Consider the following 55,126-nt stretch of genomic DNA (forward strand, 5'->3'; position numbering starts at 1 on the left):
GGTATAGTGACATAGGGGTTTGGGGGCGGGGATAAGTTTTTGTAATGGCCAATTTCGACGCCATATCGGGCGTCCGCGGCCGAAGATCGTCGTCCTGATGCTGTGCGACGCGAACTACTACGCTCAGCCTACTGTCCGCTACGAGGTGATACGAAGCGCTCGTCTGTGCCGTCGTCAAAACCAACAATTTGGGCGCAAATCTGAAGCTGGACGTTTCCCTCCGTCGCGCCAATCAGAGTTTTGTAATGCGCAGCATCGGTCGACACTTTTATCGTCCGAGTTTGCCCCGCGGCAATTTGCTGAGGAAAGATAGGGGCGCCAGCCTCGTCCAACGGACCGTTCTCGGAGCTGAAAACTGCCCGTGCGATCGAACTTTTGATGTCCTTGTCGAAATTATTTCTGATCTCGATGGTGATTTCGGTCCAGCCCTGTTCGTTTTGGACAGCTGACCAACTGACGGCGGTCATCTGACTTTCCTGACCCATCCAGCACTCTTCTGCAAAGGAAGATTGGGTTAAGGCGACAATGGTCGCCAATGAGATTGCCAGCTTCATCTGGACATCCTTTGATGTGGGAGCGGTCTTGCTCAGGTGTCTAGCATCAAGGCAAATCGTTAAACCGACAAATGCCTTACGTCACGGGCCGTAAGTTGCAGGAGGCAGCTTAGACTTCGTCTGCACCAAGACCTACCAGTTCGTTTTCCACCCCAACTTAAGCGCCTGCGGTCCCGCAAGACCTGCACAACGACTATTTTCCGACGAGTACAAAGACATTTTTGTCTGGTGCTACCATGACAGCGATATGTCCGGATTCGGTGGCGAAAGGCGTGCGAATCCATTCGATAGATGGTTGAGACTTGAGGCTTTCGTAGGCGGCCAGCACATCGCCGACATATATCTCGACCTCTGTAAGCTTCACATCGGGACTGTCGCTGAGAACGAGTTCCGAGCTGCCGGCAGACGGAAACTTCATGCCGATCAGGCTGCATGGAGTGCCGGATTGAGAAACCCGGTTAATACGCCACGCTTCCGTTAGCCCCACCGAGCTATAGAAATGCAAAGAGGCGGAGATATCGTTTGTGTGAATGCATACACATTCAAGTTTCTGGAACATCGGTTTTTCCCTCAGGCGAACAGGACGAAGCCAGAACATAAAATGAACAAAATTGTCAACCGCCGGCGCAGGCGCGAGCCATAGCAGCGCGCCGAAGTGCTGCCGACTATTTCGTCAGGTGGCTTCGGTAGCGGCCCGTAGCAGCCGTCCCACGGCCAAGGAGTGGCCTCAATCGCCGGAGCCATCGCCGACCGGCAACGCGCAAGTCGAGCGACCAGATTGGATTCCCGCCGTGCGCACCAGACTATTTCATGAGGATAAAAGGCCGGCGGCGTCCTCGGTCGACCGTACATCGCCGAAGCTGCGATATATATTGTGAAGCGCGGCGTTGTGGTCCTGATCTCGCCGCGCGGCCGTTCCGTCAGCTATGAAGACTACCCGGAACCCACTGGCATGGGCGTCTCGGGCCGACGACTCGCAACAGATATTCGTTACGGTTCCAGCGATGAAAACGGTGTCGATGCTGCGAGCCCGAAGAGCGGCAGGCAATTCCGAAGCTCCAGGGAAAAACGCGCTATAGGCGGATTTCTCGAAATATAGGTCTTCCTCCCGTGGAGAAAGGCCGGGCCACACCCGGTCCGATATCGGGCCGGAGCCGCCGGATGTCCTGAATAGCTCCGCTATATCTGCACCAAAAAATTCCCGCGCGAGGTTCGGGTTGGGCTGATCCGCACTCGGAACAACCCAGGCAACGGTCCCGCCAGATAGGCGCAGCGCATCGGCGAGACGGACGATATTTGGCACAATGCCCCTGCAATAGCCGCTTTCCGCAACAAAAAAGGGGACCATATCAATCACGACCAGCGCAGTGCGACCGGGAGTGACGGTATCGTAGGCGTACCGCCTCCCCCGCCTTTGCTTTTGGCGCTCGTATTCTCGCGGCTCGATGACCCAGTTATGGAGTTTTGGTGATGGAGCGAGCGCAGGCGCCAAGCCCGCGATACCTTGCTCAACAGCCATCGCAATGTACCGCATTGATCATCGTTTGATGATGATCAATGCAGCCTCAAGGTGTCAATGATCCGAATGCACAGGCAACAACCGAAAGCCCAGTCTGCGGCCGCCCCTCAGTCCGTCCCGCCGCTGATCGGCGCCGCATAAGCCACGTCCAGATCCCAGGGGAAGAAAATCCAGGTGTCCTGGCTCACTTCGGTGATGAAGGTGTCGACCAGTTCGCGGCCCTTGGGCTTGGCGTAGACGGTGGCGAAGTGGGCGCCGGGTAGCATTTCGCGGACTACGCGGGCGGTGGAGCCGGTGTCGACCAGATCGTCGACAATCAGGATCTTGGCGCCGTTGCGGGCCAGCTCGAGCACGGGGGCGCTGATTTCCTTGAGCACCTTGATGCCGCTCTGGCTCTGGTGATCGTAGCTCTTGACGGCCACGGTCTCGACGGTGCGGATATTGAGTTCGCGCGCCACGATGGCCGCCGGCACCAGCCCGCCGCGGGCAATCGCCACGATGGCGTCGAACGATCCGATGCCCGCCAGCCGCCAGGCCAGCGCCCGGCTATCACGATGAAACTGATCCCAGCTGACCGGGAAGGACTTTTCGTTCGGATTGTTCACTCGATCTCTCCTGCGCCGGCGCCGTGGCGTCCGAATAATTGAATTTGGCGTCTTAGCAAAAGCGCAGGCCCTGCGCTATTGCGCCGGAAGCTTAATCCTCAGGTGGCGTAACGCCGGCCTTGGCATGGGCGGCATCCACCATGGCGCGCACCTTGGCGGTCGCCTCTTCCAGCCGCGCCAGATCGGACGAGCGCAGCACCAGCTCGGTCATGACCCGATCCTTGCCCATCTGGGGATAGCTGCCCATTTTGACGTCCGGATATTGCGCCTGCAATTCGCCCAATGGGCCGCCGACAGTCCCCTCGCCCACCGCCGCCTTGACGGTCATCGAGAGCACTTTCTTGCCACCCTGCAGGGTCGGCGCCAGTGCTTCAAGCATGGCGCGCATGATGATCGGCACGCCGGCCATGACATGCACATTGCCGATGCGGAAACCTGGGGCAGCGCTGACTGAATTGACGATCAGGTCGGCGCCTTCGGGAATGCGGGCCATGCGCAGCCGGGCCTCGTTGACCTCTGTGCCAGTCTCTTTCCAGCGCGCTTCGAGCATGGCGCGCGCCTGCGGATTGATCGGCAGGGCCACGCCAAACGCCTTGGCGACCGCGTCGGCGGTAATGTCGTCATGCGTCGGGCCGATGCCGCCGGTGGTGAACACATAGGTGTAGCGGGCGCGCAACGCGTTGACGGCGTCGATAATATCGTCGGTCTCGTCGCTGACGACGCGGACTTCCTTGAGCTCGATCCCCAGATCCGTGCAGAAATCGGCGGTGGCGCCGATATTGACGTCCTTGGTGCGTCCCGAGAGAATTTCATCGCCGATAACGATCAGCGCGGCGGTAATGCTGGCAGGGCTCGACATCGCTTGAATCCGTGACTTGCTGTCAGCCAGCAATGCCCGCCCCCGATAACCGCGTCAAGCAAGTGTGTCGCCCTTCCCATCGGCAAAACGAGCGACTAAGTTTATGGCGTTTCCCGCGGAGTTCTAGATGACCACCTATGTCGATGCCAGTTCCAAAGCCCGCCGCACTGCCGGCGTCATCCCGCTGCATGGCGAGGAAGGCTTTATCGGCATGCGCAAGGCGGGGCAGCTGACGGCGCAGGCGCTCGATATCCTGGTCGATTATGTCGAGGCGGGCGTGCCCACCTCCACCATCGATCGGGTGGCTTATGAATTCGCCCGTGACAATGGCGCCATTCCGGCCACCATTTTCTACAAGGGCTATCGCCACTCGCTCTGCACCTCGATCAACCATGTCGTGTGCCACGGCATTCCCGACGAGCGGCCGCTGCGGGAGGGCGATATCGTCAATATCGACCTGACGCTGATCGTCGACGGCTGGTATGGCGATTCCAGCCGCATGTATCCGGTGGGCGAAATTTCCCGCAAGGCGGAGCGGCTGATCGAGGTTACCTATGAGGGGCTTGAGGCCGGGATCGCCGCCGCCAAGCCGGGCAATACCACCGGCGATATCGGCGCTGCCATCCAGGCGGTGGCGGAGGGCGAGCGCATGAGCGTGGTGCGCGATTTCGTCGGTCATGGCGTGGGGCGCCTGTTCCATGACGAGCCCAATATTCTGCATTTCGGCGTGCCCGGCACAGGCGTGCCGCTCAGGCCGGGCATGATCTTCACCATCGAGCCGATGATCAATCTGGGCCGCCCGCACGTCAAAATCCTGTCCGATGGCTGGACCGCGGTGACCCGTGACCGCACCTTGTCCTCGCAGGCCGAGCACTCCATCGGCATTACCGAAACCGGCTGCGAGATTTTTACGCTCTCCCCCGGTGGGCTGTTCAATCCGCTCGCTGCGCGGGCCGCCTGATGAGCGATCGGCCGGACGAACTCTCGGAAGCCTCGTTTCCCGCCCCCTCGCCCATTGATGATCACGCCGGCCACCGCCAGCGGGTCCGGGAACGCTTTCTCAAGGTGGGCGGCGACGCGCTGGAAGATTACGAATTGCTCGAGCTGATCCTACAGCTCGTCGTGCCGCGCCGCGACACCAAGGCGCTGGCCAAGACGCTGCTGCGCGAATTCGGCACCTTTTCCGGGGTGTTCAATGCCAGCCAGGCGCGCTTGGAAAAAATCGATGGGCTGGGCGCCACGTCCGTTGCCCATATCAAGGTCATCCAGGCCGTGGCTGCCCGCTTCGGCCGCGACCGTATCGCCACTGAAAAACCGATCCTGAGCTCCTGGTCGCAGCTGATCGACTATTGCAACAGCCAGATGGCCTACGAAACCATCGAACAGTTCCGCATTCTGTTTCTGGACAAGAAGAACCGGCTGATCGCCGACGAGGTGCAACAGACCGGCACGGTGGATCACACCCCGGTCTATCCGCGCGAAGTGATCAAGCGCACGCTCGAGCTATCGGCGACCGCGCTGATCCTAGTGCATAATCACCCCTCGGGCGACCCCGCGCCCTCCTCCGCCGATGTGCGGATGACCAAGGAAATCGCCGATATCGCCAAGCCGCTCGGCATCACGCTGCATGATCACCTGATCATCGGCAAGGCCGGGCACACCTCGCTGCGCGGCCTCAAGCTAATCTGATTTTTCGGGCGTCTCGGCGGTCTTGCGGCCGCTTAGCCGGTACACCAGCGCCTGGATATTGCGCACTGCGGATTTGAGCTGCTTATTGGCCTTGATACTGGCCCGCGCCTTCTGGAAGGTCTGGTGCAGCCCCACGATCTGGGTGCCCCGCGCATTGAGCCCGATATAGTGCTGGCGCAGCGGCGTCTGCACATTGCACCAATGCCGCTTCTCGTCGGTAAAGCCGCTGCCCATGTCGAACACGCGCATGCCCTGGTCGAACACGGTCTGCATCACCCGCAACAGGCATTGCTTGCCCGGCGAGCCGTTCTGGATGGCCGGATCGTCGCTCATCGAGGAGATCAGGCAGAACATGCGATCGTTGTGGACCACGTTGTAGCGCACCGCCACGATGGCATCGTTGAGCCGCAGCACATGCAGCCGCACATCTACGCCCGAGCCTTGCGCCGCCATGGCGTGATAAAAATCGGTCAGCCGGTCATGCACGAAAGGATCGCGCACGCCCATGACCTTGAAACGGGCGGCACGCTGCACGAACATGGTTTCGATGGCCTGGCGCATATCGCCGCCATTGCGGATTTCTTCGAACCCGACCTCGCCCATGGCGGCCAGCCGGTCGCCCTGCTGCCGGTCATGCTTGCGGCGCGATTTGCTGCGCTGCAGCTTGTCGCATTCTTCCCAGCTGGAATATTGCGAACGGTAGAGCGTTTCGACGGTGAGGGTCGATCCCAGTTCATCAAACAGGCCGGCCTCGCCATCCACTTCGATGGGAATCGAGCGCAGATAGACCAGGTCGGCGCCGCTCAACTGGCCGATCATCGCCTGCCAGAGCGCGGCACGCCCCGCAGGGCCCAGAGCCGCCAGCTTTTGGATATCGGCCACGGGCGCATAGCAACCGGCATGGGCGCCGGGAAACCAGGTAAAGACCGGCACGCCGCGCACCGTCTTGCGGTGCAGCGGCAGCAGCGCCACGGGCTGGCCATCCAGCGTGCCGACGACGAAGCGTTGATCCGCCGGCGCAATGCGGCGGTCCCTGATCCACAGGCGGATGAAATCGTAGCTCTGGCCCGGCGATTCGATGCCGTTGGCCGACAGGGCCCGCCACACGGTTTCGACCGCCTCAATGTCATGGCTGACACTGGCGGCGATATCCGCGCGCGACAGATCAAGCCCCGCCACGGCAAAGCCGGATGCGGTAGGTGTGTCCGATGCCGTTTCCGGCAGCGCCGATAGTGCCGCGTTGAGTATCAGTTCCCGCCCCCTGCAATCTCCGGCAGCACTTTGCATTGGGACAATGAATCAGAGCTAAACAAGAGCCTAGCAAAACACCGTAGCGGCAAAAGCCGCGTCATGCGGTTAAGCGGAGATTACTGTCAGCCGAAATTGGCCAGCACGGGGAATGTCTCGAGGAACCAGTAGGACAGCCGGGTGAAATTGCCGGTGAGGAACAAAACGCCGGTAATCACCAGCAACACGCCCATCACCCGCTCCACCGTATGCAGATGGCGCTTGAAGCTGTTGAAGAAGGTCAGGAACGGCCCGATGGCAATGCCGGCCAGGAAGAACGGCACGCCCAGCCCTAGCGAATAAAGCCCCAGCAGCGAGGCCCCTTCGAGCGCCGTGCTCTTGCTCGCCGCCACCGACAACACCGCCGCTAGCACCGGCCCGATGCAGGGCGTCCAGCCAATGGCGAAGGCCAGCCCCAGCAAAAACCCGCCCAGCGGCCCGCTCGCCACGCCCGGCCCGTTGTGTCGGACCTGCCGATCCAACAGGCCAATACGATAGACGCCGATGAAATGCAGCCCCATGGCGATGATCATGATGCCAGCGACCGGCGTCAGAATCGGCAGCGCCTGCCGGAACGCCTGCCCGAATACCGTGGCCGTCGCGCCCAACAGCACGAACACCACCGCAAAGCCCAGGATGAAGAACAGCGAGGTGAAAGCCACCCGCCGCTGCAACGCGGCCGCACCGGTCCCATCGGCCCGCAATTGGTCAAAACTCGCCCCGCTCATATAGGTGAGATAGGGCGGCACCAGCGGCAGCACGCAGGGGCTGAGAAAGCTCAGCACGCCGGCGCCGAACACCATGGGCAATGAAAATTCCAACCGACGCTCCTTTTGTGCGCTGTTTCTAACCCGAAGTGTTTGCAAAGCAATGCGCGGCTTCGCCGCATCGCCGGTTTGTGAAGCGGATGGCGGCGGGGGTGAGCAGATCATCCGTGACCGGGGGCGCGCTGTTGACAAGCGCACGCGAAGGACCACTCTTCCTCAGCGAGTGGGATTTTGCCAAGAGTTTCAAAGGGAACAACCAATAATATGCAAGCCGTGAAAGCCGCAATGACGATCCTGGTAGCCGCCTCGCTTTCCCTCTCCGCCGGTTCCGCCGCCCGGGCCGAAACCAGCACAGATATCACGGTGATGAACGGCGCTCGCGCTGTTCCGGCCACGGTGGTCATTCCCGATGGCGACGGCCCTTTTCCAGCAGTGGTAATGAATCACGGCCACGGTGGCGGCCGGCAGGAAGGCGGCGGCTTTGCCCGTCTCGCCAAGGCCCTGGCCGATGCCGGCATCCTGACCATCCGCATGGATTTCCCCGGCAGCGGCGACAGCAAGGAATCTTTCACCGAGGGCTACCTGTCCAATATGATCTCGGACTCCAATGCCAGCCTTGCCTATATGCTCGAGAACTACCCCGTAGATGCCGGCAGGCTCGGGATTTTGGGCTACAGCATGGGCGGCCGTATCGCGCTGACTATCGCCGGCTCGCCAGACAATCCCTACAAGGCCGTGGGGCTGCTGGCACCCTCCGCCAATTGGGGCGAAGAGCTGCTGCAGGGCTTCTTCGGCGGCCCGGAGGAATATGCGCGCCTCTATGCCGAGGCCTCGACCGACAAGGGCTATGCCGACTACACCACCCAGTATGGGCAGGAGCAAAAGCTCAGCAAGACGTGGTTTGACGAACTGATCGCCTCCAAGCCATTGGACGCCATCGGCGCCTATAAAGGTCCCATGCTGGTCGTGCACGGCGACAAGGACGTGGTGGTTCCAGCTGCGGTCAACGAAGCCGTGGTTGCTGCCTATCCCAAGGCCAGCATCGTGCTCGTCCCCGAGGCTGACCACGGCTACGGCTTTTACAGCGACCAGCCGGATGTATCAGCGCTGGTCGAGAGTTCGTTCGCTGATTTCTTTGCCGAGAACCTGAAGTAAGCCAGTACCCCGGACACGCAGTTGTCCGACAGAATAAGGCTTTCCGTTCGGTGGACGGAGAGCCCCTCCCCTTGCCCCCCGTTCGCGCGCGCCCTATAGCAACCTCATCCCTGTCCGGCCGAGGTGCCCACCCATGACCACCCGACCCATCCGCATTGCGCCATCGATTCTGTCGGCCGATTTCGCACGCTTGGGCGCCGAGATCGAAGCTATCGACCAGGCCGATGCCGATTACATCCATGTCGATGTGATGGACGGCCATTTCGTGCCCAATATCACCTTTGGCATGCCGGTCATGGCGGCGGTCCGCAGCTATACGGCCAAGCCCTTCGATACCCATTTGATGATTGCGCCGGCCGATCCTTATATCGCCGCCTTCGCCAAGGCCGGCGCCGATAGCATTACCGTGCATGCTGAAGCCGGCCCGCATCTGCATCGCTCCCTCCAAGCCATCAAGGCCGAGGGCAAGCGCGCTGGTGTCGCGATCAATCCGGCCACCCCGCTATCGGCGATCGAGCACGTGCTCGACGATATCGACCTGCTGCTCGTCATGACCATCAATCCCGGCTTTGGCGGCCAGACTTTCATTCCGGCCACGCTGGACAAGGTGCGCCAGGCAAATGCCCTGATCGGGGCCCGCCCCATTGATCTGGAAGTCGATGGCGGCGTGACCGTGGACAATATCGGCGAGATCGCCCGCGCCGGCGCCAATGTCTTCGTCGCCGGCTCCTCCATCTTTGCCGGCAATGACCCGGCCACCTATGCCGCCCGCATTGCTGCGCTCCGCGCCGCCGCCACACACTGATTCAAATTCTGAACGCGAAGGCCTAAGCCCATGATTCCGCGCTATTCCCGTCCCGAAATGGTTGCCAATTGGTCGGCCGAAAACCGCTTCGCCATCTGGTTTGAAATCGAGGCGCACGCCACCACCAAGCTGGCCGAACTGGGCGTCGTCCCCAAGGAATCCGCCCAGAAAATTTGGGACGTGATGAATGCCCGCAAGGCGGAGCTGGGTGACTATGGCTTTGATGTCGAGCGGATCGACGAAATCGAGCGCACCACCAAGCACGACGTCATCGCCTTCCTCACGCATTTGAGCGAAATCGTCGGCCCCGATGCCCGTTTCGTGCACCAGGGCATGACCAGCTCCGACATTCTGGACACCACCCTGTCGGTGCAGATGGCCCGCGCCGCCAATATCCTGATTGCCGATTGTGATGCCCTGCTCGCCGCGCTCAAGCGTCGCGCCTATGAGCACAAGGACACCATCACCATCGGCCGCAGCCACGGCATTCATGCCGAGCCGACCACGTTCGGCGTCAAGCTGGCCGAGGCCTATGCCGAATTCACCCGCAACCGGGCACGCCTCGTCGCCGCTCGCGCGGAAATCGCGACCGCCGCCATTTCCGGCGCCATTGGCAGCTTCGCCAATATCGACCCGCAGGTCGAAGAATATGTTGCCGAAAAGCTGGGCCTTGCCATCGAGCCGGTGTCCACCCAGGTCATCCCGCGCGATCGCCACGCCATGTTCTTCGCTACGCTGGGCGTCGTCGCCAGCTCCATCGAGCGCGTTGCCATCGAGATCCGCCACCTGCAGCGCACCGAAGTGCTCGAAGCCGAGGAATTCTTCTCCCCCGGCCAGAAGGGCAGCTCGGCCATGCCGCACAAGCGCAACCCGGTGCTCACCGAAAACCTCACGGGCCTCGCCCGTCTCGTGCGCGGCATGGTCACCCCGGCGCTGGAAAACGTCGCCCTCTGGCACGAGCGCGATATTTCGCATTCCTCGGTCGAACGCATGATCGCCCCCGACGGCACGATCACGCTCGATTTCGCCCTGGCCCGGTTGACCAATGTCATCGACAAGCTGGTCGTCTATCCCGAGAACATGCGCAAAAACCTCGATCTGCTCGGCGGCCTGCACAATTCCCAGCGCGTCCTGCTCGCCCTCACCCAGGCCGGCTATTCCCGCGAGGACAGCTATGCCGCCGTGCAGCGCAATGCCATGAAGGTATGGGAAATGCGCGGCGATCGCGCCGGCCAGTTCGCCAAGAACCTCAAGGCCGACCCCGAAGTTAGCCTGAGCGACGCACAAATCGACGCCATGTTCGACGATGCCTACCATCTCAAGCATGTCGATACGATTTTCCGCCGGGTCTTCAAATGAGCATTATCTGCGCCCAGGAAACCGGCCTGACCGCCGAGGAATACATTGCCTGTGTCGGCCAGTCGGCGCTGGGACCAACCCGGCCGCTGAGCAATACCGAGCGGGTGCAGGCCTATCTCGACAGCTCCAACATCGTCGTCACGGCGCGTGACACCAATGGAACGCTGGTGGGGCTGTTCCGCGGCATGACAGACTGGAACTGGGTCTGCTATTGCGCCGATCTGGCTGTGGTCGAGAGCTATCAGGGCAAGGGCATCGGTGGCACGCTGATGGACAAGGCGGCCGAAATCCTCGGGCCGGGCGTGACCATCGCACTGCTCTCGCTGCCAGGCGCCGAGGGCTTTTACAAAAAGATCGGCCTCACTCAGACCGATGCTGCCTTCTATCGTGACAGGACCCACCGCTCATGAAGATATCGGAAGCCGACATCCTCATTCTGCCTGGCCTTGGCGGCTCCAGCCCCGGCCATTGGCAATTGCGCTGGGCCGAGCGCATGTCCAATGCCGCCATTGTCGAGCAGGCCGATTGGGACGAGCCGGATCTCGACGATTGGGTGTCCACTATCGAGCAGGCCATCCTGCTTGCCACCCGCCCCGTCGTGCTGATCGCCCATTCGCTCTCCTGCATCGCTGTAGCCCATACGGCGAGCCGGCTGATCGATTCCAATGTGCGCGGCGCCTTTCTCGTCGCGCCGCCCGATATCGAGCTCAGCCCCGACGCGCCGGAAGAGACCTATCCCTTCCGCCCCATCCCGCGCGATCCGCTGCCCTTCCCGTCCCTGCTGGTCGCCTCCAGCAATGATCCCCTCTGCAGCATCGACCGCGCCGTCGAATTCGCCACCTGCTGGGGTTCCGATTTCCACCAGGCCGGCGAAGTCGGGCACATCAACGTCGCCTCCGGCCACGGCCCCTGGCCCGAGGGCCTGCTGATGTTCACTCGCCTGATGCAACGGATCTGACCCGTGTCCGACTACGTCCTCGCCGCCGAAACGCCCAGCATTGCCGATTACCGGCGCCTGCGCGAAGTCGCGGGCCTCAGCGGCAAGTCGCAGGAAGCTGCAGCGACCGGCCTGCCCAATAGCTGGTTCGCCGTTATCATCCGCCACGGCGGCGCCGTGGTGGGCATGGGTCGCGTCATCGGCGATGGCGGCACCGCTTTCCAGATCGTCGACATCGCCGTGGAGCCCGCCCATCAGGGCAAGGGCCTCGGCAAGCAGATCATGGCGGCGCTGATGCAGCATCTGCGCCAGCATGCTCCGGCCACCGCCTATGTCAGTCTGATCGCCGACGGCGACGCGCGCCACCTCTATGCCAAATATGGTTTTGAACCCGTCATGCCCGCCTCGATCGGCATGGCAACGCGGATTGGCTGAACAATGCAGAAACTCCTCGTGCTTCAGTCCCTCTGGGCCATGCAGAACCTGCGCGGCGCCCCGGCCCACCGCTCGCTCGAAGACAATGTCGCACGCATCAAGGCGGCCGGGTTCGATGGCTTCGGCACGATGTGGGAAGACGACGAAACGGCAAGCCGCGCTGCCGCCCTCGCCACTGCGGAGGGCTTGGTCCTTGAGGGATTGTGCATCCCCACCAGCCTGGCCGACGTGGAAACGGCGCTGGACCGTGCAAGCCGCTTCCGGCTGCATCACCTCAACCTGCAATTGAGGATGCTGCCGCGCACCCTGGATGAAGCCTCGCGGTTGATCGGGGCCATCCAGCGGCTTATCGATCAGGCCGATGTCCCCGTCTATATCGAAACCCATCGCGGCCGGCTGACCAATGATCTGCTGTTCACCCTGGAACTGCTCGACCGGCATCCCGATTTTCGCCTCCTGGCCGACCTTTCTCATTACGTGGTGGCGCGCGAGATGGAGCTGCCGATCGACCCCGTGGCCAATCAGCAGATGCTGACCGTGCTTGCCCATGCCTGGGCCTTTCATGGCCGCATCGCCGGCAGCGGCCAGGTGCAACTGCCGCTGGCCTATCACCAGCACTGGCCCTGGGTCGATCAATTCGTGTCCTGGTGGGCGGCTGGCTTCGCCGACTGGCGCGGCCGCGCGGCGGCCGATGCCGAGCTTACCTTCGTGTGCGAGTTGGGGCCGCAGCCCTACGCCATTTCCGGGGCGGATGGCGAAGACCTCACCGACCGCTGGGAAGAATCCCTGATGCTGCGGGACCTCGCATACCAAGCCTGGAAACAGGCCTCTTAGCGCCAAATCCGCCGCAATGCGCCAACATAAGCCGCAATCATCGCGGCGCCGACACTGCCCTGCCCAAGATAAGCCTAACTCCATGACTTTGTGGCTGTTTTCTCGTGCGCGGAATTAAATTACTTTAACTTGAGAAGGCATTTTTCCGGTCCTAGCTTCCTACTCGCAGGTTTGGACCGCGCCGGCATCTCGAATACGACCTGCGACACGACGCGATCTGTAAACCAGCCAATTCCGGGCCAGTCCCGGCGTCTTTACGGAGACATTACTATGCGCAAGATCATCGTTCCTGTTGTCCTCGCCTTCGTTGTCGGCACCTCCGGCATGGCATTTGCTGCGACCACCACGCCCATGGCGCCCGCCGCCAAGCCCGCTGCCGCCGCAACGATTGCCGGGCCACAGACCATCAGCAGCACGGTCAAGGCGTTCGATCTCAAATCCCACACGCTGACCCTGGCCAATGGCGTCGCTTACAAGCTGCCGGCCACCTTCAAGGACCCGGGGCTCAAGGCCGGCTCCAAGGTCACTGTGAAGTGGCAGCAGAACGGCAAGGAATATGACGCGAGCAGCGTCACGCTGGGATAACCTCCAGCGCATGGACCGCGGCGGCCAAGTTTAGAACAGCCGATCACTCAACACCTGATCACTCAATCTGATCGAACGGGCCGCCGCGCCCAGATTCTGCTCGCTCCCGCTTCGGGGGCGAGCTTTTCGTTTAATCTCTACAAAATTAGTAGATTAAACCTGTCCCGCAACAGGCTCCCCGCCCTAAGCTGCCTGCCTCGCGAACGCTCGCAACAGGAGGCTGCAATGGCCGTGACGTCAAAACACCCCGAAACTCAAGGCCTGCATGCAGGCTGGCGCTCTGATCCGGCCACCGGTTCGGTCGCGGTGCCGATCTACCAGACCACCTCGTTCCAGTTTGACGACAGCGAACATGCCGCTGATCTGTTCTCGTTGAAAAAGCTGGGCAATATCTATACCCGCCTGGGCAACCCCACCACCGATGTGCTGGAAAAGCGCGTTGCCGCGCTTGAGGGTGGTGTTGCAGCACTCGCCGTCGCTTCGGGTCAGGCGGCCTCGGCCTATGCCGTGCAAAATCTGGCCGTCTCCGGCGACAATATCGTCGCCTCGACTGACCTTTATGGCGGCACCTACAATCTGTTCAAGAATGTGTTCCGCGAAGCCGGCATCGAAGTGCGCTTTGTCGATCCGTCCGATCCGGAGAACTTCCGCCGCGCCACTGACGACAAGACCCGCGCCTATTACGCCGAGACCCTGCCCAATCCCAAACTCGCCGTGCTGCCGATTGCCGAAGTCGCCGCCATCGGCCGCCCGCTGGGCATTCCGCTGATCGTCGACAATACCGCCGCCCCGCTCACCGCCCGGCCCTTCGAGCATGGCGCGGCTGTGGTGGTCTATTCCTCCACCAAATATCTGGGGGGCCACGGCACCTCCATTGGTGGCGTCATTGTCGATGGCGGCAATTTCGATTGGGCCGCCCATCCGGCGCGCCAGCCGCTGCTCAACACGCCCGATCAGGCCTATCACGGCGCTGTCTGGGTCGAGGCCGCCAAGCCGCTGGGCCCCATCGCCTATATTTTGAAAGCCCGCACCACCCTGCTCCGCACCCATGGCGCGGCGCTCTCCCCGTTCAATGCCTTCCTCACCATTCAGGGCCTCGAAACCCTGGCTCTGCGCGTCGACCGGCATTTTGAAAATGCTCTCAAGGTCGCCAAATGGCTGAGCGAGCGGCCCGAGGTCGCCCTGGTCAACCACCCCTCGCTGCAGACCGGTCCCAAGCGCCAGAATGCCGACAAATATCTCACCCGCGGCTATGGCGCACTGATTGGCTTTGAATTGGCCAATGGCAGGGCGGCCGGCGCCCGCTTCGTGGATTCCCTGCAACTGCTCTATCACGCCGCCAATATCGGGGACGCCCGCTCGCTGGCCATCCACCCGGCCACCACCACGCATTCCCAGCTCTCTCCCGAAGAACAGCTGTCAGCCGGGGTCACCCCCGGCCATGTACGCCTTTCCATCGGCATCGAGCATATCGACGACATCTTGGCCGATCTCGACCAGGCCCTGCACGCCGCCGGCGAGCAATCAGTCGCTGCCGAATAAAAAAGGGAGCCGGACCTCATGGTCCGGCTCCCTCGAAATCAGAATGAAAGGCAGATCAGCCCTCGGCTGCGACCTGCTCGTTGGCGACCAGCACCAGTTGCGCCATTTTCTGGCGAATCACGTCGTCGCCGATCGCCACGCCCTTGGCCTTGAGATCGGCTGAGACCTTGCGGAACACGTCTTCGTCACCGGCTTCTTCGAAATCGGCAGCAACCACTTCGGCGGCATAGGTCTTGGCGTCGTCGCCGGTCAGGCTCAGCAGTTCGGCGGCCCAGATGCCCAGCAGCTTGTTGCGGCGCGCTTCGGCCTTGAACTTCTTCTCGGCGTCGAAGGCAAACTTGGCTTCCTGGCCCTTCTGTCGATCGTCAAACCCGCTCATCAATGTCTCCCGCTGGCTCTGATGGGGCGCCTTTCCGGCGCTCGTCAACCGACATAGGCGGTTCAGCCTGCCAAATCAACGCCGCCCGGAGCGCTGCGACCTTATGCTGCCCGCTCCATCTATCCCCTGCCTTCTATCGAAAGAGCTTGCATTTTTGTGCCTTTGTGGCGCATGAAGCGGCCGAAATCATCCCCTCCTTCATCGGTCCGGAAGTTCCATGAACCGTCGTCGTAAAATCTATGAAGGCAAGGCCAAGATCCTGTTCGAGGGTCCCGAGCCGGGCACGCTGGTCCAGTATTTCAAGGACGACACGACCGCTGGCGACGGCGCACGTCATGAAGTTGTTGACGGCAAGGGCGTGCTGAACAATCGCATTTCCGAATTCATCTTCACCAAGCTCAACGGCCTGGGCATCCCGACTCACTTCCTCAAGCGCATCAACATGCGCGAGCAGCTGATCAAGGAAGTCGAGATCATCCCGCTTGAAGTCGTCGTGCGCAATGTCGCCGCCGGCTCGCTGGTCAAACGCCTGGGTCTCGAGCCCGGCACGCAGCTGCCGCGCTCGATCATCGAATTCTATTACAAGGACGATGCCCTGCACGACCCCATGGTCAGTGAAGAGCACATCACCGCCTTCGGCTGGGCCACCCCGGCCGAACTCGACGACATCATGAGCCTGGCCATTCGGGTCAACGATTTCCTCTCCGGCCTGTTCATGGGCGTCGGCATCCAGCTCGTCGATTTCAAGATCGAATGCGGCCGCCTCTATGAAGGCGACCTGATGCGCATTATCCTGGCCGACGAAATCAGCCCCGACAATTGCCGCCTGTGGGACGTCAAGACCCGCAACAAGATGGACAAGGACCGCTTCCGCGAAAACCTTGGCGGCCTGGTCGAAAGCTATCGCGAAGTCGCCCAGCGCCTTGGCATCCTGGTCGAGACCGACAACGCGCTGGCCACCGGCCCGCGCCTGGTTCAGTAAGCGTTGCAGCGGAGCGGCATCATGAAGGCACGTGTTACCGTCACCCTCAAGAATGGCGTTCTCGATCCGCAGGGTCAGGCCATTGAAGGCTCCCTGAAAAGCCTCGGCTTTTCCGGCGTCGGCGCTGTCCGCCAGGGCAAGGTGTTCGATCTGGCTCTCGATGGCAGCGACGAAGCCGCGGCCCGCACGGCCCTCACCAATATGTGCGAAAAGCTCCTCGCCAATACGGTGATCGAAAACTACGCGATCGAAATCTCCAATTAATCTTTCGCTCCTATTCTATTCGGGCGCGCCGAACCGAGGCGCAGGACCATATTGTCATGCTCAAGACCATCTCGCTCACAGTCATGTTCCTCGCTACCATGGGCCTGCTCTTCGCCGCTTATGCGTCCGTGCCCGTCTAGGGGTAAATGCTTGGGCGGGATTTAGCTAAATCCTTACCAGTTAAGCATTTCCATTAAGCCTTCACGCAGGCTTTTACGCTTCCGCTGATCATTGCCGCTATTATGCCCCGCAAGTTCTGGGGAGTTCTGGCAATGACTGGATCGGCAAGGCGCCTTGATTGGGTGGATATGGCCAAGGGCCTGTCCATTTTCCTCGTCGTGATGATGTATGCAGCCTCAAGCGTCGGCGAGGACACCGGCGGCGTCGGTGCCTTGCACTGGGCCATTGCCTTCGCCACTCCGTTCCGCATGCCCGAATTCTTTCTGATTTCCGGGCTGTTCCTGTCCCAGGTCATCGATCGCCCGTGGAAAGCCTTCGCCGACCGCCGCTTCGTGCATTACCTTTATTTCTACGTGCTCTGGGCGATCATCCACATCGTCTTCAAGACCGGCCTGCTCTCTGCCAATCCCGTTGGCGCCGTGAGCGAACTGGCCTGGGCCGTGGTCCAGCCCTATGGCGTGCTGTGGTTCATCTATATGCTGGCCGTCTGCGGCGCTGTTGCCAAGCTGTTGCACGATATCCGCGCGCCGCGTTGGGCCGTGTTCATCATTGCCGCCGTCCTGCAAATGGCCTCCATCCACACCGGCAGCTACGCCGTGGATCAGTTCGCGGCCTATTTCGTGTTCTTCTATTCCGGCTATGTCCTGGCGCCCCAATTGTTCCGCCTGGCCAACTGGGCTGGTGATAACGTCATTCTCGCCATTATCGGCCTCTTGGTCTGGGCCACGCTCAATGCTGCGCTGGTCTTCTCGCCCGGCTTTGCCATGCACCCGATCCACCCCGTGATGGGCATTGCCGGCTTGCCGGGCGTGCATCTCATCCTGGCCCTGGTCGGCACTTCAGCGCTCTGCACCATCGCCGCGCTCCTCACCCGCCTGCCCTGGATGAACTGGTTGCGATGGATGGGTAGTAAATCGCTGATCATCTATGTGGCTTTCGTGCTGCCCATGGGCATTGCCCGCACTGTGCTGATCAAGCTGGGCTTCATCGAGCCAACCCTGCTCAGCCTCGCCATCATGGCCATCGCCATTGTCTCGCCGCTGATCCTTTATTGGCTGGTGCTGCGCACCGGCTGGGGCGGCTTCCTGTTCGAGCGCCCCGCCTGGGCCCACCTGCCCGGCACCAGCGGATCGCGCCGCGAAGAACCCCGCGCAGTGCAAGCGCCGGCCGAATAGCAAACCACATCGCAAAGCGGGTCACAGGGGCGGGATATTGTATCTCGCCCCTTGCCTTTTTGCCCAAGACTCACGACAAGGGCCTCGCGCAACCCCAGACATAGCGAGGACCTGCCGATGAAATCAGCCGTCATCGTCTTCCCCGGCCTCAATCGCGACCGCGACATGATCGCGGCGCTCACCAAGATTTCCGGCACCGCCCCCCAGGTGGTCTGGCATCAGGATGCCGATTTGCCCGATGTCGACCTCGTCGTCATCCCCGGCGGCTTCTCCTATGGCGACTATCTGCGCTGCGGCGCCATCGCCGCCCGTTCGCCCATCATGGACAAGCTGCGCGAGCGCGCGGCCCAGGGCGTCAAGGTGCTGGGCGTTTGCAACGGCTTCCAGATCCTGATCGAAGCGGGCCTGCTGCCCGGCGCGTTGATGCGCAATATGAGCCTCAAATTCGTCTGCCGCGAGGTCAAGCTCGAAGTCGCCAATGCCGCGACCGACTTTACTCGCGGCTACAGCCAGGGCCAGATCATCCGCTGCCCGGTCGCCCACCACGATGGCAATTACTTCGCCGATGCCGACACCATTGCCCGCCTCGAAGGCAATGGCCAGGTGGCCTTCCGCTATGCCGAGGGCACCAATCCCAATGGCTCGATCAACGACATTGCCGGCATTTTCAACGAGCAGAAGAACGTGCTGGGCCTGATGCCCCACCCGGAAAACCTCATCGAAGCCGCGCATGGCGGCAGCGATGGTCGGGCTCTGTTCTCGGGATTGCTGGGCCAGGCGGCTTGAGATGACCCTGCGGGCGCCAGTCAAACCGCGGGTGCTGTTGACCTGGCTGGGGCTAGGGTTCGGCATGACCGGGTTGATCATGCAGTTCATCCTGTCGATGCAGGGGGCCGCCACCAATGGCCGTGATTTCCTGGGCTTTCTCGGGCATTTCTTCGCCTTCTACACCATCCTGACCAACATCGTCCTGGTGCTGATCTATCTCTCCGAAATCCTGCCCACGCCCCGCCTCGACCTGTTCCGCCGCCCCGTGACCCGGGGACTGATGGCCGCCAATATCGCGCTGGTCGGGCTCTATGTTTACTTCGTGCTGCGCTTCCTCGGCTCGCTGGATGGCGTGGCCCTGCTGGCCGACAACATCCTGCATTATCTGTGCCCCACGCTGTATCTGCTGTTTTGGCTGATAGCGCAGCGCCATGGCCAGCTCCGCTGGACCCAGCTGCCGATCATGCTGGCGCCGACGCTGGTCTATTTCCTCTACATTCTGGCGCGCGGCGTCTGGGTGCAGGAATATCCCTATCCCGTGCTCAACGTGGTCCAGCTCGGCTATGGGCAAGTGCTGCTCAACGCCCTCTTCATGGCCGCCGCCCTCGCGCTGCTTTGCATCGCGGTCATCACCGCCGACAAGCTCATTGCCCGAGGGGCATTGCGCCATGAGTGACGCCCCGCGCACCAGCGTCGCCATCGTCATTTTCGAGGGCGTCGAGGAACTCGACTTCATCGGCCCCTGGGAAGTGTTCAGGATGGCCGGACGGATGGGCGCGGCCGCCGATACCTTCACCATCGGCTGGCCGCAGACCAATATCCGCTGCGCCGAGGGACTTCGCGTCACCGCCGATCACACTTTCGACGACGCCCCGCACGCCGACATTGTCATTGTGCCAGGCGGCCGTGGCACGCGCCCCCTGGTGTCCGACACGGCCTTCATCGAACGCCTCCGACCCTATGTGGCGGCAGCGACCTGGCAGACCTCGGTCTGCACGGGCGCCGCGCTGATCGGCAAGGCTGGCTTCCTCGATGGCAAGCGCGCAACCACCCATTGGGGTGCCTTCGATTTCGTCCGCACCGCCGCACCACAGGCCATATTGCTGGAAAACCAGCGCTTTGTGCATGACGGCAACGTGGTGACCAGCGCCGGCATCTCGGCCGGTATCGATATGTCCTTGTGGCTGGTGGGACACCTGTTCGGCGAAGACATTGCTCGCGCCACCCAACGCCAAATGGAATATTTTCCAGAGCCTCCCTACGGAAACGCTGCCTGATGACCCTTCCCAACGACATCGTCATTACCCCCCAGCTGGTCGCCGATCATGGCCTCAAGCCCGATGAGTACGACAAGATTGTCGCGCTGATCGGCCGGGTGCCGACCTATACGGAGCTGGGGATTTTCTCGGCGATGTGGAACGAGCATTGCTCGTACAAGAGCTCCAAGAAATGGCTCAAGACCCTGCCCACCACCGGGCCGCGTGTCATTCAGGGCCCCGGCGAAAATGCCGGCGTGGTCGATATCGGCGACGGGCAGGCTGTGGTCTTCAAGATGGAGTCGCACAACCACCCCAGCTTCATCGAGCCCTATCAGGGCGCGGGGACCGGCATGGGCGGCATTCTGCGCGACGTCTTCACCATGGGCGCCCGCCCCGTCGCTGCGATGAACGCCCTGCGTTTCGGCGCGCCCGGTCATGAAAAGACCCGCCACCTCGTTTCCGGCGTCGTGGCTGGCATTGGCGGCTATGGCAATGCCTTTGGCGTGCCAACCGTGGGCGGCGAAGTCGAATTCGACGAGCGCTATAATGGCAATATCCTGGTCAATGCCTTCGCGGCGGGCCTGGCCGATACCGACAAGATTTTCTACTCCAAGGCCGAAGGCGTCGGCCTGCCCGTCGTCTATCTCGGCGCCAAGACCGGTCGCGATGGCGTGGGCGGCGCCACCATGGCCTCGGCCGAATTCGGCGACGATATCGATGAAAAGCGCCCCACCGTGCAGGTCGGCGACCCCTTCACCGAAAAGCGCCTGCTCGAAGCCTGCCTCGAACTGATGGCCACTGGCGCCGTCATCGCCATTCAGGACATGGGCGCGGCGGGCTTGACCTGTTCGGCTGTCGAAATGGGCGCCAAGGGCGATCTTGGGATCGAACTGGACCTCGACAAGGTGCCGGTACGCGAAACCCATATGACGGCCTATGAAATGATGCTCAGCGAAAGCCAGGAGCGCATGCTCATGGTGCTGCATCCCGAAAAGGAAGCCGAAGCCCGCGCCGTTTTCGTCAAGTGGGAACTCGACTTCGCCACTGTCGGCAAGACTACCGACGATCTGCGCTTCCGCGTGCTCTGGCAGGGCGATGAAGTCGCCAATCTGCCGATCAAGGATCTGGGCGACGAAGCGCCCGAATATGATCGCCCCTGGATCGAGTCGCCCAAGCCCGCCGCCCTCGCCGCCACCGACATCCCCCAGATGGACGTGGCCGATGCCCTGCTCAAGCTGATGGGCAGCCACCAGATCGCCTCGCGCCGCTGGGTCTATGAGCAATATGACACCCTGATCCAGGGCAATTCCCTGCAGCGTCCCGGCGGCGATGCCGGCGTCATCCGCGTCGAGGGCCATGACACCAAGGCCCTGGCCTTCACCTCGGACGTCACCCCGCGCTATTGCGAAGCCGACCCCTATGAAGGCGGCAAGCAGGCCGTGGCCGAAGCCTGGCGCAATCTGACCGCGACCGGCGCAGAGCCCCTCGCCGCCACCGATAATCTGAATTTCGGCAATCCCGAACGCCCCGAAATCATGGGCCAGCTCGTAGGCGCCGTGAAGGGCATTGGCGAAGCCTGCCGCGTGCTCGAATTCCCCATCGTTTCGGGCAATGTCAGCCTCTACAACGAAACCAATGGCCGCGGCATCCTGCCGACTCCCACCATTGGCGGCGTCGGCCTGCTGCCTGACTGGAACAGAATGGCCCGTATCGGCTTTGCCGCCGAAAATCAGGTCATCCTGCTGGTCGGCTCGCCCGCCGCGCGCGGCACCCATCTGGGCCAGTCCATCTATCTGCGCGATCTGTTCAGCCGCCGCGACGGCACGGCTCCTTCAGTCGATCTCGCTCACGAAAAGCGCACCGGCGACTTCGTCCGCAAGCTGATCCGCTCCGGCACGGCCACTGCCTGCCACGATCTGTCCGATGGTGGCCTTGCCGTGGGTCTGGCCGAAATGGCCATCGCCTCTGGCATCGGCGCCACCATTGTCGATCTCACCGACCAGAGCCCGATCCTGCAATATTTCGGCGAAGACCAGGGCCGTTACCTGCTGACCGTCAATCTCGACCCGCAGGGCGAGGAGATCACCGCGCTCTGGGCCGAAGCAAAAGCGCTGGGCATCCACGCTCCCTGGATCGGCACCACCGGTGGCGCCGATCTGGTGCTGGGCGCCGCCCGCCCCGTGCCCGTCCGCGACTTGGCCGCAGCGCATGAAGGCTGGTTCCCCAGCTACATGAACGGGTAAGGCTATCAATTAATCTGCCTGCCTTATGATCGCCGCTCTTTGGAGTGCTTTGGCACTCTGGGGCGGCGTTATCATTTCGGAGACGACCATGAATTTTCGACCGGCGATCAGTGGTCTAGCGGCATTGAGCATGGGCCTGCTGCCGGCCGCCGCCTATGCCCAGAGCGTCAACGTCACGCGCTCGATTCTGCAGGATCAGCCCTATACGGTGATCTACCCGGACGTCATGGTGCCCTCGGGCGGCGCCACCGAGCCACTGAACCTGACCCATCCCAGCGTGCCGCTGCAATGCGACATCACCATCGTGCCGGTGCAGGATACCGACTGGACCGCCCAAAGCGCGCTTTCCAGCCTCAATGACGGCGAAGTCACCGCCAGCTGGGCCAAGACTTTCCCCGGCTTCACCCTGGGCACCAAAACCACCACGCCCTACCAGAGCGGCCTCGCGCTGCTCTACGATGGCCAGAGCATCGACTCGCCCATGGGCATTCCGCTCACCATCGTGCACACCGAAGCGGTTGACACCGGGCGCGGCTATACGCTCGATTGCCTGTTCGCCACCGAGATCGCCGCCCAGGCTCGGCCCATTGTCGATTTCATCATCGCCAATTTCTCGACCCGCTCGGATGCCGAATGCTGCGTCGGCGCGGAAGCCAAATCCGTGGAAGTTGCCCCCATTGCCCCCACTCAATAGCAGCTTGGCGCAGCGCTCGTATTGAAGCGCCCTGCCTGGTGCCATATCTTGGTGGAGTCGGCGCTGTCGCCGGACTGACCAAGGAGTTGAGCAATGCCCATGGACGCCAACGAGATCGAGCGCCGCATCAAGGCCGCGTTGCCTGACGCCGATATTGATATTCGTGACCTGGCCGGCGACGGCGACCATTATGCCGCCACCGTCATTTCCGCCGCCTTCAAGGGCAAATCCCGCGTGCAGCAGCACCAGCTGGTCTATGCCGCCCTGCAGGGCGATATGGGCGGCGCGCTACACGCCCTGGCGCTCCAGACCAGCGCCCCCGAATAGACCGGTGTCGCTGCGCGACTCGCTCGAGCTGATCCGCATGGTCCGTCCCGAAGCCGGGACGGCTGCGCTCGAGCATGAAATCGCGGCTGAACGCGCCTCCGCGATCGGTGCCGCCGAGCGCAAGGTGATCGCGACCCTTGCCGCGCTGGCGGAGGCTCACAGCGAACCCGCCCTTGCAGCGGCCCGCCAGGCCGTCTGGGAATATTTCGTGCATCGCGAATTGATCGGTTTTCGGCGCCACAATGACGTGATTCAGGACCTCAGCATTCCCCGCCAAGTCCTTGCCGGCCTTGGCGCTTCGCCAGCCAGGGGCAAATGACCCTGCGCCACACGGAGCCCGCATGACCCGTGCCGTTTTCTTCGACGTGGATGGCGTGCTGATCCATGGCTTTCACGCCCGCCCCGACCTGACCCGCCGCTGGGATACGAACCTGCTGGCCGATATGGGCGTAGACCCAAAGCGGTTTGTCGATGAGTTCATCTTCGATATCTTCGTCAAGAAGGTCGTGACCGGCGAGATGTCGGTGATCGATGCCCTTGAGCGCCGCCTGCCCTCGCTGGGCTACAAGGGCTCGCCCGTGGCCTTTCACCACTATTGGCTGATCAACGACAGCGAACTCAATCAGCCGCTTCTCGACGGCATTCGCCAGCTCAAGCGCAAGGCCGATATCCGGCTCTACATCGCCACCAATCAGGAGCATCTGCGCGCGAGCTGGCTCTGGAGCCATCTGGGCCTCAATGAACTGTTTGACGACATGTTCTATTCGGCGCGCGTTGGTGTGCGCAAACCCGACCCGGCCTTTTTCGATTTCGCCATGAGCAAGATCGGCCCGCAGTCCGAACCGCCCCTCTTTTTCGACGACACGCCAAAAGTCATCGATGGCGCCCGCACTGCCGGTTGGGAGGCGGTGCTGTTCAACACGATCGATGACTTCACCAGCCACCCTTGGGTGGCCGAGCGACTTTAGCCATTCTGCTGACAACACTTGATCGGCAATTGACGATGGCAGGTCTCGACAGCGCCTCGTCAAGCTCCTATTTATGGACCAACGATTTTCCCGGCCCTCCCCCGGACCCTAGAAAGGCTGCCGCAATGACCGACATCAATGCATTCATCGACGACAAGGTGAAGAATAACGACATCTTCCTGTTCATGAAGGGCACACCGGACTTTCCGCAGTGTGGCTTCTCCGGACAGGTCGTGCAGATTCTGAGCTATCTGGGCGTCGACTATGGCAGCGCCAATGTGCTGGAAAGCGCCGAACTGCGCGACGGCATCAAGGCCTATACCAATTGGCCGACCATTCCCCAGCTCTACGTGAAGGGCGAATTCGTCGGTGGCGCTGATATCGTCCGCGAAATGTTCCAGGCCGGCGAACTGCAGACCCATCTCGAAAGCGCCGGCATCCCGGTCAAGCTTTCGGCCTGAACCAACTGCCAGTTACCAAAACGCCGGCCCCCGAGGCCGGCGTTTTCTATTTGGCCTCGAAATCTGCCGAAAGCCGCAATTCCCGCAGCGGTCGCACGCGCCGGGTTGCCTCGGCATAAGTGGGATGCGCCTTATAGGCTGCCAGTGCCGCCGCGTCGGCGAATTCGGCATAGACCACCACATCGACCTCGTTGGAAATCTGGTCCACCTTGCTGTTCCGCGACACCTCGAAATGGGTGCTGTGCGGAATGGTCCCAAGCAGGTTCAGCCCCTCGCAAATCGCGTCGAGATTGTCATCCGACTTGGCGGTGAAAAAGACGATATGGCGGATCACGCTCAGACTCCCGAATAGTGGCGCGACTTGTCGGTGTGATTGACGCAATGGTCAACCCATCACCAGTCTTGATAGATCCCATTCAGCAATATTGCTTTGCGTGATGATGTCGCGGGCGTAGATAGAACATCCATATCTGGATGCCCCTCATGACCTCATCGGCCCTGCGCCCTGCCGTTCCCCTGCTCGTCATCATCATTGCCGGCTGCGTCGTCGCGGCGATCGGCAATGGGATACGGACCAGTTTCGGCCTTTTCACCCTGCCGATGACCAGCGATCTGGGCCTCAGCCGCGAGGGTTGGGGCATGGCCATGGCCATCCAGAACCTGGCCTGGGGCATTGCGCAACCTTTCGCCGGCGCCTTTGCCGACCGGGTCGGGACCGCCCGCACGGTAGCCGCTGGCGCGGCCCTCTATGCGCTGGGCGTCGTGCTCATGGCCTTTTCGCCCAATGCCGCCATCATGACGCTGACCGGTGGCGTCATCACCGGTGTCGGCATTGCCGTCTGCTCGTTCAGCGTGGTCATGGCCGCCTTCGGCCGCGCCGTGCCGGCCGAAAAGCGCAGCCTGATCTTTGGCGTCGCCACTGCCGCCTCCTCGTTCGGGCAGTTTGCTTTTGCGCCGATCAGCCAAGGCTTCATCAATGCCTTTGGCTGGCAGACCGCCCTGATCTATCTCGGCGCCATGCTGCTGCTGATCATTCCGCTGTCCTATGCCCTGCGCGGCCGCAGCGAACGCACCGCGGGCCAGGTGGACATGCCGTTTCTGCAGGCCCTGTCCCGGGCCTGGGGCCATGGCTCCTATCGGCTGCTGGTGATCGGCTTCTTCGTCTGCGGCTTCCACCTTGCCTTCATCAATGTCCATATGCCCGCCTACCTGGTGCAATGCGGCCTCTCGCCCGAAGTCGGCAGCTGGACCATCGCCGTGATCGGCCTGTTCAACGTCGTCGGCAGCCTGTCGGCCGGGTATCTCGGAGGTCGCGTGCCCAAGCAGATCCTGCTCGCTTCCATCTACTTCCTGCGTGCCGTGGCCATTGGCCTTTTCATGCTGTTTCCGGTCACCGAGCTCACGGCCTACACTTTCGCTGCGGCCATGGGCCTGCTCTGGCTCTCGACCGTGCCACCGACGGCGGGCCTGGTCTCGGTGTTCTTCGGGCCCCGCTATATGGGCATGCTTTATGGCGTCGCCTTTTTCAGCCATCAGCTCGGCTCGTTCATGGGCGTCTGGCTGGGCGGCGTCGCCTTCGATCTGACCGGGCATTACGATCTGGTCTGGTATCTGGGCATTCTGCTCGGCCTGGGCTCGGCGGCATTGCATCTGCCGATCAACGACCGCACCGCGCCGGCCTTCGCTCTGAAACCGGCCTGATATCGTCATTTGCCGATTGAAGTCTTGCCAAAGCGGACCATGAGGTTCATGGTTCGCCCTGTCTTTCCGCCGCGCGTTTTGCCGTGGCCTGCCTGAGTTTCATTCATGTCCGACCATTTTTCGCGGGTTTTATCCCGTCCAGAATTCATTGCCCTGATGGCTGCGCTCATGGCGCTGAACGCTCTCGCCATCGACGTCATGCTGCCTGCCCTGCCCTATATGGGCGAAGCCCTGGGCATCAGCAGCGAGAACGAGCGCCAATATGTCATTTCCGCCTATATGATGGGTTTTGGTATCGCCCAGCTCGCTTTCGGGCCGCTATCGGACCGCTACGGCCGCCGGGCGCCGCTGTTGATCGGGATGGTCGTCTACATCATCGCGGCCGTCGCGGCGGTGTTTTCGCCGACCTTCGGCATCCTGCTGGCGCTGCGCTTCCTGCAGGGCATGGGCGCCGCCGGCACGCGCGTCATCGCCACCTCGATCGTGCGCGACATGTATTCGGGCCGCGCCATGGCCGAAGTCATGTCGCTGACCTTCATGGTCTTCATGGCCATCCCGATCATCGCGCCCGGCATTGGCCAGGTGCTGCTGCTGACCGGGCCATGGCACACCATTTTCCTGTTCATGGGTGGCCTTGCCGCCGTGTTCGGCCTCTGGGCCTTCATCCGCCTGCCCGAGACGCTGGCGCTGGGCAATCGCCGCGAACTGACGCTCGGCGCCATCCTTGATGGCTTCCGCATCGTGCTGACCAACCGCGTGGCCTTTTCCTACGGCCTGGCCGGCACCTTCACCTTCGGCGCCCTGTTCGGCTTCATCAGCTCGTCCCAGCAGATCTATGTCGATATCTATGGCCTTGGCGTCTATTTCCCCGTGGCCTTTGCCGCCGTGGCCGCGCTGATGGCCGTGTCATCCTTCACCAATTCGCGCATCGTCTCGCGCGTCGGCATGCGCCGCCTGTCGCATGGGGCCATGCTGGTGTTCACCGGCATGAGCGCCATCTGGCTGCTGCTGGCCTGGATCGGCTTCCTGCCGATCTGGCTGTTCCTGCCCATCCTGGCCGTCATCATGTTCTGCTTCGGCTGGGCCGCGTCGAATATGAATTCGCTGTCCATGGAGCCGCTGGGCTCGGTGGCGGGCACTGCCTCATCGGTGTTCGGTTTCATCCAGACCATTGGCGGTGCCTTGATCGGCGGCTTTATCGGCCAGCAGTTCAACGGCACGGTGGTGCCCGTCGCCGCCGGCTATTTCGTGATGGGTGTGCTGACGCTGATCTTTATCCTGATCGCCGAGAATGGGCGCCTGTTCGGCGTGGGCAGCGAAAATGCCCACACCGATATGAGCCATCACGCCGCGCACTAATCGTCGCTTGGCGGATTCGAAGCCTCGATCTCGCTACGATCACGATAGACGTGATCGACGAGACCCCAGGCCTTGGCCTGTTCCGGCGTCATGAAGTGGTCGCGCTCCAGCGCGGCCTCCACCTCCTCATAGGTCCGGCCACAATGCTTGGCGTAAAGACCATGGGTAAGGCGCTTCAGCCGCTGGCTTTCCTCGGCATGCAGCATGATATCGGTCACCTTGCCCTGATAGCCGCCGCTGGGTTGGTGCAGCATGATCGAGGCGCTGGGCAGGCAGACCCGGCTGCCGGGCGCGCCGGCCATCAGCAGCAATGTGCCGGCGGACATGGCCATGCCAAAGCACAGCGTGCCCACCGGCGCCTTGATGAACTGCATCGTGTCATACATGGCCAGCGCCGAGGTCACCACGCCACCGGGCGAGTTGATATAAAGGCTTATCTCCTTTTTCGGATTCTCCGCCTCAAGGAACAGCAGCTGCGCACAGACCAGCGCGGCCATATTGTCCTCGATCTCGCCATTGACGAAGATGATCCGCTCCCTCAGCAGCCGCGAAAAGATATCGAAAGACCGCTCCCCGCGGCTGGATTGCTCGACCACCATAGGGACGAGTTGCATCATGTCGCGCATCGGCGACCTCCGTTCTGATCTAGGTTCTAAAAATCCTTCCTTCTCCCCTCGTGGGAGAAGGTGCCCGAAGGGCGGATGAGAGGGGGCTACGCCGCCAGCATCAGCGGGCCAGCCAGATTGCTGTTGGCCGCCACCGGCATCACCACCGGCTCATGCGTCAGCCGGAACCAGGTGCGCCCGTCGGCCATGGGTTTGAGCTCGAAGGTGACGACGCTATCCTCGACGTCGCCAATGGCGCCCTGCCCGGCCTCGCGCCAGTGATAGCTCAGCGACTTATTCTCCTCGGCCGCCAGCATGGTCAGGTCGAGCGCTTCGCCCGATGCTGCATCCGGCACGAGCCACCGCTCGAGATATTCGGGGATGGTCAGCGCCCGCCACACCTTTTCCGGCGTCGCATCGAGCGCGCATTCATATACCAACGCCTCGTCCATCATTGGTCCATCTCCTTGAGCAGGTCCTTGAGCTGATCGATCCGCTGAGGCCAGAACGCGCGATGGCGCGCCAGCCAGCCATGCAAGGGCGCCAGCCCCGCCGGTTCGATCCGATAATTGACATAGCGCCCCTCGCGCCGCTCGCTGACCAGTCCCGCTTCGCGCAACACCGCCAGATGCTGGGACATGGCCGGCTGCGAAATGGCAAAGCCCTCGCGCAATTCGGTCGCCGTCATCTCGGCCGTCGCCAACCGCTCGAACACCGCTCGACGCGTCGGATCAGCCAGCACTTTAAAAATATCCGCTTCGCTCATGGACAATACATAAGCACAGACTTATGAGTCGAGCAAGGGGGCAAGCGATGCGTGCCGCGTTGCTCCCAACACCACCGTTCTCCCTCGGGCTCGACCCGAGGGTCTGTCGGGTTTGCACCAAGCGTTGTGTGTGCGGCGAGAGGCCCTCGGGTCGAGCCCGAGGGAGAATGGTGGGGAGGATGGATTGGGCTAGAGTCCCCCGCTAGTAGGTAAAAACCTCACGCCGCAATTGCTGCCAGCTGTCTTTGTCGGTGGCGATGATCAGACCGCCGTCGACGTGATGGGGCAGATAGGGCGAGCCGTCGAGCCGTGCGGCATAGCCGCCGGCTTCCTGCGCCATCAGCGTGCCGGCCAGATGATCCCAGGGCATCAGCTTGTTGTAGCAGAGGAATTGTGCGTGGCCGGAAACGAAGGTGCGGTATTCATGCCCTGCCACGCGATAGTTGGACACCACTCGGAGCTTGGCGAAATTGGCCAGCACCTGCGGGCGCGACTCGGCTGGCATGAAGGCCACCGAACAGCAGCCCACCATCTCCGCCAGCGGCAGCGGCTCAGCGATCTGCATCCGCACCGCCTCACCATCGGGCCGTCGCAGCCAGGCGCCGCTGCCCTTTTCGGCCATCATCCAATCATCGCCCATCGGGTCATAAATGATCCCGGCAATGGTCTCGCCCTTGGACACCACCGACGCCATCACGGCAAAGAGGGGCAGCCCGGCCGCATAATTGGCCGTGCCGTCGATCGGGTCGACCACAACGGCCAGGTCTGCTTCGGCCAGCGCATCCAGCAAAGCCGGATCGGCCGCGACGGATTCCTCGCCGACAAACAGCGCGTCGGGCGCCAGTTCAGCTACCCGCACCTTGATGAAGCGCTCGGCGGCCTCGTCGGCCTCGGTTACGAGATCGATTGCCGAGGTCTTGACCTTGACCATGCCCGCATCGAGCCGACGGAACCGCGGCAGCACTTCGGCCTTGGCCGCATCGCGCAGGATGGTGGCAAGCTTGCCGATATCAACACTCATAGTCCGGTCCTTCGTTCGAACAGCCCTGCAAAATCGAACAGTTTCGGATCGAGCATATGGCTAGGATTGACGTTGCCGAGCGCGCGGATCATCACGTCCTTGCGGCCGGGCATGCGTTTTTCGATGTCGGCAAGCATGGCTTTCATGGCATTGCGCTCCAGCCCATCCTGGCTGCCGCACAGATCGCAGGGGATGATCGGAAAGGCCATGGCGTCGGAAAACCGCTGCAGATCGTCTTCCGCACAATAGATCAGCGGCCGTAACACTTCGATGTCGCCCTCGTCATTGAGCAGGCGCGGCGGCATGGCCGCGAGCTTGCCGCCATGAAACAGGTTCATGAAGAAGGTTTCGAGACTGTCGTCGCGATGATGGCCCAGCACCAGCGCCGTGCAGCCCTCTTCCCGCGCAATGCGGTAGAGATTGCCGCGCCGCAATCGGCTGCATAGCGAGCAGTAGGTCGCCCCTGCTGGCAGCTTGTCCGTGACGATGGAATAGGTGTCCTTGTATTCAATCCGATGCGGAATCCCCAGCCCGCCCAGGAATTCGGGCAGGATATGCTTGGGAAAATTGGGCTGCCCCTGATCGAGATTGCAGACCAGCAATTCCACGGGCAATAGCCCGCGCCATTTGAGGTCCAGCAGCAGCGCCAGCATGCCATAGCTGTCCTTGCCGCCCGATAGCGCCACCAGCCATTTTTCCCCCGCCCGCACCATGGCGAACCGGTCCAGCGCCTCGCGCGTATTGCGGATCAGGCGCTTGCGCAGCTTGTTGAACTCCACACTGCGCGGCGCCCCGGCAAAAATCGGGTGCGCGCCGGATTCGGCTTCGTCGGCTTCGGCCTGGTGGGCGGCATCCATAACGGCGCTCATGGCAGAACTCTTGTGGCAATCATGTCGTAGCTGATATCGCCCCTGCCCCCGTGAGGAAAGCAAAACCGGCCTTGGGGAACATTACCAAGCTTTAATTTCCCATTCTTGCTTTGGACGTTTTGCGGCAGTTACATGACACACCTCACCGGCACCCAGGAGTCTCGTGGTGTTTCGCTCTTTCTTCCCTGAACCCAAAATCTTCTTTTCCTCCGCAGTCCTCTGGCTGCTCTTTGCCGTCGTCGCCTGGTTCGCCATCGGCACGCCGCTGCGATCGGCCATCAGCATCGACCGCTTCACCCATCCGGTGATCGCGGCGCCTGCCACTCCCGATCAGCCCCCAGCGGCAACGCCCGCCGCGACCGATCAAGCCCAGCCGGCCGCTACCCCCGGGGAGGCGAATCCTAATGCGCCCGCGACGACCGAGAGCGCCAGCCCCTCCCAACAGGCCGCAGCCGCAGGCGCCAATGAATCCTCGGCCGCCAATTTCCTCAATGGCGAGCGCGTCTGGCTCTACCAATATGTGCTGCTGATCTCGCTGCTGTTCTGCCTATTCTGGTATTTCTACAAGCGCAACGAGTGGTATTGGTGGTCGGTCGTTGGCTCGACGGGCATCCTGTTGGTCATCTATTTCCAGGTTCAGGTGGACGCCTTCGTCAACGAATGGTCCGGCGTGTTCTTCGACATGATCCAGTTGGCGCTGACGCAACCGCGTTCAGTGACGCCCGAGCGATTCTATGGCGAGGTCTTCACGCTCTTCGCCGTGCTCATGCCCACCATTATCGTGGCGGTGCTGCTGGCCTTCGTCACCTCGCATTATGTGTTCCGGTGGCGCAAGGCGATGAACTTTTACTACATGGAGCATTGGCCAAAAATCCGCGAAACGGAAGGCGCGGCCCAGCGCGTGCAGGAAGATACGATGCGCTTCGCCACCATCGTCGAGGATTTGGGCACTGCCTTCTTCGGGTCGCTGATTACTCTCGTTGTGTTCCTGCCCTTGCTCTGGAATCTCTCCCAGAACATTACCGGCCTGCCCATTGTGGGCGACATTCCTGGCAGCCTGGTCTGGGTGGCACTGGCCACCGCGGTTTTCGGCACGCTGCTGCTGGCGGTGGTGGGCGTCAAATTGCCAGGCCTGAACTTCGCCAATCAGCGCGTCGAAGCGGCGTATCGCAAGGAACTGGTGTTCGGTGAAGATCACGCCGATCGGGCCGACCCGCCCACGGTCAAGGAGCTCTTCGCCGGCGTGCAGAAGAACTATTTCCGGCTCTATTTCCACTACACCTACTTCAACCTGGCGCGTTACGCCTATCTCAACATGGTTGGCTATGTGCCCTTGCTGGCGCTCTCGCCGTCAATCCTGGCAGGCGCGCTGACCATGGGCCTCTACCAGCAGGTGCAGCTCGCCTTCAATCAGGTGTCGAGCTCATTCCAGTTCTTCGCCCGGGCCTGGACGACGATCGTGGAACTACAGTCGGTGTTCATGCGTCTGCGCAAGTTCGAGAGCTATATCCCGATCGATCAGGAGCCGATCAATGTATCGCTCCGCGGGGTGCCACCTGCTGTGCAGTGAGAATCGTAAGGGGCGTTGCTTTGCCCCTTACCCACTCACCATGCGAGCACACCCCGCCATAGCCACACACGCCCAAACAAAAAGGCCGCCCCGAAGGGCGGCCTTTTCAAATCTGTTATTCTGCTTCGCTTAGCGCGAGTAGAATTCGACGACCAGGTTCGGTTCCATCTGGACCGGGTACGGCACGTCCGACAGCGCGGGAACGCGGGCGAAGGTGGCGGTCATCTTGTTGTGGTCGACTTCGACGTAATCAGGAACGTCGCGCTCGGCCAGCTGGGTGGCTTCGATCAGCACGGCGAGCTGCTTGGAGCGCTCACGCACTTCGATCTTGTCGCCGACCTTGACCTGGTAGGATGGGATATTGACGCGCTTGCCATTGACCAGGATGTGGCCGTGCGACACGAACTGGCGCGCAGCGAACACGGTGGCAACGAACTTGGCGCGGTAGACGATCGCGTCCAGACGGCTCTCGAGCAGGCCGATCAGGTTCTCGCCGGTATCGCCCTTAACGCGGGCAGCTTCGGTGTAGAGGCGCTTGAACGCCTTTTCGGTGACCGAGCCGTAATAGCCCTTGAGCTTCTGCTTGGCGCGCAGCTGCAGACCGTAGTCCGAGAGCTTGCCCTTGCGGCGCTGACCATGCTGGCCGGGGCCATAGGCACGGGCATTGAGCGGGGACTTCGGACGGCCCCAGATATTTTCGCCAAGACGGCGATCGATCTTGTACTTGACTGAATGACGCTTCGACATCGCGTATCCTTCTTAACAGGTGAATGGATCGCGCCCTCCTCTGCCATCCCGAGGGATGACCGACAGACCCCAAAAATTCAGGAGATCCCGGGTGCGCCTATAGGCTCGAAAGCCTCGATAGGTGGCCGCGTGATATAGTTGGACGGCCCAGGAGTCAAGCCAGCGCGGGCTTTAGACCATTTTCTTGTCGAGCGTCTTCTGCTCGCGCAGCGCGGGGAAGACCTGGCTCCAGATCACCGCCACGGCAATCGCCCCCAGCCCGCCCAGCGCCACAGCAGGCACTGGGCCAATCAGGTGCGCCACCGTGCCGGCGCGGAACTCGCCCAATTCGTTGGAAGCCCCGATAAACACCGAATTGACCGCATTGACCCGCCCGCGCACTTCCTCGGGCGTCCAAAGCTGCATGATCGTCTCACGAATGGTGACGCTGACCATATCGGAGGCGCCCACCAGCGCCAGCGCCGGAATGGAAATCCATACGGTGCTGGAGAGGCCAAACACTACGGTGAAGGCGCCGAACAGCCCAACGAAGAGGAAGAGGATTTTGCCTGCATGATTGCGAATCGGGAAGCGGGACAGGAACAGCGCCATGACGATGGCGCCGATCCCCGGCGCGGCGCGCAGCAGCCCGAGTTCCTGCGGGCCAGCATGCAGGATGTCTTTGGTATAGACTGGCAGCAGCGCCACGGCCCCGCCCATCAGCACGGCGAACATGTCCAGCGAGATGGCGCCCAGCACCACCTTGTTGGAGAAGATGTAGCGGAAACCGGCCAGCATGGTCTCGAGGCTGGTCGCCTGATGCGATTCCCGCTGCGCGGGCTTGGGGATCAGCAACACGCTGATGGCGGCGGCCAGCAGCAGCACCCCGGCCGTTGCGAACGGTACCGCAGGCCCGAGGCCGTAGAGCAAGCCACCGGCAGCGGGGCCCATGATGGCGGCGAATTGCCAGGCCGAGGCATTGACGGTGATGGCGTTGGACAGGGCTTCGGGCGGCACCAGGTTGGGCGCCAGCGACTGCGCGGCGGGGCCCCAGAAAGCGCGCGCCGTGCCCAGCACGATCAGAATACCGAAAATCGGCCAGACTTCATGGGCTTCCGCATTGACGAAAACCAGGAAGCCCATGGCACAAACCAGCTCGACGCCGAGGCAGATCGCCATGATGAAGCGGCGGTTCAAGCGGTCGGCGGTGAGCCCGGTGACCAGGATCAGCAGCAGCGCGGGCAGGAACAGGCACAGCCCCACCAACCCAAGCAGGAAGGCATTGCCGGTGACATCGTAAATCTGCCAGGCGATCGACACCGACATGATCTGCACCGCAAAGCTGACCAGCAGCGTGGTCAGCCAGAAAAAGCGGAAACCGACATAGGTGAAGGCGATGCGGGATTTGTCTTGCGGGGCGGGCGTGCTCATGGGGCAAGCAGATCGCATGACAAAGTGTCGCAGTCAAAGGCGGAACGGGTAAATTCGGTTCGCCTGCGTGCTTTATCAGTCCGTGTTGCTGCCCGGCTTCTGCCGATTGGGATTTGGCCGCTGGTGGCGCCGGTCGATCGAGGAAATCACCCCGCGCAGGGTGCGGATTTCCTGGCTGGTGAATTTGCCGCGCTCCAGCATGGTGCGCAGATTGTTGACCACGGTCGGGCGCTTGTCGGGCGCGGTGAAGAAACCGGACTGGTCCAGGGTGGATTCAAGATGTCCGAAAAGGCCCACAAGCTCTTCGCGCGGCGCAACTTCTGCCAAAGCATCCGAGAATGGCAGGGCCGCTCCGGCTTCGCTGTGGCGGCGATATTCATAGGACAGCAGCAACACGGCCTGGGCGATATTGAGCGAGGCAAAGGCCGGCTCCACCGGCAGGGTGACAATGGCATCAGCCAGCGCCACTTCCTCGTTCAGCAAGCCCCAGCGCTCGCGGCCGAATAACAGGCCAGCCGGACGCCCCGCACCGATCTGGGCAGCCAGATTGGTTGCTGCCTCTTCGGGTCCCAGCACAGTCTTCTGCATATCGCGCGAGCGGGCGGTGGTGGCATAGACCAGCGTCAGGTCGGCAATCGCCTCTTCCAGCGTTTCGAATACCCGCACCCGCTCGATCACATGATCGGCGCGGGAGGCGGCATTGATGGCCTTTTCATTGGGCCAACCATCGCGCGGCCGCACCAGGCGCAAATCCCAGAGCCCGAAATTGGCCATGGCGCGCGCCGCCGTGCCGATATTTTCACCCAGCTGCGGTTCGCACAGGATGATCGCCGGGGTCGGCGCAAGCGTGGGTTGTTTCGAAGAATCCGTACCGGCCATGGCGCCCAATCCGTGAAGTCAGGCGCACATATCGCATTTGCCGGGCCGGATGCAAATCAGGCGACGCGATGCCGCTGCGGCAATTCCCGCACTTTGCTCGGACGATTCCATTCGCGATCCAGCATGGCAAAATGCAATTCCTCGTCCCACTCACCCTGGAACAGGGCATGTTCGCGGTAATGCGCCTCGAGCCGCATGCCCATGCTCTGCATCAACTTGATGGAATGGTGATTGCGACCGTCGCAACGCGCGAAGACGCGATGGATGCGGAAATGCTCAAAGGCCAGGTCGAACAATGCGCCCAGCGCCTCGCAGGCAAAGCCCTGCCCCGAATAACTCGGATTGATCACGAAGCGCACTTCGCCCTGCCCCGCCGTCGCATCGGACCAATGCAGCGACACATGCCCAATCAATTGCTTGTCGCCCTTGCGGACCATGGCCAAGGTCAGCGTATCGCCCGGCCGCTGCAGGCTGACATGACTGCGCATCACCTCAAGCGCCCGAGCCACCTCATTCTTGTCCCGTGCCTTGCTGACTGCATAACGCTGTGCCGTAGGCAGCGACAAATAGGCGTTGAGCGACTCCAAATCCCCTCGTTCAAAGGTACGAAGGATCAACCGCTCGGTTTCAATGGGCAGACTCAGTGACGACATGATTGCGCTCCCTCCCGCTGGGCATTGCGAAAACTCAACGCGAGGGGAGTCCGAGACGTTCCTGCCAGCCAGAGAAATATTCTACCCCAGCGCCGGGAACGATTTCGGATGATGGCGCCGAGCTGCGCGCAAGCGGCGACCGGCCAACTCAACCTGCCAAAATCGAGTTATATCAAGAGATTGCGACGGCGAACCTGAATCAACGAGCGAGGAAAATAAGGCGTTTTTCTGGCCATTCCGTCTCCAGAATGGCATAGACAAATTCCTCGTCCCACTCGCCCTTGAACAGGGCATGCTCGCGGAAATGTGCTTCACGGCGCATGCCCAACCGCTCCATCAGCTTGGCCGAAGCACTGTTCCGGGCATCGCACCGCGCCATGACCCGGTGGATTTCGCCGTCCTTGAACGCCAGGTCCAGCAAGGCCACCGCCGCCTCGGTCGCATAGCCATGTCCCTGATAATCGGGATGAAAAATCCAGCCGATTTCGCCCTGCCGCGCGTCGAGATTACGCAGGATCAGCGAAACCTCGCCGATCAGCGTGCCCTCGTCCGCCAGCTCCACGCCCAGGATGATCTTGTCGTCATCAGCCTCCAGCGCCACTTGGCCAATGCGCTGCTGTACGGCCAGCGCGCATTCCTCCCGGCTCAGCGGCACGTCGAACAAATAACGTGCGACATCCTCCCGCCGGCGATAATCGAACACGGCATCGACATCGCCGCGCGTGAAGGGACGCAGCCGCAGCCGCGCCGTTTCAAGCGGATAGTCCGGGTGCAAGTTTGCGTCCTCCAGCTTTGGCGCGCGCACTCTTGCCAAGCTCGTTCACAAAGGCAAGAGCCGCGCCTTGCCGCAACAGGCGGGCCGTGCCAGCTTCTGCGGCATGAACAAGCCCGATCGGCTCATGGTGGATGTGACAGCGGCCTGCGCATGCGGCGCCGTGGAAATGGCGCTGCGCGGCCGCGTGCTGTCGATGCTGGTCTGTTCGTGTCTGGATTGCCAACGCGCCACCGGCACCGGCCATTCCACGGTCGCGCTGGTATCAGCCGAGGCTGTTACCCTGACCGGAGCAACGGCAAATTTCGCGCGTCCCGCCGATTCCGGTGCGATCTTTACCCGGCATTTCTGCCCCGCCTGCGCTACCCCGCTCTACGGACAATCCTCGCGGGCACCGGATGTGCGCATGCTGCCGGTCGGCTTCTTTGCCGGGCGGAATGAGTGGTTTGATCCCAATCAGCTGATTTTTGCCCGCTCCCAACAGGCCTGGGACCTGGTGGCAGATCACCTGCCACGGCACCAGACCTATCGGGAGCGAAACGGCGCGTCCTAGATGCGCGCAAACACCAGGCTGGCATTGACGCCGCCAAAGCCGAAGGAGTTGGACAGCGCGTAGTCGATCGCCTTGGGCTTGGCGACCTCGGGCACGAGATCGAAAATATCGGCCACTTCCTCAGGGTCTTCGAGATTGATCGTTGGCGGCAGGATGCCGGTGCGCAGCGCCTGAACCGAGATGATCGCTTCGACTGCGCCGGCTGCGCCCAGCATGTGGCCGGTCGCCGACTTGGTCGAGGACACGGCAAGATCCTTGCCGCGACCGGGGAACACCGCAGTGATCCCGGCGATTTCGGCATTGTCGCCCACCTGGGTGGAGGTGGCATGCGCGTTGACATAGCCGATCTGGCTGGGCTCAAGCCCGGCCATCTTCAGTGAATTGCGCATGGCGACCTGAGCGCCAGCACCATCCGGCGAGCCCGCCGTCAGGTGATAGGCATCAGCAGAGGTGCCGTAACCCGCCAGAATCGCCAGCGGCGTGGCGCCACGCGCCTTGGCATGGCTGAGCTTTTCAATGACCAGCACGGCAGCGCCTTCGGCCAGCACGAAGCCATCATGGCCCTTGTCGAACGGGCGCGATGCCAGATGCGGCTCGTCATTATGCGAGGAGGTCAGGGCGCGCGAGGCGCCGAAGCCGCCGATGGAAATCGGATCGACCGATCCTTCGGCGCCGCCTACGACGGCCACTTCGGCCTCGCCGGTCATGATCAGCCGCATGCCATCGCCAATGGCCTGGGCCGAAGCCGCACAGGCCGTCACCGGGGCGCCGATCGGACCCTTGAAGCCATGCAGAATCGAAATCCAGCCGGCTGCCAGATTGGCGAGGAAGGACGGCACGGTGAACGGCGAGAGCCGCCGCGGGCCTTTTTCTTGGATGATCTCGACGGCCCGCGCCATTACCGGCGATCCGCCGACGCCCGAACCGATAATGGTGGCGGTCGCGGCCTGATCTTCGAGGGAAGTCGGATGCCAGCCAGCCTGGTTGAGCGCCTCGGCAGCGGCGCCGATGCCATACTGGATGAACAGGTCCATCTTCTTGATTTCCTTGCCGTCGATGAAATCGGCGGGATCGAAACCATGCGGCACATCGGCCTTGCTGGGCACCAGGCCCGCAATGCCCGAGGTGAAGCCGGTCGTGTCGAAGCGGTCATTGCGGACCACCCCGCTCTCGCCAGCCACCAATCGCGTCCAGAGCGTTTCCACCCCTACGCCCATCGGGCTCACGGCGCCCATGCCGGTGACGACAATGGGATCGGCGGGATCGGGTTTCAGCATTCTGTCTCCTTGGGTTGCGATTGTGTCCGGCCTAGAGCCGGGAAAGTTGCTGCAGTGCCGTGATGACCACGGCGAAATCGGGGCGGACGAGTATTTCGCGCAACTCGGCCTGCGAGGCCCGCCATACCGGCACCGTCTGCGCAACCAGGTCCCGCCCCGCATCGGTAAGTACGCAGACGCGGCCATTCACACCGGACGGGCGTGTCGAAATGACGACGCCCTTGGTTTCCAGCAGGTCGAGATTGCGCGACAATGTCGTGCGGTCCATCGCAATCCGCTCCGCCATCTCGGTCACCGACAGGCCGGGCTGGCTCTGCAGCGACGTCAGTATGGTGAACTGCGCCGCTGTCACGCCATAGAGGCGCAGCTTGCGGTCGGCCCGCCGGGTAATGGCGCGCGCCGCCATCCGCGTATTGAGCACCAGACATTGTGAAAAATCGTCCTGCATCGCCGCGATATAGTCGTGCATATACACGGCGTCAAGCTGGGCAAGCCCCCATGCCATAACGCGCCTTTGCGCTGTCGCCCGCCAATGCTATAGGGGCGCACCATGAACTGCCCGGCCAAACCGGGCCATATTGCATAGGCAAAGGGAGCCCAGCCGATGAGCAAGATCAAAGTCGCCAACCCGGTCGTCGATCTCGACGGCGATGAAATGACCCGCATCATCTGGCAGGCGATCAAGGACAAGCTGATCCATCCCTATCTCGACCTGCCCATCGAATATTACGATCTGTCGGTGGAAAGCCGCGACGCCACCAATGACCAGATCACGGTCGATGCCGCCCACGCTATCCAGAAGCACGGCGTCGGCATCAAATGCGCCACCATCACCCCCGATGAGCAGCGCGTCGAAGAATTCAAGCTCAAGAAGATGTGGAAGTCGCCCAACGGCACGATCCGCAACATCCTGGGCGGCGTGATTTTCCGCGAGCCCATCATCTGCAAGAACGTGCCGCGCCTCGTTCCCGGCTGGACCCAGCCGATCATCGTGGGTCGCCATGCCTTTGGCGATCAGTACCGCGCCACCGATTTCCTGTTCCCCGGCAAGGGCACGCTGACCATCAAGTTCACCGGCGAAGACGGCAAGGTCATCGAGCACGAAGTCTACCAGGCTCCGGGCGCCGGCGTTGCCATGGCCATGTATAACCTCGACGACTCGATCCGCGACTTCGCCTATTCGAGCTTCAATTACGGCCTCGCCCGTGGCGTGCCGGTGTATCTGTCCACCAAGAACACCATTCTCAAGGCCTATGACGGCCGCTTCAAGGACATCTTCCAGGAGATCTACGAGGCCGAGTTCAAGGAACAGTTTGAAGCCAAGAAGATCTGGTACGAGCACCGCCTGATCGATGACATGGTCGCCTCGGCCCTCAAGTGGAGCGGCGGCTACGTCTGGGCCTGCAAGAACTATGACGGCGACGTGCAATCCGACATCGTGGCGCAGGGCTTCGGCTCGCTGGGCCTGATGACCTCGGTTCTGGCCACGCCCGATGGCAAGATCGTGGAAGCCGAAGCCGCCCACGGCACGGTGACCCGTCACTACCGCCAGCACCAGCAGGGCAAGGAAACCTCGACCAATTCCACTGCCTCGATCTTTGCCTGGACGCGTGGCCTGGCCCACCGCGCCAAGCTCGACGACAATGAAGCGCTGGCCAAGTTCGCGCTGACGCTCGAAAAAGTCACCGTCGACACGATCGAAGAAGGCAAGATGACCAAGGACCTCAGCCTGCTCGTCGGCCCCGATCAGCCCTGGCTCTCCACCATCGGATTCCTCGACGCGATCGACCAGAACCTGCAGAAGGCCATGGCGTAACCGCCACAGGCCGATAGATACGGAAAGGCCGGGGCATCGCTCCGGCCTTTTTGTTTGTGCCGTTCGCGCAACAGTGTTGCACCCCTGCGTCAATGACACATTTTAGTCTTAATCCGACGGCCGCGCCGATTGACGACTTGCCGCAAACAAGACCTACTAGACGTTAACGTCAACGTGGCCGGCAAACGGCCCGACGGACGAAGCGGCGAAAATATGCCGCTCTAAATCTGGGAGGATTCTACATGCCGCATATTCGCAGCATCGCGCTGGCCGCACTGCTTGCCGCCTCGAGCATGGGCGCAGCCCATGCCGGGGGCCTCGAAGCCAATGGCTATAATTGGGACCTGCTGTTCGACCCGGGCACTTACGTTGGCAAGGGCACGGTGACCCGGGTCATTATCGACCATGACATTACCAGCCTTGCCGCGCCTGGCCTGGGCACCGTCGCCACCTCGTCCAACCGCACCTATTACAACTTTGCCGCCAAGGGGGACCTGTTCGACAACGCTTCCTGCCTGGTTTCGGCACAAAACCCATGGGGTTCGGGCACGGACCGGCTGCTGACCTACGCCGCGGCTACCGGCCAGTCGGCCCGCGAACGCATCTGGTCCAACGATCTTGGCCTGACCTGCGCCTATGGTTTTGCCGTCGGCCCGGGCAGCCTCAGCATTATCGGCGGCATCTCGGCGCAAAGCCTCAACTATGAAGCCCTGGTTCCCGCCCTGCTGCCCGGCCCGACCCTGGGAACGCGCCCAGTCGAGCTGGACGGGAACGGCTTTGGCTGGCGCATCGGCGCGGCCTATGAAGTGCCCGAAATCGCCCTGCGCGTCAGTGCCGTCTACAACGCCGCCATCAATTACGACCTGTCCGGCACCTTTGCCGGCGCCCTGCCGGCCGCCGCCAGCGTCACCACGCCCCAGACATTTGAAGTCAAGGCGCAGAGCGGCATCGCGCCCGGCTGGCTGGTGCTGGGCGGGATCAAGTGGGTGGACTGGTCGGTGGTCGATGCGCTGACGGTCACCACGCCCGGACCTACGCTGACCACTGTGCTCAATTACGAAGACGGCTGGACTGTATCGGCCGGCGTTGGTCACCAACTCACCGAGGACCTGACAATCCTCGCCGGCCTGGTCTGGGACAAGGGTACGTCGCGCCAAAACGGCGCCGGAATCCTGGCCAATGGCACGCAGGCCGATCGCTGGGGCGCCAACCTGGGCGCCGCCTATAAGCCCAGCGAAAATTTCGAACTGTCCGGCGGCGTGTCCTATTCGATGATCGAAGCGGGTACCAATGCGCTGGGCGAAACCTGGGACACCGGCAGCGTCCTGGCCTTCAGCTTCAGCGCCAAGGCATCGTTCTAGGGACAGCGGGCCGGAGCCATGCTCCGGCCCCTTTATATCGCCAAGCTCTCTTGAGCGACCGCCGCCAACCACCATATGCCAGGCAGTCAACGAGGGAGCGAAGACTATGCGGACCATTGCCACACTTGCACTCGCCACGGCGATTGGATTGACATTCGGGGGTGCGGCCAAGGCGGAAAGCCGCGATTTCGCGCTGAACAATTTCGACCGCATCGATATCGCCACCGGGCTCGATGCCGTCGTGACCATTGGCGACAGCTTCGCTGTCCGCGCTGAATCGGGCAGCGCCGATGCCCTCAACAATCTCGAACTCAGCGTCGCCGATGGCGTGCTCACCGCCCGCCTCGATCAGGATTTCCTCGATTTCATCATCAGCGGCGGGCTGGTCGGCATGCTGCTCAACAGCGGCAATGCGGTCACCGTCAACATCACCCTGCCCGCCATCTCCGGCGTTTCGGCTAGCTCCGGCGCGGACGTGCGCGCCACCGGCATCAAATCCGACCAGCTTGATCTGGAGGCATCGAGCGGCGCCGACGTCAAGCTGACCGGCGCGACCCTCGGCGCGGTTCGCGCCGGTGCCTCCAGCGGCGCTAGCATCGATCTCTCCGGCACCTGCACCAGCATTGACGCCGTAGCCTCAAGCGGCTCTGGAATCGATGCGGGCGACTTGGTCTGCGCCACCGCCACGGCCGGCGCTTCCAGCGGTGCCGACATTGCCGTGCATGCCACCCAAAGCGTCAAAGCTGAAGCCTCAAGCGGCGGCGATATCGACATAGAGGGCAATCCCGCCCAGACCGATTTCAACTCCTCGAGCGGCGGCGACATTTCGCTCGACGACTGATTGCCGGCATAATGCCCATCGACGCAGGCACGGAGCGGCCTTAAGGTCATACTCCTGCCTGTCCTCGATTTTTCCGGATTTACCATGCCGATCGGCGTGCTTTACGCGATTGCCGCCTATTCGATCTATGCCTGCGGTGACGCGATCATCAAGGGTTTCGGACAGACGCTCAGCGTGTTCGAGATCGGCTTTTTCATCGCCCTGTTCTCGCTGGTGCCGGCCATGTTCGCCAAGCCCAAGGGCGAGCGCTGGCGCGACAGTTTTCGGCTCAAGCATCCCGCGCTGGTGCATCTGCGCTCGTTCAGCGGCGTGGCATCCTCATCGCTGGTGACCTTCGCCTTCGTTACCATCCCCTTTGCCGAGACCTATTCGCTGGTCTTCATGATGCCGCTGTTCATCACGGCCATGTCGGTGCTGCTGCTCAAGGAGCGCGTCCATGCCATGCGCTGGACCATGCTGCTGGCTGGCTTTGCCGGCGTCATGCTCGTGGTGCGCCCCGGCTTTCGCGAGCTGGAACTGGGGCACCTGGCGGCTCTGGGCTGCGCCTTTTTCGGCGCCACCACCACCACCGTGCTGCGCATTGTGGCGAGCGAGGAAAAACGCGTCAGCCTGATCGCCCTGCCCGCGCTCTATCTACTGGTGGTCAATGCCGTGCTTATGGCGCCCAGCTTCATCATGCCGAACTGGCAGCAATTTGCCCTGCTGCTCGCCAGCGGCAGCTTTATCGGCATGGGCCATATCCTGCTGATTGCCGCCACGCGCAACGCTCCGGCCAGCCAGGTCGCGCCCGTGCAATATGTGCAGATCGTCTGGGCCATCGGCCTGGGCGCCTATTTCTATGCCGAGCACCCCGATCTGCTCGCCTATGCGGGTCTCGCCGTGGTGATCCTTAGCGGGCTCGTCAACGTGTTCATCGACGGCGCCCGCGCCCGCATTGCCGGCCGCTTTGCCGAATACCGCGCCCGACCCGGCCCCAAGACCAATATTACCGAGGTACAGGGCCCCGAAATTTAGCGCCTTTGCCGGGCTTCGGGCGGTCGACGGCTTCGCGGCAAACTCGTATGGTAGATTTGTTTCCCCGAGTCCTCTTCATATTTTGGATATTGCGATGCCGGTCGGCGTCATTCTGGCCTTTTTGGCCTATGCCAGCTTTTCAATGGCCGACGCCCTGATCAAGGCAACCGGTCCCGCCATGTCGGTCTTCGAGATCGCGTTCTTTACGACCAGTTTTTCGATCATTCCCGCCATGCTGACCAAGCGCAATGAGCGCTGGCGCGACCTCTACAAGCTCAAGCACCCCTTTCTGGTGCATCTGCGCTGCGCCACGGCAATCGGTGGCACGGCCTGCGTCATGTACGCCTTTACCCACATTCCCTTTGCCGATGTCTATGCGGTCGGGTTTCTGACCCCGATCATGGTCACCCTGCTCGGTGTGCTGGTGCTCAAGGAACATGTGGCGGTGCATCGCTGGCTGCTGCTGATCATCAGCTTTCTCGGCGTCGTGCTGGTGATCCGCCCCGGCGTGCGTGAGCTGCAATTGGGGCATCTGGCGATATTCTGCAGCGTGTTTTTCGGCGGCGTGACCACCATCATCCTGCGGCATGTTGCGCCGCGGGAGCGCCGGGTGAGCCTGGTGGGGCTGCAGGTGATCTATTCGGGCCTGGTCAACGGGCTGCTAATGATCCCGTTTTTCGTGCTGCCGTCGCTCGAGCAATTGGCAGTGTTTGTCGGCATTGGCCTGATGGGCGGCACGGGCGGGCTGCTGCTGATTTCGGCCGCCAAGCGCTCGCCGGCCAATCTGCTGGCGCCGGTGCAATATAGCCAGCTGATCTGGGCCATCGTGTTCGGCGCGGCGTTCTTCGGCGAATATCCCGATTGGGTGGCCATTGTCGGCCTCGTCATCGTGCTGACGGCAGGCCTCGCCAATGTGCTGACCGACAAGATCAAGATCGTCTGGAAGCCGCGGCTGTTCTTCTTCCGCACCGGACTTTAGCGGCATGGCCTCATCCCGAGACAACCCCGGGATGAGGTCGCGATTTATTAAAGGCCGGCCCGCACTGCGGCGATGGCCTCAGCGGCCTTGGAGCCGTCAGGTCCCCCGCCCTGGGCCATGTCGGGGCGGCCCCCGCCGCCCTGCCCGCCCAAAGCCGCCGTGGCCAGCTTGATCAATTCGCCGGCCGCATAGCGAGCCGTCAGGTCCTGCGTCACGCCGACGGCAACGGTGCCCTTGCCGTCTTCGCCCTTGAGCACGACGGTGACCACGCCCGAGCCGATGCGCTTCTTCTCGGTATCGACCAGGCCCTTGACGTCCCTTGCCTCGATGCCCTCGACGGTGCGGCCCACATAGATGACGCCATTGACCGTCTCATCCACCGCAGCAGCAGCGCCAGAACCGCCGCCGCCCAGAGCCAGCTTCTTGCGGGCATCGCTCAGCTCACGCTCGATCTTCTTGATATTGTCCTGCAGCGCCGTGATGCGATCGAGCACTTCGTGGCTGCCCGAGCGCAGCAGCCCGGCAGCCGCATTGACGATGGCGACATTAGTATTGCCGCGATGGCGGGCAGCCTTGCCGGTCAAAGCCTCGATGCGACGCACGCCGGCGCCGACCGCGCTTTCGGCAACGATGGAGATCAGACCGATATCGCCAGTGCGGCGCACATGAGTGCCGCCGCACAATTCGACCGACCAGCCCAGGCCATTGCCCGTCGGTTCGCCCATAGCAACAACGCGGACTTCATCGCCATACTTCTCGCCGAACAGGGCCCGGGCGCCCGATTCCTTGGCTTCCTCGACGCCCATCAGGCGGGTTTCGACCGGCGTGTTCTGCAGCACGATGGCATTGGCGATGTCCTCGACCTCAGCCATTTCCTGGTCGCTCACCGGCTTGGTATGCACAAAGTCGAAGCGCAGCCGATCGGGGGAAACCATCGAGCCCTTCTGGGCGACATGATCGCCCAGCACGATGCGCAGCGCCTCATGCAGCAGATGGGTGGCCGAGTGATTGGCGCGGATCGACGAACGGCGGCTGTGATCCACCAGCAATTCGAGCGGCTGGCCGAGCTTGAGGGCGCCGGAGGTTACCGTGACCTTGTGGGCAAAGACGCCGTGGAATTTCTGCGTGTCGGAAACCGTGGCGGCAACGCCTTCGCCCTTGAGGGCGCCGGTATCGCCCACCTGACCGCCACTTTCGCCATAGAAGGGGGTCTGGTTGACGACCACGAAGCCTTCTTCGCCTTCGGCCAGCGAGGCGACTTCCGCTCCGCCCTTGACCAGAGCCGTGACGACGCCCTCGGCGATCTCGGTTTCGTAACCCAGGAATTCGGTGGGACCGAGCTTATCGGCCAGGCCATACCAGATCGTGTCGGTGGCAGCTTCGCCCGAGCCGGACCAGCTCTTGCGGGCTTCTGCCTTCTGCTGAGCCATGGCGGTATCGAACCCAGCCTGATCGACAGCGATGCCGCGCGAGCGCAGCGCATCTTCGGTCAGATCGAGCGGGAAGCCATAGGTGTCGTAGAGCTTGAAGGCAGTGGCGCCATTCAGCACCTGGCCTTCGCTCAGATCCTTGCTCTCGTCGGCAAGAATCTGCAGCCCGCGGCCCAGCGTCTTGAGGAAGCGGCCCTCTTCGAGCTTGACGGTTTCGCTGATCATGGCTTCGCCGCGGCTGAGCTCGGGATAGGCCTGACCCATCTCGCGCACCAGGGTCGGCACCAGCTTGTGGATCACCGGCTCGCTGGCACCCAATAGGGTCGCGTGGCGCATAGCGCGGCGCATGATGCGGCGCAGCACATAGCCGCGGCCTTCATTGGAGGGCAGCACGCCTTCGGCGATCAGGAAGGACATCGAGCGCAGGTGATCTGCAATGACGCGCAGGCTGCGATTGCCTTCGCCATTGATATCGGCGCCGGTTGCCGAGGCGGCAGCGCTGATCAGCGCCTTGAACAGGTCGATATCGTAATTGTCGTGCACGCCCTGCATGACGGCGGCAACGCGCTCGAGGCCCATGCCGGTATCGATCGAGGGGCGCGGCAGGCCGGTGCGCGAACCATCGGCATGCTGCTCGAACTGCATGAACACCAGGTTCCAGATTTCGATCCAGCGATCGCCATCTTCTTCCGGCGAACCCGGAGGGCCGCCCCAGACGTGATCGCCGTGATCGTAGAAAATCTCCGAGCAAGGGCCGCAGGGACCGGTATCGCCCATCTGCCAGAAATTGGACTTGGCGCCGAGCCGCACGATGCGATCTTCGGAGAGGCCCGCAATCTTCTTCCAGAGTTCGAGCGCCTCGTCATCGTCCTCATAGACGGTGACCATCAGCTTGTCCTTGGGCAGGCCCCAATCCTTGGTCAGCAGGTTCCAGGCCAATTCGATCGCGCGATCCTTGAAATAATCGCCGAACGAGAAATTGCCGAGCATCTCGAAAAAGGTGTGATGGCGCGCGGTGAAGCCGACATTGTCGAGATCATTGTGCTTGCCGCCGGCGCGGACGCATTTCTGCGCCGAGGTTGCCGTCGAATAGGGGCGCTTTTCGACGCCGGTAAAGACGTTCTTGAACTGCACCATGCCCGCATTGGTGAACATCAGCGTCGGATCGTTGCGCGGCACCAATGGGCTCGACGGCACGGCCTCGTGACCATTGCGGGCGAAGTAATCGACAAAACTCGAGCGGAGATCGTTTACGCTGGTCATCAACAGGCTTTCATCGGAATGGCGCGAGCGCGCCGCAGAACGTCGCGGGCTTTCTATCGCGGGGTTTACGCCTCTGTCCAGCATTGCGGCAGCAAGAGGGCGTCTAGAGCAGCCAATCGTGGCCGAAAAAGCAAAGGAGGCAGCGCTTTCGCGCCACCTCCCGAATGCCTTGCATGGGCAGAATGACTATTCGTCAGTGGTTTCTTCGTCGCCACCCGAAACCAGCAGCACTTCCCCGAGCAGACCCGAGCTTTCGCGCACACCGCGTTCGATGGTCGCCGCCGCATCCGGATTGTCCTTGAGGAACTGGCGCGCATTCTCGCGGCCTTGCCCCAGACGCTGGCTATCCCAGGAGAACCAGGCGCCGGATTTCTCGACGATGCCAGACTTGACGCCCAGATCGATCAACTCGCCGGTCTTGGAAATGCCTTCGCCATACATGATGTCGAATTCAACCTGGCGGAATGGCGGCGCCAGCTTGTTCTTGACCACTTTCACGCGGGTCTGGTTACCCACGATCTCCTCGCGGTCCTTAATCGCGCCGATCCGGCGAATGTCGAGACGGACCGAAGCATAGAACTTGAGCGCATTGCCGCCCGTCGTGGTTTCGGGCGAACCGTACATCACGCCGATCTTCATGCGAATCTGGTTGATGAAGATAACCAGGCATTTCGACTTGGAAATCGACGAGGTCAGCTTGCGCATAGCCTGGCTCATCAAGCGGGCCTGCAGACCGGGAAGAGAATCGCCCATCTCGCCCTCGAGTTCCGCACGCGGCGTCAGCGCCGCTACCGAATCGACCACCAACACATCGATGGCGCCGGAACGCACCAGAGTATCGGTGATTTCCAGAGCCTGCTCGCCAGCATCGGGCTGGGAAATCAGCAGGTCATCGACATTGACGCCCAGCTTGCGGGCATAGATCGGATCGAGCGCATGTTCCGCATCGACGAAAGCACAAATGCCACCGGCGCGCTGCGCCTCGGCAATGACATGCAGCGCCAGCGTGGTCTTACCGGAGCTTTCCGGCCCGAAAATCTCGACAATGCGACCCTTGGGCAGGCCGCCAATGCCCAAAGCGATGTCGAGGCCGAGCGAACCGGTGGAGATGGCCTCCACTTCGATCGATGCAGCCTCGCCCAGCCGCATGATCGAGCCCTTGCCAAAGCTGCGCTCGATCTGGCCGAGTGCAGCGGCAAGTGCCTTTTCTTTATCCATCGTTCCACCCTCAACAACGCGAAGCGGCGAGCTAGCCATAGTTCTCTCCTTATTTCACGCTCTGGGGGGCCGCGCAACGCGTTGGCACCGCAGGTCGCTGTCCATTTAATGTGCCCTATTTGTTCTCATTTTGTTTCGCCAGTGTCAAGTAGGGAACCAGAACAAAATAAGAAAACTGGGCCGGGACCTCAGGAGAGCAGAATCGTTTCCCCGATTTCGAGGCCGAAGCCGCCCAGGCCGACATATTGGCGGCCGGAGGTGGTCATCAGGGCAATGGATTTGACGCCCAGATCGCGCAGTATCTGCGAGCCCACGCCAATCTCGCGCCACCCCTTCATGCGCTTGACGGCGCTGCCGTGATGCTCGCCGCCCTGCCCGTCCTGGGTCGGGGAGCGGCGGCTATCCTCTTCGCGGTCTCCGGCGGAGGCGCCGCGGAGCAGGAGGACGATGCCCGTGCCGCCGCGGGCGATGATTTCGGCCACGGCGCGTTCGACCGGATCGGCATCGCCGGCAGCCCGGCCCAGCAGATCGCGCAAGGGCTGCTCGCGCACGATGCGGCAGGGCACGTTGCTCTTGCCCTCGACATCACCCAACACCAAAGCCACCTGCTGCACCGGATCGAACGGGGTCTGATAGGCATAGGCCACGGCGGGCAAGCCAGCCACCATGGTGGGCACGACACCCTGGCGGGACAGGAACTTCTCCTGCGTCAAACGGTAGGAGATCAAATCCTCGATCGAGATGATCTTGAGATTGTGCTCCTGAGCGAAGGCGATCAGTTCGGGCAGGCGCTTGACGGTGCCGTCGTCATTGACCACTTCGGCCAGCACGCCGGCCGGCTCAAGCCCAGCCATGCGGGCCAGATCGATGCCCGCCTCGGTATGGCCAGAGCGGGCCAGCACGCCGCCCTCGCGGGCCAAAAGCGGGAAAATGTGGCCGGGGCGGATGAAATCGCCGGCATGGGCATTGCCGCCGGCCAGCGCTCGGATCGTGGCGGTCCGCTCGGTGGCGGAAATGCCGGTGGTCATGCCGACACGATAGTCGACAGTGACAGTGAAGGCCGTGCGGAACGGATCGATATTGTTGGCGACCATGGGATCGAGATTGAGCGCGGCGGCGCGCTCGAGCGTCATGGGCACGCAGATGATGCCGCTGGTGTGGCGGATCATGAAGGCGATCTTTTCCGGCGTCGCCTTGCTGGCCGCCATGATCAGGTCGCCCTCGTTCTCGCGGTCGGTATCGTCCACCACCACCACGAGTTCACCTGCGGCAATCGCCGCGAGCGCACTTTCGACGCTATCCAGCATGGTCAAGTCATCCCCGGCGCCGCCCTGGCGCAGCCCTGGATATAGAGACGCCAGGGACTTGGCACAATCCAACGCAAGGCGCAGGTGCGGCAAGATTTAATTAGTATGATTTTTGGGCTTGCCTAGAGTACCCCTGTTGCGTTCTATGCCTGCCACCAGTCTGGCCCGCCGGGCCGCCCCCGCGGGAGGAACACATATGAATCTGATCCAGTATTTCGATCTCAATGGCGAACGAGCCGTGGGCGCGGTGGATGGCGATGTCACACGCCAGGTCAATGGCGCGACCAGCGTCTATGCCCTGGCCCAGGCCGCCATTGCCGCTCAAACCGGCATCGGCGCGCTGATTGCGCAGCAGGGGCTGGGCGAAGTGGTCGACAAGGCGGCGCTGCTGGCCGAGGGCCGGCTGCTGGCGCCGGTGGATCATCCCGACCCGGCCCATCTTTATGTCACCGGCACGGGCCTAACCCATCTGGGCTCCGCCGCAACGCGCGACGCCATGCACAAGTCCAACGGCACCAAGACCGAGGACAACCTGACCGATTCCATGAAGATGTTCCGCATGGGCCTCGAAAACGGCAAGCCCACAGACGGCACCAAGGGCGTGCAGCCGGAATGGTTCTACAAGGGCAATGGCTACACCGTGGTCAATCCCGGCCACCCCATCCCCTCGCCCAGCTTTGCGCTGGACGCGGGCGAAGAGCCGGAAATCGCCGGCATTTATCTGATCGATCACAATGGCCAGCCACGCCGGCTGGGCTTTGCGCTGGCCAATGAATTCTCCGACCACGTGACCGAGCGGATCAATTATTTGTACCTTGCCCATTCCAAGCTGCGCGCCTGCTCGTTCGGGCCCGAACTGCGGCTGGGCGATCTGCCGGCGCATATCGAGGGCAAGTCGCGCATCTGGCGCGATGGCCAGGTGATCTGGGAAAAGCCGTTCCTCTCCGGTGAGGACAATATGAGCCACACCATCGCCAACCTCGAATATCACCACTTCAAATATGAGCTGTTCCGCAATCCCGGCGATATCCATGTGCATTGCTTCGGCACGGCGACGCTGAGCTTTGCCGACGGCATTTCGACCAAGCCCAACGATATTTTCGAGATCGAGGAAGCCCAGTTCGGCGCGGCCCTGCGCAACCCGATCCGTGTGGAAACCGAGCATCCCGTCATCGTCGGCAACGTCTATTAAGCGCGTCGGCTTTACGACGACGAACTAACATGTCAGTTATCCCTCATCTGGGAGGACGTCATGACGACACGCATAATCGAGAAGCGCCAGATCGGTAGAACCGGTCTGGAAATCACCACGCTGGGCCTCGGCTGCGCGTCCCTGGCCGGCATTTTCACCGATGTGCCGGCCGACCAGGCGCAGGCAACTATAAGCCACGCGCTTGATGTGGGGATAAACTACGTCGATACGGCGCCTCAATATGGCTATGGCCGCTCCGAACATCTGGTCGGCGACGTGCTGCGCGAGCGCCGGACCGGCACGGTGCTGTCCACCAAGGTGGGCCGCAAGCTCAAGCCGGTGACGGGGTGGAGCGAGCCGCATAACTGGGTCAATCCCCTGCCCTTCGACCAGGTCTATGACTATTCCTATGACGGCGTGATGCGCTCCTATGAGGACAGCCTGCAGCGGCTGGGCATGAATGGCGTCGATATTCTTTATGTGCACGACATTGGCACGGCGACCCATGGCATCGAGGGCAATAAGCCCTTGTGGAAGCAGCTCGAGACCGGCGGCTATCGGGCCCTGCGGGAGTTGCGCGACAGCGGCGCGGTCAAGGCGATCGGGCTGGGCGTCAATGAGTGGCAGGTGCTGATGGACGCTTTTGCGCTGGGCGATTGGGACGTGTTCCTGCTCGCCGGGCGCTACACATTGCTCGAACAGACTTCGCTCAGCCCGTTCATGACGACGTGCCTGGAGCGCGGCGCCTCGGTGGTTATCGGCGGCCCGTTCAATTCGGGCATTCTGGTGGGCGGCTCGACCTTCAACTATGCCAAGGCACCACAGGCCATTGTCGATCGCGTCAAGGCGCTGGAAACCGTCTGCCAGGACTTTGGCGTGGCCCTGCCCGCCGCGGCTTTACAATTCCCGCTGACGCATCCGGCGGTGTGCAATGTCTTGCCGGGACCAAAATCTCCCGAAGAACTGGACGGCATTCTCAAGTGGTGGGACGCTAAAATTCCGGATGCCCTATGGGTGGAATTGGCCAATCAGGGGCTGCTGGCGGTGGGGACACCCATTCCGGGCGGCGTCGCTTGACGACTACACCGAACGGGCGTTGAATAACCAAACGGTTTTGCAACTAAAGGTCATTCATGCCGACGTCTGCCAATCTCGACGCCACGTTCCAGGCCCTGTCCGACCCGACCCGGCGCGCCATTCTGGCGCGGCTGGCGCAGGGCGAAGCATCAGTGATGGAGCTTGCCGAGCCCTTTGCGATGAGCCAGCCGGCCATCTCCAAGCATCTCAAAGTGCTGGAGAATGCTGGGCTGATTTCCCGTGGCCGTGACGCCCAGCGGCGGCCCTGCAAGCTCGAGGCGCAGCCGCTGGCCGAGGCGACAGGCTGGCTGATCGAATATCGCAAATATTGGGAAGCCCAGTTCGATCGGCTCGATGGCCTGCTGGACGAGCTCAAGCGGCTCGAGGCGATGACGGGCAAGACCTGAGGGAGAGCAGGATGGCATTTGGCGGACCGTTGCGGATATCCATGCCCAGCGATACCGAAATTCTCACCGAGCGCGACTTTGCTGCGCCCCGGCATCTGGTGTTCGCCTGCTACACCCAGCCGCCGCTGATCAAGCGCTGGCTCACCGGCCCGTCGGGCTGGACCATGCCGGTCTGTGTCTTCGAGCCCCGGCCGGGTGGCCGCTACCGCTATGAATGGCACAAGGGCGAGGAGCGCCTGGCCATGTCTGGGGTGATCCATGCCATTGCCGTGCCGGAGCATATTCTGAGCGAAGAGGCGTTCGATCAGGACGCGACGGGCGGGACGTCCAAGTCAGCGGTGGATTTTGCGGAAAAGCCGGAGGGCACCACGGTGATCAATCGGCTGACCTATGCCTCCAAGGCACTACGGGATCAGATTGCGGCGACGGGTATGGCCGAGGGCATGGAGATGAGTTTCCAGCACCTCGATGCGTTGTTGGCGGAGGGGTGGAGTTAGCTCCCTAATTCCCCACCCTCGGTGTCATTCCCGCGAAGGCGGGAACCTCTGTTTAAAGATGCGTCAAGAGAAACGGAGGTCCCCGCCTTCGCGAGGATGACATTGTGGGTGGGTTGCAGTTGTGGCAACTTCTACCCGCCTAGTTCAAATCCAGAGCGTATGCCTTCAGCACGCCAAGGGGGATAAGGCCGAGCACGGCCTGATTGGTCGAGCGCAGGAACACCTTTGGCGCTTTCCCGGCGGCGTGGGCTTGGGCCCAGCGGCCGGCGACGAGGCACCAGCGATTGCCGCTCACCAGACCCGGAAACGAGAATTCCGGACGTGGTGTCGAGAGGTCATTGCCGACCGAGGCGGAGAATTCGAGGAATTCGTCGGTCGCCTCAATGCAGACCAGGTGCACAGCGGCGCTGTCTGGTCCGGCGGCGCAATAGCCGGTGCGGAAAAAGCCGGTCAGCGGATCGCTGGAACAGGGTTGCAGGGGCTCGCCCAACACGTTGAACTCGGCGCCGCCGAAGCGACCCAACTCGTTCAATTGACCTCGCCCTTGCCCAGCCGCTGCAGCACTTCCTTGACCTTGGAATTGATTTGATCGAGCGAATAGGGCTTGGGCAGGAAGTCCACGCTCTGGTCGTCCTCGATATCGCGGCGCACGCTTTCCTCGGCATAGCCGGAGACGAAAATCACCTTGAGATCAGGCATTTGCTTGCGCACATGTTTGAGCAGGCTCGGCCCATCCATTTCCGGCATGACCACGTCGGAAATCATCAGATCGATCTTGAAGTCGATATCTTCGAGCACTTCGAGCGCTTCTTCGCCGCCATCGGCCTCGAACACTTCATAGCCAGTGGCGCGCAGGGCGCGAGCGGAGAAGGCGCGCACACTTTCCTCGTCTTCCACCAGCAGAATACGTTCCTGGCCGGTGAGATCGCGCGCCGGGGCTGCAATAGCCACCTTGCTGGCCACTTCGTTCTCATTGGGCACATGGCGGGGCAGGAAAATCTTGAACGTCGTGCCGACGCCCACGGTCGACACCGGATAGATATAGCCCTCGGTCTGCTTGACGATGCCATAGACCGTCGAGAGGCCAAGGCCCGTGCCCTTGCCCAATTCCTTGGTGGTGAAGAAGGGCTCGAAAATCTTGGCGATGACGTCCTGGCTCATGCCGGTGCCGGTATCTTGCACGTCGATCAAAACGAAATCGGCCGGCACCATGCCCTCGAAGGTCAAGCGCTCGGCCTCGGCCTGCTCGACATTGGACGTGCGGATGGTGATGGCGCCGCCATCAGGCATGGCATCGCGGGCATTGACGACCAGATTGATGATGACCTGTTCGAGTTGCACCACATCGGCGCGAACCGGCCAGATGTTGCGGCCATGCTCGACGGTGAGCGTGTTTTTCTCGCCGATCATGCGCTTGAGCAGCACAGTCAAATCATCGACGATTAGCGGCAATTCCAGCACTTGCGGACGCAGCGTCTGGCGGCGGGAGAACGCCAGCAATTGGCGGGTCAGGCCCGCGGCGCGATTGGCATTCTGCTTGATCTGCATCAGCTCGCTGAACGAGGGATCGCCCGGCTTGTGCTTGAGCAGGAGCAGATCGGAGAAGCCGATAATGGCGGTCAACAGATTGTTGAAATCATGCGCCACGCCGCCCGCGAGCTGGCCCACGGCCTGCATTTTCTGGCTCTGGGCAAACTGGGCTTCCAGCTTGCGCTGGTCGGTCATGTCGAGAGCATAGACATTGACCTGCTCGGCCGAGCCTTCGCTGAGCTCGGATGCCGACAGATAAAGCCGCACGGCATGATCGCCCTCGGCATTGAGCAGGGCATCGACCGGCTCGACTTCCGACCGGTTCGCCGTAGCGTCGCCGATGGCGCGGGCAAACTTGTCGCGGCTGCCCTCCCCGATCA

Annotated in this window: 63 protein-coding genes (1 of these 63 cut by a window edge); 36 read left to right on the forward strand and 27 right to left on the reverse strand. The window is 62.1% G+C overall.

Features of this window, described 5'->3' with window-relative positions; genetic code table 11:
• Positions 1-128: 128 nt before the first annotated feature.
• From ACI3KW_RS04135 to ACI3KW_RS04155, 5 genes are all read right to left on the reverse strand, one after another.
• Positions 129-554, reverse strand: a complete 426-nt coding sequence (locus ACI3KW_RS04135; protein ID WP_404847048.1) for a hypothetical protein — start codon at positions 552-554, stop codon at positions 129-131.
• 193 nt (positions 555-747) lie between these two features.
• A complete protein-coding gene (locus ACI3KW_RS04140) occupies positions 748-1,113 on the reverse strand; it encodes a VOC family protein (RefSeq protein ID WP_404847049.1) in 366 nt (121 codons plus the stop codon).
• A 249-nt stretch (positions 1,114-1,362) separates the two neighbouring features.
• A complete protein-coding gene (locus ACI3KW_RS04145; RefSeq protein ID WP_404847050.1) occupies positions 1,363-2,088 on the reverse strand; it encodes an isochorismatase family protein in 726 nt (241 codons plus the stop codon).
• Positions 2,089-2,180: 92 nt separating this feature from the next.
• The gene (gene gpt / locus ACI3KW_RS04150; protein ID WP_113123589.1) at positions 2,181-2,678 is read right to left on the reverse strand and encodes a xanthine phosphoribosyltransferase; all 498 of its coding nucleotides are present in this window, start codon (positions 2,676-2,678) and stop codon (positions 2,181-2,183) included.
• 91 nt (positions 2,679-2,769) lie between these two features.
• Entirely contained in the window at positions 2,770-3,537 is a 768-nt protein-coding gene (locus ACI3KW_RS04155; RefSeq protein WP_404847051.1) for a competence/damage-inducible protein A, read from the reverse strand.
• 127 nt (positions 3,538-3,664) lie between these two features.
• On the opposite strand from ACI3KW_RS04155, the gene map reads away from it, so the two are divergent.
• Positions 3,665-4,498 carry a type I methionyl aminopeptidase gene (map, locus tag ACI3KW_RS04160; RefSeq protein WP_404847052.1) on the forward strand — a complete coding sequence of 278 codons (834 nt, stop codon included), beginning with the start codon at positions 3,665-3,667 and terminating at the stop codon, positions 4,496-4,498.
• The gene (gene radC / locus ACI3KW_RS04165) at positions 4,498-5,226 is read left to right on the forward strand and encodes a DNA repair protein RadC (RefSeq protein ID WP_262167093.1); all 729 of its coding nucleotides are present in this window, start codon (positions 4,498-4,500) and stop codon (positions 5,224-5,226) included. Before map ends, radC begins: the two co-directional genes overlap by 1 nt.
• On the opposite strand, the gene ACI3KW_RS04170 is transcribed toward radC, so the two are convergent.
• Both ACI3KW_RS04170 and ACI3KW_RS04175 read right to left on the reverse strand, forming a co-directional pair.
• Positions 5,218-6,513, reverse strand: a complete 1,296-nt coding sequence (locus ACI3KW_RS04170; protein WP_404847053.1) for a GNAT family N-acetyltransferase — start codon at positions 6,511-6,513, stop codon at positions 5,218-5,220. The two genes, radC and ACI3KW_RS04170, sit on opposite strands and share 9 nt — an antisense overlap.
• An 86-nt stretch (positions 6,514-6,599) precedes the next feature.
• Positions 6,600-7,334 (reverse strand): cytochrome c biogenesis protein CcdA, encoded by a 735-nt coding sequence (locus ACI3KW_RS04175; RefSeq protein WP_315974500.1) that lies wholly within the window; start codon positions 7,332-7,334, stop codon positions 6,600-6,602.
• Positions 7,335-7,565: 231 nt separating this feature from the next.
• On the opposite strand from ACI3KW_RS04175, the gene ACI3KW_RS04180 reads away from it, so the two are divergent.
• From ACI3KW_RS04180 to ACI3KW_RS04220, 9 genes are all read left to right on the forward strand, one after another.
• Positions 7,566-8,435 (forward strand): alpha/beta hydrolase family protein, encoded by an 870-nt coding sequence (locus tag ACI3KW_RS04180; RefSeq protein WP_404847054.1) that lies wholly within the window; start codon positions 7,566-7,568, stop codon positions 8,433-8,435.
• A gap of 133 nt (positions 8,436-8,568) precedes the next feature.
• The gene (gene rpe / locus ACI3KW_RS04185) at positions 8,569-9,240 is read left to right on the forward strand and encodes a ribulose-phosphate 3-epimerase (RefSeq protein WP_404847055.1); all 672 of its coding nucleotides are present in this window, start codon (positions 8,569-8,571) and stop codon (positions 9,238-9,240) included.
• A gap of 30 nt (positions 9,241-9,270) precedes the next feature.
• Positions 9,271-10,599 (forward strand): adenylosuccinate lyase, encoded by a 1,329-nt coding sequence (gene purB, locus ACI3KW_RS04190; RefSeq protein WP_404847056.1) that lies wholly within the window; start codon positions 9,271-9,273, stop codon positions 10,597-10,599.
• Entirely contained in the window at positions 10,596-11,009 is a 414-nt protein-coding gene (locus ACI3KW_RS04195; protein WP_113123598.1) for a GNAT family N-acetyltransferase, read from the forward strand. Before purB ends, ACI3KW_RS04195 begins: the two co-directional genes overlap by 4 nt.
• Positions 11,006-11,557 (forward strand): alpha/beta hydrolase, encoded by a 552-nt coding sequence (locus tag ACI3KW_RS04200; protein ID WP_262167082.1) that lies wholly within the window; start codon positions 11,006-11,008, stop codon positions 11,555-11,557. The genes ACI3KW_RS04195 and ACI3KW_RS04200 overlap by 4 nt, the downstream gene beginning before the upstream one ends.
• Positions 11,558-11,560: 3 nt before the next feature.
• On the forward strand, positions 11,561-11,971 hold the full coding sequence (locus tag ACI3KW_RS04205) for a GNAT family N-acetyltransferase (RefSeq protein WP_404847057.1): 411 nt from the start codon (positions 11,561-11,563) through the stop codon (positions 11,969-11,971).
• Between the two features lie 3 nt (positions 11,972-11,974).
• Positions 11,975-12,805, forward strand: coding sequence for a sugar phosphate isomerase/epimerase (locus ACI3KW_RS04210; RefSeq protein WP_404847058.1), 831 nt, complete (start codon positions 11,975-11,977; stop codon positions 12,803-12,805).
• A gap of 270 nt (positions 12,806-13,075) precedes the next feature.
• A complete protein-coding gene (locus tag ACI3KW_RS04215; protein WP_113123602.1) occupies positions 13,076-13,390 on the forward strand; it encodes a DUF1344 domain-containing protein in 315 nt (104 codons plus the stop codon).
• A gap of 225 nt (positions 13,391-13,615) precedes the next feature.
• The gene (locus ACI3KW_RS04220) at positions 13,616-14,932 is read left to right on the forward strand and encodes an O-acetylhomoserine aminocarboxypropyltransferase/cysteine synthase family protein (RefSeq protein ID WP_404847059.1); all 1,317 of its coding nucleotides are present in this window, start codon (positions 13,616-13,618) and stop codon (positions 14,930-14,932) included.
• A gap of 55 nt (positions 14,933-14,987) precedes the next feature.
• On the opposite strand, the gene ACI3KW_RS04225 is transcribed toward ACI3KW_RS04220, so the two are convergent.
• The gene (locus ACI3KW_RS04225) at positions 14,988-15,314 is read right to left on the reverse strand and encodes a DUF1476 domain-containing protein (protein ID WP_262167075.1); all 327 of its coding nucleotides are present in this window, start codon (positions 15,312-15,314) and stop codon (positions 14,988-14,990) included.
• A gap of 214 nt (positions 15,315-15,528) precedes the next feature.
• Here ACI3KW_RS04225 and purC point away from each other — a divergent pair, with 214 nt between their 5' ends.
• From purC to grxD, 12 genes are all read left to right on the forward strand, one after another.
• Positions 15,529-16,293, forward strand: a complete 765-nt coding sequence (gene purC / locus ACI3KW_RS04230) for a phosphoribosylaminoimidazolesuccinocarboxamide synthase (protein WP_113123605.1) — start codon at positions 15,529-15,531, stop codon at positions 16,291-16,293.
• 18 nt (positions 16,294-16,311) lie between these two features.
• Positions 16,312-16,557, forward strand: coding sequence for a phosphoribosylformylglycinamidine synthase subunit PurS (gene purS, locus ACI3KW_RS04235; RefSeq protein ID WP_262172046.1), 246 nt, complete (start codon positions 16,312-16,314; stop codon positions 16,555-16,557).
• Positions 16,558-16,829: 272 nt separating this feature from the next.
• Positions 16,830-17,912, forward strand: a complete 1,083-nt coding sequence (locus ACI3KW_RS04240; protein ID WP_404847060.1) for an acyltransferase family protein — start codon at positions 16,830-16,832, stop codon at positions 17,910-17,912.
• A 117-nt stretch (positions 17,913-18,029) separates the two neighbouring features.
• Positions 18,030-18,698 (forward strand): phosphoribosylformylglycinamidine synthase subunit PurQ, encoded by a 669-nt coding sequence (gene purQ, locus ACI3KW_RS04245; RefSeq protein ID WP_404847061.1) that lies wholly within the window; start codon positions 18,030-18,032, stop codon positions 18,696-18,698.
• A gap of 1 nt (position 18,699) precedes the next feature.
• Entirely contained in the window at positions 18,700-19,356 is a 657-nt protein-coding gene (locus tag ACI3KW_RS04250; RefSeq protein ID WP_404847062.1) for a Pr6Pr family membrane protein, read from the forward strand.
• On the forward strand, positions 19,349-19,957 hold the full coding sequence (locus ACI3KW_RS04255; protein ID WP_404847063.1) for a DJ-1/PfpI family protein: 609 nt from the start codon (positions 19,349-19,351) through the stop codon (positions 19,955-19,957). Before ACI3KW_RS04250 ends, ACI3KW_RS04255 begins: the two co-directional genes overlap by 8 nt.
• Positions 19,957-22,182: a phosphoribosylformylglycinamidine synthase subunit PurL gene (purL, locus tag ACI3KW_RS04260; protein WP_404847064.1), complete on the forward strand. Its 2,226-nt coding sequence runs from the start codon at positions 19,957-19,959 to the stop codon at positions 22,180-22,182. The genes ACI3KW_RS04255 and purL overlap by 1 nt, the downstream gene beginning before the upstream one ends.
• Before the next feature lie 88 nt (positions 22,183-22,270).
• The gene (locus tag ACI3KW_RS04265) at positions 22,271-22,876 is read left to right on the forward strand and encodes a hypothetical protein (RefSeq protein WP_404847065.1); all 606 of its coding nucleotides are present in this window, start codon (positions 22,271-22,273) and stop codon (positions 22,874-22,876) included.
• Between the two features lie 93 nt (positions 22,877-22,969).
• Positions 22,970-23,203, forward strand: coding sequence for a BolA family protein (locus ACI3KW_RS04270; RefSeq protein WP_035098949.1), 234 nt, complete (start codon positions 22,970-22,972; stop codon positions 23,201-23,203).
• Positions 23,204-23,207: 4 nt separating this feature from the next.
• Positions 23,208-23,522, forward strand: a complete 315-nt coding sequence (locus tag ACI3KW_RS04275; RefSeq protein ID WP_404847066.1) for a DUF6665 family protein — start codon at positions 23,208-23,210, stop codon at positions 23,520-23,522.
• A gap of 22 nt (positions 23,523-23,544) precedes the next feature.
• Positions 23,545-24,171, forward strand: a complete 627-nt coding sequence (locus ACI3KW_RS04280; RefSeq protein ID WP_404847067.1) for an HAD family hydrolase — start codon at positions 23,545-23,547, stop codon at positions 24,169-24,171.
• A 125-nt stretch (positions 24,172-24,296) separates the two neighbouring features.
• The gene (grxD, locus tag ACI3KW_RS04285) at positions 24,297-24,632 is read left to right on the forward strand and encodes a Grx4 family monothiol glutaredoxin (RefSeq protein ID WP_113123613.1); all 336 of its coding nucleotides are present in this window, start codon (positions 24,297-24,299) and stop codon (positions 24,630-24,632) included.
• 46 nt (positions 24,633-24,678) lie between these two features.
• Here grxD and ACI3KW_RS04290 read toward each other — a convergent pair whose 3' ends face one another.
• Positions 24,679-24,966, reverse strand: coding sequence for a Dabb family protein (locus tag ACI3KW_RS04290; protein ID WP_404847068.1), 288 nt, complete (start codon positions 24,964-24,966; stop codon positions 24,679-24,681).
• Positions 24,967-25,115: 149 nt separating this feature from the next.
• Here ACI3KW_RS04290 and ACI3KW_RS04295 point away from each other — a divergent pair, with 149 nt between their 5' ends.
• Positions 25,116-26,333, forward strand: a complete 1,218-nt coding sequence (locus tag ACI3KW_RS04295; protein WP_404847069.1) for an MFS transporter — start codon at positions 25,116-25,118, stop codon at positions 26,331-26,333.
• 5 nt (positions 26,334-26,338) lie between these two features.
• Here ACI3KW_RS04295 and ACI3KW_RS04300 read toward each other — a convergent pair whose 3' ends face one another.
• Positions 26,339-26,503: a hypothetical protein gene (locus ACI3KW_RS04300; protein ID WP_162740459.1), complete on the reverse strand. Its 165-nt coding sequence runs from the start codon at positions 26,501-26,503 to the stop codon at positions 26,339-26,341.
• Here ACI3KW_RS04300 and ACI3KW_RS04305 point away from each other — a divergent pair.
• Positions 26,502-27,692 carry a multidrug effflux MFS transporter gene (locus tag ACI3KW_RS04305; protein ID WP_404847070.1) on the forward strand — a complete coding sequence of 397 codons (1,191 nt, stop codon included), beginning with the start codon at positions 26,502-26,504 and terminating at the stop codon, positions 27,690-27,692. The genes ACI3KW_RS04300 and ACI3KW_RS04305 overlap by 2 nt on opposite strands.
• Here the strand turns inward: ACI3KW_RS04305 and ACI3KW_RS04310 are convergent.
• The 5 genes from ACI3KW_RS04310 to ttcA form a co-directional block, all read right to left on the reverse strand.
• Entirely contained in the window at positions 27,689-28,318 is a 630-nt protein-coding gene (locus tag ACI3KW_RS04310; RefSeq protein WP_404847071.1) for an ATP-dependent Clp protease proteolytic subunit, read from the reverse strand. The two genes, ACI3KW_RS04305 and ACI3KW_RS04310, sit on opposite strands and share 4 nt — an antisense overlap.
• An 86-nt stretch (positions 28,319-28,404) precedes the next feature.
• Positions 28,405-28,752 carry an SRPBCC domain-containing protein gene (locus ACI3KW_RS04315; RefSeq protein WP_404847072.1) on the reverse strand — a complete coding sequence of 116 codons (348 nt, stop codon included), beginning with the start codon at positions 28,750-28,752 and terminating at the stop codon, positions 28,405-28,407.
• On the reverse strand, positions 28,749-29,063 hold the full coding sequence (locus ACI3KW_RS04320) for a helix-turn-helix transcriptional regulator (protein ID WP_113123619.1): 315 nt from the start codon (positions 29,061-29,063) through the stop codon (positions 28,749-28,751). The genes ACI3KW_RS04315 and ACI3KW_RS04320 overlap by 4 nt, the downstream gene beginning before the upstream one ends.
• Before the next feature lie 202 nt (positions 29,064-29,265).
• Positions 29,266-30,084 (reverse strand): inositol monophosphatase family protein, encoded by an 819-nt coding sequence (locus tag ACI3KW_RS04325; protein ID WP_404847073.1) that lies wholly within the window; start codon positions 30,082-30,084, stop codon positions 29,266-29,268.
• Positions 30,081-30,953, reverse strand: coding sequence for a tRNA 2-thiocytidine(32) synthetase TtcA (gene ttcA, locus ACI3KW_RS04330; protein ID WP_404847074.1), 873 nt, complete (start codon positions 30,951-30,953; stop codon positions 30,081-30,083). The genes ACI3KW_RS04325 and ttcA overlap by 4 nt, the downstream gene beginning before the upstream one ends.
• A 166-nt stretch (positions 30,954-31,119) precedes the next feature.
• On the opposite strand from ttcA, the gene ACI3KW_RS04335 reads away from it, so the two are divergent.
• Entirely contained in the window at positions 31,120-32,523 is a 1,404-nt protein-coding gene (locus ACI3KW_RS04335; RefSeq protein WP_404847075.1) for a peptide transporter, read from the forward strand.
• Between the two features lie 129 nt (positions 32,524-32,652).
• Here ACI3KW_RS04335 and rpsD read toward each other — a convergent pair whose 3' ends face one another.
• From rpsD to ACI3KW_RS04360, 5 genes are all read right to left on the reverse strand, one after another.
• The gene (gene rpsD, locus ACI3KW_RS04340) at positions 32,653-33,270 is read right to left on the reverse strand and encodes a 30S ribosomal protein S4 (protein WP_035098936.1); all 618 of its coding nucleotides are present in this window, start codon (positions 33,268-33,270) and stop codon (positions 32,653-32,655) included.
• Positions 33,271-33,441: 171 nt separating this feature from the next.
• Positions 33,442-34,680, reverse strand: a complete 1,239-nt coding sequence (locus ACI3KW_RS04345) for an MFS transporter (RefSeq protein WP_404847076.1) — start codon at positions 34,678-34,680, stop codon at positions 33,442-33,444.
• A gap of 75 nt (positions 34,681-34,755) precedes the next feature.
• Entirely contained in the window at positions 34,756-35,559 is an 804-nt protein-coding gene (locus tag ACI3KW_RS04350) for an RNA methyltransferase (protein ID WP_404847077.1), read from the reverse strand.
• A gap of 56 nt (positions 35,560-35,615) precedes the next feature.
• A complete protein-coding gene (locus ACI3KW_RS04355) occupies positions 35,616-36,212 on the reverse strand; it encodes a GNAT family N-acetyltransferase (RefSeq protein ID WP_404847078.1) in 597 nt (198 codons plus the stop codon).
• A 199-nt stretch (positions 36,213-36,411) separates the two neighbouring features.
• Positions 36,412-36,987: a GNAT family N-acetyltransferase gene (locus ACI3KW_RS04360; protein ID WP_404847079.1), complete on the reverse strand. Its 576-nt coding sequence runs from the start codon at positions 36,985-36,987 to the stop codon at positions 36,412-36,414.
• A 67-nt stretch (positions 36,988-37,054) separates the two neighbouring features.
• Here ACI3KW_RS04360 and ACI3KW_RS04365 point away from each other — a divergent pair, with 67 nt between their 5' ends.
• Complete coding sequence (locus ACI3KW_RS04365) at positions 37,055-37,537, forward strand: GFA family protein (protein WP_404847080.1); 483 nt, start codon at positions 37,055-37,057, stop codon at positions 37,535-37,537.
• Here the strand turns inward: ACI3KW_RS04365 and fabF are convergent.
• Together fabF and ACI3KW_RS04375 are read right to left on the reverse strand one after the other, a co-directional pair.
• Positions 37,534-38,814: a beta-ketoacyl-ACP synthase II gene (gene fabF / locus ACI3KW_RS04370; protein WP_404847081.1), complete on the reverse strand. Its 1,281-nt coding sequence runs from the start codon at positions 38,812-38,814 to the stop codon at positions 37,534-37,536. The two genes, ACI3KW_RS04365 and fabF, sit on opposite strands and share 4 nt — an antisense overlap.
• Positions 38,815-38,845: 31 nt before the next feature.
• On the reverse strand, positions 38,846-39,283 hold the full coding sequence (locus tag ACI3KW_RS04375) for a MarR family winged helix-turn-helix transcriptional regulator (RefSeq protein WP_404847082.1): 438 nt from the start codon (positions 39,281-39,283) through the stop codon (positions 38,846-38,848).
• 135 nt (positions 39,284-39,418) lie between these two features.
• Between ACI3KW_RS04375 and ACI3KW_RS04380 the strand changes: the two genes are divergently transcribed.
• From ACI3KW_RS04380 to ACI3KW_RS04400, 5 genes are all read left to right on the forward strand, one after another.
• Positions 39,419-40,630 carry an NADP-dependent isocitrate dehydrogenase gene (locus ACI3KW_RS04380; protein ID WP_113121178.1) on the forward strand — a complete coding sequence of 404 codons (1,212 nt, stop codon included), beginning with the start codon at positions 39,419-39,421 and terminating at the stop codon, positions 40,628-40,630.
• Positions 40,631-40,872: 242 nt separating this feature from the next.
• Positions 40,873-41,991 (forward strand): OmpP1/FadL family transporter, encoded by a 1,119-nt coding sequence (locus tag ACI3KW_RS04385; protein ID WP_404847083.1) that lies wholly within the window; start codon positions 40,873-40,875, stop codon positions 41,989-41,991.
• Positions 41,992-42,097: 106 nt separating this feature from the next.
• The gene (locus ACI3KW_RS04390; protein ID WP_404847084.1) at positions 42,098-42,832 is read left to right on the forward strand and encodes a head GIN domain-containing protein; all 735 of its coding nucleotides are present in this window, start codon (positions 42,098-42,100) and stop codon (positions 42,830-42,832) included.
• Positions 42,833-42,916: 84 nt separating this feature from the next.
• Positions 42,917-43,846: a DMT family transporter gene (locus tag ACI3KW_RS04395; protein ID WP_404847085.1), complete on the forward strand. Its 930-nt coding sequence runs from the start codon at positions 42,917-42,919 to the stop codon at positions 43,844-43,846.
• A 94-nt stretch (positions 43,847-43,940) separates the two neighbouring features.
• Positions 43,941-44,825 (forward strand): DMT family transporter, encoded by an 885-nt coding sequence (locus ACI3KW_RS04400; protein ID WP_404847086.1) that lies wholly within the window; start codon positions 43,941-43,943, stop codon positions 44,823-44,825.
• Positions 44,826-44,872: 47 nt separating this feature from the next.
• Here ACI3KW_RS04400 and alaS read toward each other — a convergent pair whose 3' ends face one another.
• The 3 genes from alaS to ribB all read right to left on the reverse strand — a co-directional run bounded on the left by alaS (position 44,873) and on the right by ribB (position 50,043).
• Positions 44,873-47,518, reverse strand: a complete 2,646-nt coding sequence (gene alaS, locus ACI3KW_RS04405; protein ID WP_404847087.1) for an alanine--tRNA ligase — start codon at positions 47,516-47,518, stop codon at positions 44,873-44,875.
• A 186-nt stretch (positions 47,519-47,704) separates the two neighbouring features.
• On the reverse strand, positions 47,705-48,775 hold the full coding sequence (recA, locus tag ACI3KW_RS04410; protein WP_113121172.1) for a recombinase RecA: 1,071 nt from the start codon (positions 48,773-48,775) through the stop codon (positions 47,705-47,707).
• A 149-nt stretch (positions 48,776-48,924) separates the two neighbouring features.
• Entirely contained in the window at positions 48,925-50,043 is a 1,119-nt protein-coding gene (ribB, locus tag ACI3KW_RS04415; protein WP_113121171.1) for a 3,4-dihydroxy-2-butanone-4-phosphate synthase, read from the reverse strand.
• A gap of 196 nt (positions 50,044-50,239) precedes the next feature.
• On the opposite strand from ribB, the gene araD1 reads away from it, so the two are divergent.
• Genes araD1 through ACI3KW_RS04435 form a run of 4 tightly spaced genes read left to right on the forward strand, consistent with a single transcriptional unit; the run spans position 50,240 to position 53,216 of the window.
• Entirely contained in the window at positions 50,240-51,235 is a 996-nt protein-coding gene (araD1, locus tag ACI3KW_RS04420; RefSeq protein ID WP_404847088.1) for an AraD1 family protein, read from the forward strand.
• Positions 51,236-51,295: 60 nt separating this feature from the next.
• A complete protein-coding gene (locus ACI3KW_RS04425) occupies positions 51,296-52,312 on the forward strand; it encodes an aldo/keto reductase (RefSeq protein WP_404847089.1) in 1,017 nt (338 codons plus the stop codon).
• Positions 52,313-52,368: 56 nt separating this feature from the next.
• Positions 52,369-52,719, forward strand: coding sequence for an ArsR/SmtB family transcription factor (locus tag ACI3KW_RS04430; RefSeq protein WP_404847090.1), 351 nt, complete (start codon positions 52,369-52,371; stop codon positions 52,717-52,719).
• Between the two features lie 41 nt (positions 52,720-52,760).
• A complete protein-coding gene (locus ACI3KW_RS04435) occupies positions 52,761-53,216 on the forward strand; it encodes an SRPBCC domain-containing protein (protein ID WP_404847091.1) in 456 nt (151 codons plus the stop codon).
• A gap of 139 nt (positions 53,217-53,355) precedes the next feature.
• On the opposite strand, the gene ACI3KW_RS04440 is transcribed toward ACI3KW_RS04435, so the two are convergent.
• The gene (locus ACI3KW_RS04440; RefSeq protein ID WP_404847092.1) at positions 53,356-53,748 is read right to left on the reverse strand and encodes a DUF2237 family protein; all 393 of its coding nucleotides are present in this window, start codon (positions 53,746-53,748) and stop codon (positions 53,356-53,358) included.
• Positions 53,745-55,126 carry the 3' portion of a cell cycle histidine kinase CckA gene (cckA, locus tag ACI3KW_RS04445; protein WP_113121167.1) on the reverse strand. Its footprint extends 1,189 nt past the window's final position, so the window shows 1,382 of its 2,571 coding nt (coding positions 1,190-2,571); its start codon lies off the right edge, out of view; it ends in the stop codon at positions 53,745-53,747. The genes ACI3KW_RS04440 and cckA overlap by 4 nt, the downstream gene beginning before the upstream one ends.

The sequence above is a fragment of the Devosia sp. ZW T5_3 genome (genome assembly GCF_044987315.1).
In the GTDB taxonomy this organism is placed as follows: domain Bacteria; phylum Pseudomonadota; class Alphaproteobacteria; order Rhizobiales; family Devosiaceae; genus Devosia.

Coding starts and splice junctions, on each gene's coding strand:
- ACI3KW_RS04325 (WP_404847073.1), bottom strand. CDS start 30,084: ATGAGTGTTGATATCGGCAAGCTTGCCACCATCCTGCGCGATGCGGCC.
- ACI3KW_RS04210 (WP_404847058.1), top strand. CDS start 11,975: ATGCAGAAACTCCTCGTGCTTCAGTCCCTCTGGGCCATGCAGAACCTG.
- ACI3KW_RS04430 (WP_404847090.1), top strand. CDS start 52,369: ATGCCGACGTCTGCCAATCTCGACGCCACGTTCCAGGCCCTGTCCGAC.
- ACI3KW_RS04375 (WP_404847082.1), bottom strand. CDS start 39,283: ATGCACGACTATATCGCGGCGATGCAGGACGATTTTTCACAATGTCTG.
- purL (WP_404847064.1), top strand. CDS start 19,957: ATGACCCTTCCCAACGACATCGTCATTACCCCCCAGCTGGTCGCCGAT.
- ACI3KW_RS04135 (WP_404847048.1), bottom strand. CDS start 554: ATGAAGCTGGCAATCTCATTGGCGACCATTGTCGCCTTAACCCAATCT.
- ACI3KW_RS04320 (WP_113123619.1), bottom strand. CDS start 29,063: ATGAGCGAAGCGGATATTTTTAAAGTGCTGGCTGATCCGACGCGTCGA.
- ACI3KW_RS04380 (WP_113121178.1), top strand. CDS start 39,419: ATGAGCAAGATCAAAGTCGCCAACCCGGTCGTCGATCTCGACGGCGAT.
- ACI3KW_RS04170 (WP_404847053.1), bottom strand. CDS start 6,513: ATGCAAAGTGCTGCCGGAGATTGCAGGGGGCGGGAACTGATACTCAAC.
- alaS (WP_404847087.1), bottom strand. CDS start 47,518: ATGACCAGCGTAAACGATCTCCGCTCGAGTTTTGTCGATTACTTCGCC.
- ACI3KW_RS04200 (WP_262167082.1), top strand. CDS start 11,006: ATGAAGATATCGGAAGCCGACATCCTCATTCTGCCTGGCCTTGGCGGC.
- rpe (WP_404847055.1), top strand. CDS start 8,569: ATGACCACCCGACCCATCCGCATTGCGCCATCGATTCTGTCGGCCGAT.
- purB (WP_404847056.1), top strand. CDS start 9,271: ATGATTCCGCGCTATTCCCGTCCCGAAATGGTTGCCAATTGGTCGGCC.
- ACI3KW_RS04180 (WP_404847054.1), top strand. CDS start 7,566: ATGACGATCCTGGTAGCCGCCTCGCTTTCCCTCTCCGCCGGTTCCGCC.
- ACI3KW_RS04355 (WP_404847078.1), bottom strand. CDS start 36,212: ATGTCGTCACTGAGTCTGCCCATTGAAACCGAGCGGTTGATCCTTCGT.
- ACI3KW_RS04215 (WP_113123602.1), top strand. CDS start 13,076: ATGCGCAAGATCATCGTTCCTGTTGTCCTCGCCTTCGTTGTCGGCACC.
- ribB (WP_113121171.1), bottom strand. CDS start 50,043: ATGCTGGATAGCGTCGAAAGTGCGCTCGCGGCGATTGCCGCAGGTGAA.
- araD1 (WP_404847088.1), top strand. CDS start 50,240: ATGAATCTGATCCAGTATTTCGATCTCAATGGCGAACGAGCCGTGGGC.
- ACI3KW_RS04435 (WP_404847091.1), top strand. CDS start 52,761: ATGCCCAGCGATACCGAAATTCTCACCGAGCGCGACTTTGCTGCGCCC.
- ACI3KW_RS04155 (WP_404847051.1), bottom strand. CDS start 3,537: ATGTCGAGCCCTGCCAGCATTACCGCCGCGCTGATCGTTATCGGCGAT.
- ACI3KW_RS04305 (WP_404847070.1), top strand. CDS start 26,502: ATGGCGCTGAACGCTCTCGCCATCGACGTCATGCTGCCTGCCCTGCCC.
- grxD (WP_113123613.1), top strand. CDS start 24,297: ATGACCGACATCAATGCATTCATCGACGACAAGGTGAAGAATAACGAC.
- ACI3KW_RS04315 (WP_404847072.1), bottom strand. CDS start 28,752: ATGATGGACGAGGCGTTGGTATATGAATGCGCGCTCGATGCGACGCCG.
- ACI3KW_RS04345 (WP_404847076.1), bottom strand. CDS start 34,680: ATGAGCACGCCCGCCCCGCAAGACAAATCCCGCATCGCCTTCACCTAT.
- purC (WP_113123605.1), top strand. CDS start 15,529: ATGAACCGTCGTCGTAAAATCTATGAAGGCAAGGCCAAGATCCTGTTC.
- ACI3KW_RS04140 (WP_404847049.1), bottom strand. CDS start 1,113: ATGTTCCAGAAACTTGAATGTGTATGCATTCACACAAACGATATCTCC.
- fabF (WP_404847081.1), bottom strand. CDS start 38,814: ATGCTGAAACCCGATCCCGCCGATCCCATTGTCGTCACCGGCATGGGC.
- ACI3KW_RS04250 (WP_404847062.1), top strand. CDS start 18,700: ATGACCCTGCGGGCGCCAGTCAAACCGCGGGTGCTGTTGACCTGGCTG.
- ACI3KW_RS04255 (WP_404847063.1), top strand. CDS start 19,349: ATGAGTGACGCCCCGCGCACCAGCGTCGCCATCGTCATTTTCGAGGGC.
- ACI3KW_RS04425 (WP_404847089.1), top strand. CDS start 51,296: ATGACGACACGCATAATCGAGAAGCGCCAGATCGGTAGAACCGGTCTG.
- ACI3KW_RS04145 (WP_404847050.1), bottom strand. CDS start 2,088: ATGCGGTACATTGCGATGGCTGTTGAGCAAGGTATCGCGGGCTTGGCG.
- ACI3KW_RS04270 (WP_035098949.1), top strand. CDS start 22,970: ATGCCCATGGACGCCAACGAGATCGAGCGCCGCATCAAGGCCGCGTTG.
- ACI3KW_RS04350 (WP_404847077.1), bottom strand. CDS start 35,559: ATGGCCGGTACGGATTCTTCGAAACAACCCACGCTTGCGCCGACCCCG.
- ACI3KW_RS04310 (WP_404847071.1), bottom strand. CDS start 28,318: ATGCGCGACATGATGCAACTCGTCCCTATGGTGGTCGAGCAATCCAGC.
- ACI3KW_RS04280 (WP_404847067.1), top strand. CDS start 23,545: ATGACCCGTGCCGTTTTCTTCGACGTGGATGGCGTGCTGATCCATGGC.
- ACI3KW_RS04295 (WP_404847069.1), top strand. CDS start 25,116: ATGACCTCATCGGCCCTGCGCCCTGCCGTTCCCCTGCTCGTCATCATC.
- ACI3KW_RS04300 (WP_162740459.1), bottom strand. CDS start 26,503: ATGAGCGCAGCCATCAGGGCAATGAATTCTGGACGGGATAAAACCCGC.
- ACI3KW_RS04390 (WP_404847084.1), top strand. CDS start 42,098: ATGCGGACCATTGCCACACTTGCACTCGCCACGGCGATTGGATTGACA.
- recA (WP_113121172.1), bottom strand. CDS start 48,775: ATGGCTAGCTCGCCGCTTCGCGTTGTTGAGGGTGGAACGATGGATAAA.
- ACI3KW_RS04385 (WP_404847083.1), top strand. CDS start 40,873: ATGCCGCATATTCGCAGCATCGCGCTGGCCGCACTGCTTGCCGCCTCG.
- ttcA (WP_404847074.1), bottom strand. CDS start 30,953: ATGAGCGCCGTTATGGATGCCGCCCACCAGGCCGAAGCCGACGAAGCC.
- rpsD (WP_035098936.1), bottom strand. CDS start 33,270: ATGTCGAAGCGTCATTCAGTCAAGTACAAGATCGATCGCCGTCTTGGC.
- map (WP_404847052.1), top strand. CDS start 3,665: ATGACCACCTATGTCGATGCCAGTTCCAAAGCCCGCCGCACTGCCGGC.
- ACI3KW_RS04195 (WP_113123598.1), top strand. CDS start 10,596: ATGAGCATTATCTGCGCCCAGGAAACCGGCCTGACCGCCGAGGAATAC.
- radC (WP_262167093.1), top strand. CDS start 4,498: ATGAGCGATCGGCCGGACGAACTCTCGGAAGCCTCGTTTCCCGCCCCC.
- ACI3KW_RS04400 (WP_404847086.1), top strand. CDS start 43,941: ATGCCGGTCGGCGTCATTCTGGCCTTTTTGGCCTATGCCAGCTTTTCA.
- ACI3KW_RS04220 (WP_404847059.1), top strand. CDS start 13,616: ATGGCCGTGACGTCAAAACACCCCGAAACTCAAGGCCTGCATGCAGGC.
- ACI3KW_RS04395 (WP_404847085.1), top strand. CDS start 42,917: ATGCCGATCGGCGTGCTTTACGCGATTGCCGCCTATTCGATCTATGCC.
- ACI3KW_RS04265 (WP_404847065.1), top strand. CDS start 22,271: ATGAATTTTCGACCGGCGATCAGTGGTCTAGCGGCATTGAGCATGGGC.
- purQ (WP_404847061.1), top strand. CDS start 18,030: ATGAAATCAGCCGTCATCGTCTTCCCCGGCCTCAATCGCGACCGCGAC.
- ACI3KW_RS04240 (WP_404847060.1), top strand. CDS start 16,830: ATGACTGGATCGGCAAGGCGCCTTGATTGGGTGGATATGGCCAAGGGC.